50 protein-coding genes (1 of these 50 running past the window's edge) are annotated in these 56,826 nt (G+C 61.0%); 22 read left to right on the top strand and 28 right to left on the bottom strand.

Annotated elements, in window-relative coordinates:
* Nucleotides 1-417: 417 nt before the first annotated feature.
* On the top strand, nucleotides 418-2,268 hold the full coding sequence (locus GGQ85_RS02905; protein WP_079447646.1) for a putative bifunctional diguanylate cyclase/phosphodiesterase: 1,851 nt from the start codon (nucleotides 418-420) through the stop codon (nucleotides 2,266-2,268).
* 316 nt (nucleotides 2,269-2,584) lie between these two features.
* Nucleotides 2,585-4,378, top strand: coding sequence for a glycoside hydrolase family 15 protein (locus GGQ85_RS02900; protein WP_079447717.1), 1,794 nt, complete (start codon nucleotides 2,585-2,587; stop codon nucleotides 4,376-4,378).
* 3 nt (nucleotides 4,379-4,381) lie between these two features.
* Here the strand turns inward: GGQ85_RS02900 and GGQ85_RS02895 are convergent, their stop codons facing one another.
* From GGQ85_RS02895 to GGQ85_RS02870, 6 genes are all read right to left on the bottom strand, one after another.
* On the bottom strand, nucleotides 4,382-5,185 hold the full coding sequence (locus tag GGQ85_RS02895) for a Cof-type HAD-IIB family hydrolase (protein ID WP_309773286.1): 804 nt from the start codon (nucleotides 5,183-5,185) through the stop codon (nucleotides 4,382-4,384).
* On the bottom strand, nucleotides 5,182-5,718 hold the full coding sequence (locus GGQ85_RS02890; protein ID WP_309773285.1) for a gluconokinase: 537 nt from the start codon (nucleotides 5,716-5,718) through the stop codon (nucleotides 5,182-5,184). The genes GGQ85_RS02895 and GGQ85_RS02890 overlap by 4 nt, the downstream gene beginning before the upstream one ends.
* Entirely contained in the window at nucleotides 5,715-6,458 is a 744-nt protein-coding gene (gene pgl, locus GGQ85_RS02885) for a 6-phosphogluconolactonase (protein WP_309773284.1), read from the bottom strand. Before pgl ends, GGQ85_RS02890 begins: the two co-directional genes overlap by 4 nt.
* On the bottom strand, nucleotides 6,455-7,969 hold the full coding sequence (gene zwf / locus GGQ85_RS02880; RefSeq protein WP_079447643.1) for a glucose-6-phosphate dehydrogenase: 1,515 nt from the start codon (nucleotides 7,967-7,969) through the stop codon (nucleotides 6,455-6,457). The genes pgl and zwf overlap by 4 nt, the downstream gene beginning before the upstream one ends.
* On the bottom strand, nucleotides 7,969-8,982 hold the full coding sequence (gnd, locus tag GGQ85_RS02875) for a phosphogluconate dehydrogenase (NAD(+)-dependent, decarboxylating) (protein ID WP_309773283.1): 1,014 nt from the start codon (nucleotides 8,980-8,982) through the stop codon (nucleotides 7,969-7,971). The genes zwf and gnd overlap by 1 nt, the downstream gene beginning before the upstream one ends.
* Nucleotides 8,983-9,212: 230 nt before the next feature.
* A complete protein-coding gene (locus tag GGQ85_RS02870) occupies nucleotides 9,213-12,065 on the bottom strand; it encodes a bifunctional transaldolase/phosoglucose isomerase (protein ID WP_309773282.1) in 2,853 nt (950 codons plus the stop codon).
* A gap of 283 nt (nucleotides 12,066-12,348) precedes the next feature.
* On the opposite strand from GGQ85_RS02870, the gene GGQ85_RS02865 reads away from it, so the two are divergent.
* The 4 genes from GGQ85_RS02865 (at nucleotide 12,349) to GGQ85_RS02850 (ending at nucleotide 13,957) form a co-directional block, all read left to right on the top strand.
* Nucleotides 12,349-12,606: a DUF6894 family protein gene (locus GGQ85_RS02865; RefSeq protein ID WP_309773281.1), complete on the top strand. Its 258-nt coding sequence runs from the start codon at nucleotides 12,349-12,351 to the stop codon at nucleotides 12,604-12,606.
* A 48-nt stretch (nucleotides 12,607-12,654) separates the two neighbouring features.
* The gene (locus GGQ85_RS02860) at nucleotides 12,655-13,131 is read left to right on the top strand and encodes a glutathione peroxidase (protein WP_309773280.1); all 477 of its coding nucleotides are present in this window, start codon (nucleotides 12,655-12,657) and stop codon (nucleotides 13,129-13,131) included.
* Nucleotides 13,128-13,385 carry a DUF3297 family protein gene (locus GGQ85_RS02855; protein ID WP_309773279.1) on the top strand — a complete coding sequence of 86 codons (258 nt, stop codon included), beginning with the start codon at nucleotides 13,128-13,130 and terminating at the stop codon, nucleotides 13,383-13,385. Before GGQ85_RS02860 ends, GGQ85_RS02855 begins: the two co-directional genes overlap by 4 nt.
* Nucleotides 13,386-13,603: 218 nt before the next feature.
* Nucleotides 13,604-13,957 carry a DMT family protein gene (locus GGQ85_RS02850; RefSeq protein ID WP_309773278.1) on the top strand — a complete coding sequence of 118 codons (354 nt, stop codon included), beginning with the start codon at nucleotides 13,604-13,606 and terminating at the stop codon, nucleotides 13,955-13,957.
* Between the two features lie 120 nt (nucleotides 13,958-14,077).
* Here the strand turns inward: GGQ85_RS02850 and GGQ85_RS02845 are convergent, their stop codons facing one another.
* Nucleotides 14,078-14,983 (bottom strand): metallophosphoesterase family protein, encoded by a 906-nt coding sequence (locus GGQ85_RS02845; protein WP_309773277.1) that lies wholly within the window; start codon nucleotides 14,981-14,983, stop codon nucleotides 14,078-14,080.
* 236 nt (nucleotides 14,984-15,219) lie between these two features.
* On the opposite strand from GGQ85_RS02845, the gene GGQ85_RS02840 reads away from it, so the two are divergent.
* Both GGQ85_RS02840 and GGQ85_RS02835 read left to right on the top strand, forming a co-directional pair.
* Nucleotides 15,220-15,708: an NUDIX domain-containing protein gene (locus GGQ85_RS02840; RefSeq protein WP_079447714.1), complete on the top strand. Its 489-nt coding sequence runs from the start codon at nucleotides 15,220-15,222 to the stop codon at nucleotides 15,706-15,708.
* Nucleotides 15,709-15,774: 66 nt separating this feature from the next.
* Nucleotides 15,775-16,308 carry a GNAT family N-acetyltransferase gene (locus tag GGQ85_RS02835; RefSeq protein ID WP_309773276.1) on the top strand — a complete coding sequence of 178 codons (534 nt, stop codon included), beginning with the start codon at nucleotides 15,775-15,777 and terminating at the stop codon, nucleotides 16,306-16,308.
* A gap of 57 nt (nucleotides 16,309-16,365) precedes the next feature.
* Here the strand turns inward: GGQ85_RS02835 and GGQ85_RS02830 are convergent, their stop codons facing one another.
* The 6 genes from GGQ85_RS02830 to GGQ85_RS02805 form a co-directional block, all read right to left on the bottom strand.
* Nucleotides 16,366-18,702 (bottom strand): TonB-dependent receptor, encoded by a 2,337-nt coding sequence (locus GGQ85_RS02830; protein ID WP_309773275.1) that lies wholly within the window; start codon nucleotides 18,700-18,702, stop codon nucleotides 16,366-16,368.
* A gap of 118 nt (nucleotides 18,703-18,820) precedes the next feature.
* A complete protein-coding gene (locus GGQ85_RS02825) occupies nucleotides 18,821-19,270 on the bottom strand; it encodes a DUF2946 domain-containing protein (protein WP_309773274.1) in 450 nt (149 codons plus the stop codon).
* Nucleotides 19,271-19,428: 158 nt separating this feature from the next.
* Nucleotides 19,429-21,492 (bottom strand): hypothetical protein, encoded by a 2,064-nt coding sequence (locus GGQ85_RS02820; protein WP_309773273.1) that lies wholly within the window; start codon nucleotides 21,490-21,492, stop codon nucleotides 19,429-19,431.
* A 9-nt stretch (nucleotides 21,493-21,501) separates the two neighbouring features.
* Entirely contained in the window at nucleotides 21,502-24,315 is a 2,814-nt protein-coding gene (locus tag GGQ85_RS02815) for a DUF4159 domain-containing protein (RefSeq protein WP_309773332.1), read from the bottom strand.
* A complete protein-coding gene (locus GGQ85_RS02810) occupies nucleotides 24,315-25,256 on the bottom strand; it encodes a DUF58 domain-containing protein (RefSeq protein ID WP_309773272.1) in 942 nt (313 codons plus the stop codon). Before GGQ85_RS02810 ends, GGQ85_RS02815 begins: the two co-directional genes overlap by 1 nt.
* A complete protein-coding gene (locus GGQ85_RS02805) occupies nucleotides 25,256-26,260 on the bottom strand; it encodes an AAA family ATPase (protein ID WP_309773331.1) in 1,005 nt (334 codons plus the stop codon). Before GGQ85_RS02805 ends, GGQ85_RS02810 begins: the two co-directional genes overlap by 1 nt.
* A gap of 566 nt (nucleotides 26,261-26,826) precedes the next feature.
* Between GGQ85_RS02805 and GGQ85_RS02800 the strand changes: the two genes are divergently transcribed.
* The 4 genes from GGQ85_RS02800 to GGQ85_RS02785 are packed head-to-tail and all read left to right on the top strand — an operon-like array spanning nucleotide 26,827 to nucleotide 29,619.
* Nucleotides 26,827-27,432, top strand: a complete 606-nt coding sequence (locus GGQ85_RS02800; RefSeq protein ID WP_079447631.1) for a DUF1285 domain-containing protein — start codon at nucleotides 26,827-26,829, stop codon at nucleotides 27,430-27,432.
* An 8-nt stretch (nucleotides 27,433-27,440) separates the two neighbouring features.
* Nucleotides 27,441-28,106 (top strand): CoA pyrophosphatase, encoded by a 666-nt coding sequence (locus GGQ85_RS02795; RefSeq protein WP_087881191.1) that lies wholly within the window; start codon nucleotides 27,441-27,443, stop codon nucleotides 28,104-28,106.
* Nucleotides 28,103-28,366 carry a DUF6111 family protein gene (locus GGQ85_RS02790; RefSeq protein WP_079447629.1) on the top strand — a complete coding sequence of 88 codons (264 nt, stop codon included), beginning with the start codon at nucleotides 28,103-28,105 and terminating at the stop codon, nucleotides 28,364-28,366. Before GGQ85_RS02795 ends, GGQ85_RS02790 begins: the two co-directional genes overlap by 4 nt.
* Entirely contained in the window at nucleotides 28,363-29,619 is a 1,257-nt protein-coding gene (locus GGQ85_RS02785; protein WP_309773271.1) for a CCA tRNA nucleotidyltransferase, read from the top strand. The genes GGQ85_RS02790 and GGQ85_RS02785 overlap by 4 nt, the downstream gene beginning before the upstream one ends.
* Nucleotides 29,620-29,725: 106 nt before the next feature.
* Here GGQ85_RS02785 and hemF read toward each other — a convergent pair whose 3' ends face one another.
* From hemF to GGQ85_RS02765, 4 genes are all read right to left on the bottom strand, one after another.
* Nucleotides 29,726-30,613, bottom strand: a complete 888-nt coding sequence (gene hemF, locus GGQ85_RS02780) for an oxygen-dependent coproporphyrinogen oxidase (protein ID WP_173816018.1) — start codon at nucleotides 30,611-30,613, stop codon at nucleotides 29,726-29,728.
* 115 nt (nucleotides 30,614-30,728) lie between these two features.
* Nucleotides 30,729-31,094, bottom strand: coding sequence for a 6-carboxytetrahydropterin synthase (locus GGQ85_RS02775; RefSeq protein WP_079447627.1), 366 nt, complete (start codon nucleotides 31,092-31,094; stop codon nucleotides 30,729-30,731).
* A 132-nt stretch (nucleotides 31,095-31,226) separates the two neighbouring features.
* Nucleotides 31,227-31,859: a 7-carboxy-7-deazaguanine synthase gene (gene queE, locus GGQ85_RS02770; protein ID WP_309773270.1), complete on the bottom strand. Its 633-nt coding sequence runs from the start codon at nucleotides 31,857-31,859 to the stop codon at nucleotides 31,227-31,229.
* Entirely contained in the window at nucleotides 31,856-32,326 is a 471-nt protein-coding gene (locus GGQ85_RS02765; RefSeq protein ID WP_079447710.1) for a tRNA (cytidine(34)-2'-O)-methyltransferase, read from the bottom strand. Before GGQ85_RS02765 ends, queE begins: the two co-directional genes overlap by 4 nt.
* Before the next feature lie 191 nt (nucleotides 32,327-32,517).
* On the opposite strand from GGQ85_RS02765, the gene petA reads away from it, so the two are divergent.
* Entirely contained in the window at nucleotides 32,518-33,045 is a 528-nt protein-coding gene (gene petA, locus GGQ85_RS02760; protein WP_079447625.1) for a ubiquinol-cytochrome c reductase iron-sulfur subunit, read from the top strand.
* Between the two features lie 51 nt (nucleotides 33,046-33,096).
* Nucleotides 33,097-35,157, top strand: coding sequence for a cytochrome c1 (locus GGQ85_RS02755; protein WP_309773269.1), 2,061 nt, complete (start codon nucleotides 33,097-33,099; stop codon nucleotides 35,155-35,157).
* 116 nt (nucleotides 35,158-35,273) lie between these two features.
* Here the strand turns inward: GGQ85_RS02755 and GGQ85_RS02750 are convergent, their stop codons facing one another.
* Entirely contained in the window at nucleotides 35,274-35,771 is a 498-nt protein-coding gene (locus tag GGQ85_RS02750) for a YbhB/YbcL family Raf kinase inhibitor-like protein (RefSeq protein ID WP_309773268.1), read from the bottom strand.
* Nucleotides 35,772-36,083: 312 nt separating this feature from the next.
* On the opposite strand from GGQ85_RS02750, the gene GGQ85_RS02745 reads away from it, so the two are divergent.
* Together GGQ85_RS02745 and GGQ85_RS02740 are read left to right on the top strand one after the other, a co-directional pair.
* Nucleotides 36,084-38,255 (top strand): anthranilate synthase component I, encoded by a 2,172-nt coding sequence (locus tag GGQ85_RS02745; protein ID WP_309773267.1) that lies wholly within the window; start codon nucleotides 36,084-36,086, stop codon nucleotides 38,253-38,255.
* Nucleotides 38,256-38,414: 159 nt separating this feature from the next.
* Nucleotides 38,415-38,954 (top strand): adenine phosphoribosyltransferase, encoded by a 540-nt coding sequence (locus GGQ85_RS02740; RefSeq protein ID WP_309773266.1) that lies wholly within the window; start codon nucleotides 38,415-38,417, stop codon nucleotides 38,952-38,954.
* A gap of 30 nt (nucleotides 38,955-38,984) precedes the next feature.
* On the opposite strand, the gene GGQ85_RS02735 is transcribed toward GGQ85_RS02740, so the two are convergent.
* The 4 genes from GGQ85_RS02735 to GGQ85_RS02720 all read right to left on the bottom strand — a co-directional run bounded on the left by GGQ85_RS02735 (nucleotide 38,985) and on the right by GGQ85_RS02720 (nucleotide 42,725).
* Entirely contained in the window at nucleotides 38,985-39,653 is a 669-nt protein-coding gene (locus GGQ85_RS02735) for a hypothetical protein (RefSeq protein ID WP_309773265.1), read from the bottom strand.
* Between the two features lie 113 nt (nucleotides 39,654-39,766).
* Nucleotides 39,767-40,525, bottom strand: coding sequence for a P-loop NTPase family protein (locus GGQ85_RS02730; protein WP_079447620.1), 759 nt, complete (start codon nucleotides 40,523-40,525; stop codon nucleotides 39,767-39,769).
* A 316-nt stretch (nucleotides 40,526-40,841) separates the two neighbouring features.
* The gene (locus GGQ85_RS02725) at nucleotides 40,842-41,954 is read right to left on the bottom strand and encodes a M48 family metallopeptidase (protein WP_309773264.1); all 1,113 of its coding nucleotides are present in this window, start codon (nucleotides 41,952-41,954) and stop codon (nucleotides 40,842-40,844) included.
* A gap of 210 nt (nucleotides 41,955-42,164) precedes the next feature.
* Nucleotides 42,165-42,725 carry a LemA family protein gene (locus GGQ85_RS02720; protein WP_079447618.1) on the bottom strand — a complete coding sequence of 187 codons (561 nt, stop codon included), beginning with the start codon at nucleotides 42,723-42,725 and terminating at the stop codon, nucleotides 42,165-42,167.
* Between the two features lie 264 nt (nucleotides 42,726-42,989).
* On the opposite strand from GGQ85_RS02720, the gene GGQ85_RS02715 reads away from it, so the two are divergent.
* Nucleotides 42,990-43,343 carry a YbaN family protein gene (locus GGQ85_RS02715; protein ID WP_173816017.1) on the top strand — a complete coding sequence of 118 codons (354 nt, stop codon included), beginning with the start codon at nucleotides 42,990-42,992 and terminating at the stop codon, nucleotides 43,341-43,343.
* 11 nt (nucleotides 43,344-43,354) lie between these two features.
* On the opposite strand, the gene GGQ85_RS02710 is transcribed toward GGQ85_RS02715, so the two are convergent.
* The 4 genes from GGQ85_RS02710 to GGQ85_RS02695 form a co-directional block, all read right to left on the bottom strand.
* Nucleotides 43,355-44,398 (bottom strand): small ribosomal subunit Rsm22 family protein, encoded by a 1,044-nt coding sequence (locus tag GGQ85_RS02710; protein ID WP_309773263.1) that lies wholly within the window; start codon nucleotides 44,396-44,398, stop codon nucleotides 43,355-43,357.
* 42 nt (nucleotides 44,399-44,440) lie between these two features.
* Nucleotides 44,441-47,947: a chromosome segregation protein SMC gene (gene smc / locus GGQ85_RS02705; RefSeq protein WP_309773262.1), complete on the bottom strand. Its 3,507-nt coding sequence runs from the start codon at nucleotides 47,945-47,947 to the stop codon at nucleotides 44,441-44,443.
* A gap of 306 nt (nucleotides 47,948-48,253) precedes the next feature.
* Nucleotides 48,254-48,916 carry a DsbA family protein gene (locus GGQ85_RS02700; protein ID WP_079447615.1) on the bottom strand — a complete coding sequence of 221 codons (663 nt, stop codon included), beginning with the start codon at nucleotides 48,914-48,916 and terminating at the stop codon, nucleotides 48,254-48,256.
* A 104-nt stretch (nucleotides 48,917-49,020) separates the two neighbouring features.
* Nucleotides 49,021-49,500 carry a DUF721 domain-containing protein gene (locus GGQ85_RS02695; protein WP_309773261.1) on the bottom strand — a complete coding sequence of 160 codons (480 nt, stop codon included), beginning with the start codon at nucleotides 49,498-49,500 and terminating at the stop codon, nucleotides 49,021-49,023.
* A 169-nt stretch (nucleotides 49,501-49,669) separates the two neighbouring features.
* On the opposite strand from GGQ85_RS02695, the gene GGQ85_RS02690 reads away from it, so the two are divergent.
* Entirely contained in the window at nucleotides 49,670-50,890 is a 1,221-nt protein-coding gene (locus GGQ85_RS02690; RefSeq protein WP_309773260.1) for an A/G-specific adenine glycosylase, read from the top strand.
* A gap of 34 nt (nucleotides 50,891-50,924) precedes the next feature.
* On the opposite strand, the gene GGQ85_RS02685 is transcribed toward GGQ85_RS02690, so the two are convergent.
* Both GGQ85_RS02685 and GGQ85_RS02680 read right to left on the bottom strand, forming a co-directional pair.
* On the bottom strand, nucleotides 50,925-51,611 hold the full coding sequence (locus tag GGQ85_RS02685; RefSeq protein ID WP_079447707.1) for a glutathione S-transferase family protein: 687 nt from the start codon (nucleotides 51,609-51,611) through the stop codon (nucleotides 50,925-50,927).
* 153 nt (nucleotides 51,612-51,764) lie between these two features.
* Entirely contained in the window at nucleotides 51,765-52,895 is a 1,131-nt protein-coding gene (locus GGQ85_RS02680; RefSeq protein ID WP_309773259.1) for a site-specific DNA-methyltransferase, read from the bottom strand.
* Nucleotides 52,896-53,434: 539 nt separating this feature from the next.
* Between GGQ85_RS02680 and ypfJ the strand changes: the two genes are divergently transcribed.
* From ypfJ to rnhB, 4 genes are all read left to right on the top strand, one after another.
* Nucleotides 53,435-54,358 (top strand): KPN_02809 family neutral zinc metallopeptidase, encoded by a 924-nt coding sequence (gene ypfJ / locus GGQ85_RS02675; protein ID WP_079447611.1) that lies wholly within the window; start codon nucleotides 53,435-53,437, stop codon nucleotides 54,356-54,358.
* Between the two features lie 192 nt (nucleotides 54,359-54,550).
* Complete coding sequence (moaB, locus tag GGQ85_RS02670; RefSeq protein ID WP_079447610.1) at nucleotides 54,551-55,114, top strand: molybdenum cofactor biosynthesis protein B; 564 nt, start codon at nucleotides 54,551-54,553, stop codon at nucleotides 55,112-55,114.
* Between the two features lie 66 nt (nucleotides 55,115-55,180).
* Nucleotides 55,181-56,341, top strand: a complete 1,161-nt coding sequence (locus tag GGQ85_RS02665) for a PA0069 family radical SAM protein (protein ID WP_309773258.1) — start codon at nucleotides 55,181-55,183, stop codon at nucleotides 56,339-56,341.
* A 126-nt stretch (nucleotides 56,342-56,467) separates the two neighbouring features.
* A protein-coding gene (gene rnhB, locus GGQ85_RS02660) for a ribonuclease HII (RefSeq protein ID WP_309773257.1) crosses the window boundary here: on the top strand, nucleotides 56,468-56,826 show its 5' end (the start). Its footprint extends 373 nt past the window's final position; the window shows 359 of its 732 coding nt (coding positions 1-359); its start codon is at nucleotides 56,468-56,470; its stop codon lies beyond the right edge, outside the window.

Below are 56,826 nucleotides of genomic sequence, written 5' to 3'. Positions count from 1 at the left end.
CGTGGAGCGTCATCGGCGCTCCACGCCAAAGGTTTTTCCGGACGCAAAATCAGGCGAAACCTGGGTAAAGTATGAGCTGTATCTGTTCAATAGCTCCGTAAATCCCGCTCGTGGCGTCAATTCTTCTCTTAATTATCGCGAGCGCAGAGCTCGGTCTTCGGAACGGAGAATTTAGTACCCCGGTTCATGCATTGGTAACAATATAACGAAGCTGATATGAGCGGCGCTGCATTTGGTGTGGAAAGTGCGGCCGTGTTTATGCGTCGGATTTAACTAAACCTACAACGTGGGGGAGTATTCCTTCTTGTGAAGGCAGAAGGTGACGCGCTGTATTTGACCGCGACCACCGTTGCTGCCCGCAAGAGCCTGAAAGTCCGGTAGTTTCCCCTTTCAGACGCGGTGAAGGTTGGGAAGTCCATGTCCGGTACGCCTGAGCGAAACGAATTTTCTGTTGTCGCCAGTGAGAGTGGACCGAGACCTCCCGATGGACTGGAGGCCAGCCGAAATGACTTCCCGCTCGAGATAAGGGATTCCTCGCGACTGAATTTCCTGATTGAAGTTGTTAGATCGCTTCCGACAGCCGTGACGGTTCAGGACGAGCAGGGAAACTTCGTGTTCGTGAACGCGGCCGCCGTGGCCCAGTTCAATGTGCCGGCGCGGGACATCGTCGGAACGGTGTCAGGTGCGCCGCTCCCGTCAAAAGAGTTGAATGATCGCATAAATCTCGCTCGCGGGGTTCTGCAATCGGGCGGGAGCAGGATATCCGAAGAGTACATTCGAACGGATCATGCGACGAAGATCTTTCTGACGACGCATGAGCCTGTCGTGATTTCGAACAGAAAGCTTGTGTTGTCGAGCTCGGTTGATATCAGCCGTCAAAAGGCCGTTGAGGAAGAGCTTTTTCGTTGTGCGTATTATGACGAGCTGACGGGCTTGCCGACCCGGCGCGTCATCGAACAGCACGCCAACAGCCTCATCCGCGAGGGGGAACATTCCGTTAGATTTGCGGTGGCGTTTCTCGACATCGACAACTTCAAACACATCAACGACTACTACGGCCATGCATCCGGTGACGGGCTTCTGATCGAAGTTGCCAGACGCTTGGACCTCGGCCTACGTGCTACCGATATGCTCTCCCGGATCAGCGGCGACGAGTTTCTGCTCCTGCTCAACCCGGTCCAAAGCGACGCCGAGCTCGCCGAATACATTGAATTTCTATTGCAGCGGCTTAAGGCGCCATTTTTCATCGACGGATCGGAACTGTTCGCGTCCGCATCGATCGGAGTGAGCATCTATCCGGATCACGGCGACACTTATGAGGTTCTGCGGCAGAACGCCGACACCGCGATGTATCAGATCAAGAACGACACAAAGGGCGGAGCCGCCATCTTTGATTCCGGAATGCAGCACGAGGCATTGACCCGAATGAAGATCGAGCAATCGTTGCGGCTCGCGATTCTCGACAAGCGGTTCTGTTGCGCGTTCCAGCCTAAGGTGGACATCAGAACCGAGCAGATCAAAGGCATTGAGGCGCTGGTTCGGCTGCGCAATGATGACGGTATCATTCAGGCGCCTGGAACGTTCGTTGATCTCGCGATTGAACTCGGCTTGATCGATGAGTTAACGCATCTGGTTCTGGCCGAAATCATGAGGTCAATCGATCTCATCGACGATGCGTTCGGCACCGATGTTAGCATTAGCATCAACGTCGCCGCCAAGCAGGCTGGCAACGTGGTATTCATGACATCCTTCGCACGGGCGCTGGAGAAGACCGGTTGCGCAACGCGATTCATCGTCGAGGTCACCGAAGATGCGTTCGTGGCGAAAACCCGGTTCCAGACGGAGATTCTGCCAGTCCTGCGAAGGCTAGGCGTCAAAATCTCCATCGATGATTTCGGGATCGGATATTCGTCTCTGTCGGCCCTCGCCGATATCACCGCTGATGAAATCAAGATTGACCGGTCGTTCATCGTCGATATCCACAAGCGTCCGCGCAGCCAGGGTATCCTCAAGGCGATTGAATCTCTCGGCGATGCCTTGGGAATGGCGGTGATCGCGGAAGGCGTCGAGAAATTCGAGGAGCTCGCTTATTTGCAGGCAGCGACGCGGATAAAATATGCGCAGGGCTTCTATTTTTCCGAGCCCGTCTTTCTCGAAAATATCGAACCCGGCAAACCCGCGGTGAGTAAACGAGGCACCAGCTCGGACAGCCGGTCCGTGCAGGAAAACCGTTCGGTTTATTCCCGCGCCAACGGCTATAGCCGCTAGGTTCTCATTCAACGCCGTAGAACCAAATTCTGACTTACCTTTGAGCATGATCGCCTATGCCGGACATGTATGATGCGGCTGGGGATGTTTCATAAGGCGAGGCATGAGCCGAACCTTATGCCGAAAATTTGGCGAGCAACTGCGCTAAGCGGTGGATCGCAATGGGTACCCGTGCGTTCGCATCCAGTCGCTCGCTCTCCATTTACATGACATTCTTTTCCAGAAAGTTCACCAGGCGGGATGGCCAACTACCCGGCGATGAATAATATTGGCGTTCCGTCATTTTGTTTTCAGCTCACCTGCCGAGTTCCGCAAATTGCCCAGCAACATCGAAGACTATGGAATCATCGGCGACGGCGAGACCGTCGCGCTCGTCGACCGGACGGGGTCACTCGACTGGCTTTGCTGGCCGTGCTTCGATTCCGATGCCTGCTTTGCCGCCCTCCTGGGCGATGAGCGTAACGGCCATTGGCGGATCGCTCCTTCGGAAAAGATCGAGCGATCGAGTCATCAATATCGCGGAGACGGCCTTATCCTCGAAACCCGGTTTGAAACCGCCGGCGGCGCTGTCACTTTGATTGATTTCATGCCGCCGCGCGGCACGGTGTCCGACATCGTTCGCCTCGTCCGGGGGGACCGCGGCCGCGTGAAGATGCACATGGATATGGTAATCCGGTTCGGCTTCGGTAAGAACGCGCCATGGGTCCGCCGCACGGAGGACAGGGCGCTGCTCGCCATTTGCGGGCCGGACATGCTGGTGTTGCGCACGCCGGTTGAGACCCACGGCGAGAACATGACCACCGTCGCGGACTTCGAGGTCAGCGCCGGGCAGACGATTCCGTTTGTCATGGCGTACGGCGCATCGCATTTCGCCGTTCCACCCCCGATCGATCCTGCGAAAGCGCTGCGGGACACGGAGGCGTTCTGGAGCGAGTGGTGCGAAAAGTTTGACTATGACGGTCCGTATCGTGATCTCGCAATGCGCTCGCTGGTTGTCCTGAAAGCCATGATCTATGCGCCTTCTGGCGGCATTGTCGCGGCTCCGACAACCTCGCTTCCCGAAAAGCTTGGCGGTGCACGTAACTGGGATTACCGGTTCTGCTGGCTGCGCGACGCGACCTTTACGCTGCTCGCGCTGATGAACAGCGGCTATTACGATGAAGCGTCGGAGTGGCACGACTGGCTGCTGAGATCGGTCGCAGGCTCGCCCTCCGACATGCAGATCATGTATGGCATCCTGGGACAACGTCGCCTGACGGAATGGGAGGCAGACTGGCTGCCTGGTTATGAGGGCGCGCGGCCGGTCAGGATCGGAAATGCGGCGCATGCCCAGCTCCAGCTTGATGTCTATGGTGAGCTGATGGACGTATTTCACCAGTCGAGGGAGGCGAACCTCAAGCTGAGTGAGCCAACCTGGGCGCTGGAATGCGAGCTACTCGAGCATCTCGGCCGTATTTGGAATGAAACAGATTCAGGTATCTGGGAGCTAAGGGGACCTGGCAAGCACTACGTCTCGTCGAAGGTGCTTGTCTGGGTAGCGTTCGACCGCGGCGTCAAGAGCGTGGAGCATTTCGGTTTCGAAGCGCCGGTCGAGCGTTGGCGTGAACTGCGTGATACGATCCATCGCGACGTCTGCGAAAAGGGTTTTGATCGCGAACAAAATACCTTCGTCGTATCCTACGGCTCGAAGCTGCTTGATGCCAGCACGCTTCTCATTCCGTCGGTCGGCTTCCTGCCGGCGTCTGATCCGCGTGTTGTGGGAACGCTCGCAGCGGTGGAGAGGCATCTGATGCCGGACGGCTTCGTGCTCAGGCACGATCCGCGCGCGGTGTCAGACGAACAGCCGCCGATCGAGGGAGCCTTTCTGGCCTGCACGCTCTGGCTCGCCGATGCCTATGTCCTGAGCGGCGATATCGAGCGGGCCGAGATGCTGCTGAAGCGGGTTGCGGGGGTAGCGAACGACCTTGGCCTGCTGTCGGAGGAGTATGATACGGTTGCCCGTCGCATGACGGGAAATTTTCCGCAGGCACTGACCCACATTGCGCTGGTCAACACCATCCACAATCTCAACGCGGCACGCAAACCGGCGATGCAGCGGGCAAGGGCATAGCGGCTAGTCGAGGGCCATGATCTGATCGATCGCCTTGGCGAAACCGTCGTTTTCATTGCTATCGGTGACACGAGTGGCTTGCGCCTTCACGTTGTCTTCGGCATTTCCCATGGCAAATGACAGGCCGCTTTTGGCAAACATGGCCAGATCGTTCTGCATGTCTCCGATGGTCGCGATGTTGCGCGTTGAAATGTTGAGGCGCTTCGCTAACGTCTCCACGAATGTGCCCTTGTCCTCTCCGGCAGGTGTGATGTCGAGATAATAGCTCTGCGATCGGACAACCTTCGCCTGGCCGGCGAGGGCCACCTGCATCGCCATCTCGCAACGGGCGAGCTTCTCGGGATCGGCGCTGACGCCAACGATCTTGGAGGCGTCGTCTGTGAATTCCTCAAAATCGGAAACCATAACCGGAGCCATTCGGATTGTGTGCTGCTCATGCGGAACGTAGCGGCCATCGTCGCGCGTGATAAGCCAACGGTCCGCGGTGAACAGCCAAATGTCGGTTTCGGAAGTTTTCAGCGCGTCGATCGCTCGTCGGGCGGCCGACGCTGAAATGGCAGTCCTTCGAAGCATCTTGAGGGCGGGATCGATCATCAGACTGCCGTTGAATGCGCCGAGCGGCAGTTGGATATTGAGCGGCTCGATCAGCATTCGCATACCCAAGGGAGGGCGGCTGCTGGTGATCGTGAAGCCGATATCTCTTTCGGCAAGTCGTTTCACCGCCTGGATTGCAGCTTCCGTCAGACGTTTGTCGGGCGTTAGCAGACTTCCGTCAACGTCCGAAATCACGAGGGAAATGCTGTTCATGAGAGTATCCAGCCCGCGTCGAGCATGGTGACGATTCGATCGGTAATTTCGTCCACGCTCGCATCGATGTCGACAACGATCGGTCCCTCATCCTCGGTAGGCTCCTCCAGTGTTGCGAGCTGGCTCTCGAGCAACGCCTGCGGCATGAAATGATCGCCTCTCGCCTTGAGACGGCTCATGATCAGGCTTCTGTCGCCGCGCAGGTAGACGATGCGGGTGTCGCTATGACCTTGCACGAGAATGTCGCGATAGGCGCGCTTGAGCGCGGAGCAGGCCATGATCACGCTCGTGCCGTTTGCACGCCTGCGGCCGATCTCCGCGGCGATGGCGCGTAACCACGGCCGCCTGTCGTCATCGTTCAATGCGATGCCGGCGCGCATTTTATCGATATTGCTTTCCGCATGAAAACGGTCGGCATCCTCAACTATCCATCCCAGTCGTTGTCCCAGCGCAACCGCAATGGTGCTTTTACCAGATCCCGACACGCCCATAACAATCAGCGCGCAAAAGGCGGCATCTCCGCCCGCATTCATGCCGGCGATCCTGCGGCCGCGGCATCGGTCAGCCACGTTGTGATGCCGCTGGAATGTGCGCGTGTACCGGGCAGATCGGCGCCCGCCATGACTTTCGAGAGGATGCCTTGCTTGGCTTTACCGCTGACGAGAAACAGCATCTCGCGTGAGGAGGCCAGCGCCGGGAGCGTCAGGGTAACGCGGGGAACAAAAGGCTCGACGTGCGCGTGGTCCACGCCGACGACCCATCGTTCGGTCTCGTCGAGCGCTCGATCTTCCGGAAATAAAGAGGCGGTGTGACCGTCCGGTCCAAGCCCCATCAAAACGACATCGAAAAGCGGTTTGGCTGCATCGAGACGACGCGCGTTGTAAAAGATTTGGAGTTCGCGCTCGTAAAGCCGCGCCGCCGTATCCGGATCGTGAGCATCCGTCGGCATAGGATGGATATTTCCCGGCGGAGCGCAACGGTTCAGAAAAAGGTCCCTGGCTATCGCCATATTGTTGCGCTTGTCGTCCGCGCTCACGAAACGCTCGTCCCCAATGAACCAGTGAACGCGGTCCCAGGCGATCCGCGAACGATAGTCCGGGCTTCCCAGCAGCGCGTAGAGCGCTTTTGGGCCGGAGCCGCCGGTCAGGCAAATCGCCGGCCGCGTTGCATTTTCCGCAATCCGGGAGATCATTCGTTCTGCTGCTTCGGTAGCGATTGCTTCCGCATCTGGGAGCACCTGAAACCTGCGGTCCGCCGCGTTAGCGGATGTCATGTCAGCTCGCGCCACTGGTTGCCGTCCCGCGCCAGCAGTTCGTCGGCCTCACGGGGGCCTTCGCTGCCCGCCTTATAGCCCACCAGCCCGTTGGCGCCGGCCTTCTTCCAGGCGTCGAGGAACGGCTGCACCGCCTGCCAGCCGGCCTCCACGCCGTCAGCGCGCTGAAACAGGATGTTGTCGCCGGTCATGCAATCGTAGATCAGGGTTTCGTAACCGGTACTCGGTGCAGCGTGGAAGTAATCCTTGTAGCGGAATTTCATCTCGACGCCGTCGATCGAGATCGTGGGGCCAGGTACTTTGGTATTGAATTGCATCGTGATGCCTTCGGCCGGCTCGATGCCGATGACCAAATAGTTTTGCGACAGCTGGTCCACCGGCGTGCAGCGAAACATCGCGAACGGCGCCTGTTTGAACTTGATGGCCACCTCGGTGCGCTTGAGGCCGAGAGCCTTGCCGGTCCGCAAGTAGAATGGAACGCCGGCCCATCGCCAGTTGTCGATGGTCAGCTTGAGCGCCGCATAGGTCTCGGTGGTGCTGTTGGGCTTGACGTCGGGGGTGTCGCGGTAATCGACGACCGCCTCGTCGCCGACCTGCCCGGCGTAATATTGTCCGCGCACAGAATTTCTCAGCGCCTCCTCCGGCGTTTGCGTCTGGATTGCGGCCAGCACTTCCGCCTTCTCTGAACGCACCGCGTGAGCTTCGAATCGCCTCGGTGGCTCCATGGTCACCAGCGACAGCAACTGGAACAGATGGTTCGGCACCATGTCTCTCAGTGCTCCGGTAGCGTCGTAGAAGCTGCCGCGATGTCCGACCGACAGCTTTTCGTCGACGGTGATCTGGATATGATCGATGTGGTTGCGATTCCAGATCGGCTCGAACATGCCGTTGGCGAAACGAAGAACAAGGATGTTCTGGACGGTCTCCTTGCCGAGATAGTGGTCAATCCGATAGATCTGATGTTCGTTGGCGATTTTTAGCAGCCTGGCGTTGAGCGCTCTGGCAGACGCAAGATCGGTGCCGAAAGGCTTTTCGACCACTAGGCGACGCCACGTGCCGTTTGTCTCTCGCAGTAGACCGACGCGGCCAAGTTGTTCTGCGATCGGTGCAAAGGCTGTCGGCGGCACGGCAAGATAGAACAGGCGATTGCCGCACGTCCCCGTTCTTGTCTCAAGCCTTTCACAGGCCTTGCTCAGCGTATCGAATGAGGATGGATCGGAGGGGTCGGCTTCGACGCACGTCAGGCAATTAAGCACCTTGTCGGCAATTTCGGTTTTGACCGGCCGCGTGGCATGCTTTTTCAAGCCCTCCATCAGGCTTTGCCGAAGATCGTCTTCCGACATCTGCTTGCGGACGATACCGACGAGGCAAAACTGCTCCGGCAGCAAGCCGGATTCGGCAAGATTGTAGAGTGCCGGAATGATCAGGCGATGGGTGAGGTCTCCGGTGACACCAAAAATGACGAAGCAGCATGGCTCCGGGTTGCGCGGCTTGTTGCTTGCGACCGTCATCAACTCGCGGTCCTCCCCTTTGTAGATGGATCGGTTTCTCCTGGCTCCTTGTGCCCCCCGAATCCCTCTCGCATCGCCGAGAGGATTTTCTCTGCGAACGTATGTTGCTGACGCGAGCGAAAGCGCGCGAACAGTGCGGCCGTTAGAACTTCGGCCGGAACGGCTTCATCAATGGCGGCGTTGACCGTCCAGCGACCCTCGCCGGAATCTGCGACAAATCCCGAGTAAGCCTCGAGAGTCTCGCTGCGGGCCAACGCAGAAGCGGTGAGATCGAGCAGCCAGGATGAAATCACACTGCCGCGGCGCCACACCTCGGCAATATCTGCGAGGTCAAGCTTGAACCGATGATGCTCTGGCAGCGCATTGGTGTTCGCGTTTTTGAGAATGTCGAAGCCTTCGGCAAAGGCCTGCATCAGGCCGTATTCGATCCCGTTATGAACCATCTTGACGAAATGGCCGGAGCCAACGGGCCCCGTGTGGAGGTAGCCTTGCTCGACGCGCGGATCACGGCCGTCGCGGCTCGGCGTTCCCGGAATGCCGCCGCGTCCGGGCGCCAGCGACGCGAAAATCGGGTCAAGACGATCAACCACGGCCCTGTCGCCGCCGATCATCATGCAATACCCGCGTTCCAAGCCCCAAACTCCGCCGCTGGTGCCTACATCGACATAGTAGATGCCCTTTTCGCGCAGCGTTCTCGCGCGCCGGATATCGTCCTGCCAGAAGGTATTGCCGCCATCGATGATGACATCATCTTTATCGAGCAGCCCGGCGATCGTCGCGATGGTGGACTCCGTAATCGCTCCGGCGGGCAGCATGATCCAAACGGCACGCGGCTTTTCGAGCTTGCGGACGAAGTCTTGGAGATCAATCGCGCCTGAGGCTCCCTCCGCGGCAATCGCGGCGACGGCCTGGTCGCTGATGTCATAGACGACGGCCTGATGACCTCCCTTTTTCATCAGGCGGCGAACGATGTTGGCCCCCATTCGCCCCAGTCCGATCATACCTATCTGCATTGGTCCGATCCCTCCTCCGGGAGCCTCTCGTGGTCTGGACATTCCACGGGCGGTCCGATGGTTCAATATGCGTGCGGTTCACGGTATGGCCCAACACCTCGGGTGTTTCAGGAAGATTGGCGAATGTGGATCGCGATGAACGACGGCGAGGAGCAAGATCCCAGCTTGACGCGGCTGGCGAACGTTTGTTTCCTGACGCAACGTCACAACCTGACGCGTCATGGCCATGGTCACATGAGAGCTCGGCTGATCGCCTCGTCGAGCCGCGACAAGCCGGATTGAAGATCTCCCTTGAGATGCACGCGAAGCGCTCGCCGTCCCCGCCGGGTGAGCACATCGAAATCGCCGCGCGCCTGCGCAGCCTTGATAATACTGAAGCTCGTTTTCCGGCCGGGAATCTTCAAATCCCGTGGGTCGTCGGCGGTGATCTGGAGAAAAACGCCGCTGTCGGGACCGCCTTTGTAGGCCTGACCAGTCGAATGCAGGAAACGTGGGCCGAACTCGGCACAGGTGGCGACTTTCTTCCGGTCGCGAACGGCGAGGCGCATCCGCTGTAGATCACCGATGTGTTCGTCATCGCGCGCGACGTAAGCCAGAAAGGCGACATAATCGCCGGGCTCTGCGCGCGCGAGATGCGCCTTGAGCCACGAGGATAGCTCACCATCGCCGCCCTTCTCGCGTAACGCGCGCGCATTCTCAGCGTCGGTGTAAAGATCGAAGCCGGCGGCGGAAATCGCCGGCTTTTCCTTGGGAAGCCTGCCCGTTTTCTCGAAGGCTGACGTCAATTCGCGAGTCCTGACCTTGGCAGCTTCGACGTCAGGCTGATCGAACGGATTGATGCCGAGAACCGAGCCGGCGACTGCGACGGCCATCTCGAACCGGAAAAATTCCTGACCGATCTGATCGACCGAGTTCATCACGATCCGGACCACCGGATGTCCAGCGCTTTCGAGCGCGCGCAATTTCTCATCATGAGCGGCATCCTCTTCATCCGCCGTGCGGATATCGATGAAGAAGCGGTCATTACCGTAAAGGTTCGCATCGGCGAGCGGTTCGCCGTCGATCGGAATAAGGCCCTTGCTCTCCTTGCCGGTCGATTCGGCGATCAGTTGCTCGGCCCATGCACCAAAATCAGCGATTTTCGGAGACGCCAGAATAGTGACCTTGTCACGGCCTTCGCGCCCCGCGAGACCCATGGCTAATCCGAGCTGAACGCCAGGATTGTCATGCGGTGGGACCTGGGCGCCACAGGATCGCACCATGACGAGTGCATTCTCGAGCAATCCTGTCACATCGATTCCCGCTGTTGCCGCCGGGACCAGGCCGAAAGGAGACAGGATCGAATAGCGGCCGCCGATTGCGGGATCGCCGTGGAAGGTGCGCGCGTAGCCGAGCTTCGCCGCTTCCTCGTCAAGCGAGGACCCCGGATCGGTGATCGCGATGAAGCGGTGGCCGGCTTTGTCGGCGCCGATGGCCTTGGCCACCCGCGCATGAAAATAGTCTTTCAGTGCATTTGGTTCTGTCGTTCCGCCGGACTTGCTGGACACGATGAAGACAGTCCTGGCGACGTCGATCGCGGTTTCAAGCGAGCGAATCTGGGCGGGATCGGTTGAGTCCAGCACATGTAGTTTCGGGAAACCTGCTGCCTTCGGAAAGGTCTTCGCCAGCACCTCCGGACCCAGACTTGATCCGCCCATGCCGAGGACAACCGCGTCGGTGAATTTTTGCTTCTTCACTCGCCGCGCGTAGTCTTCGTAGTCAGCCGCCCGATTAAACTCGGCGACAGGACTCGTCAGCCAGGCCAGCCATTTGTCTTCGTCCGCGCCGGTCCACACCGACTTATCCTGCTGCCATAGCTTGCGGACGGTGCCGGCGGCTCGCCAGTCATCCGCCTCTGCTTCGACGGATTTCGCCGTGGCGGGGTCCAGCGACAAGGTCTGTCGGTCGATGGCAGAACCGAGAATCTTTTCCCGCTTCCGGGCGACGGCGCCGAGCAATTTGTCGGCCGCGTCCGCGAACAGCCGCACGCCCTCTTTCACGAGGTCCCGGGTGATCGCATCGAGCGAGATTCCGGCTTCCGCGAGCGCGGTGAGCACTTGCCGTGCGTCATCCAAACTTTCCTCGAGGCTATCGCGCAGCTTGCCGTGATCGCGGAAGGCCTCAAGGGTCGCCGGCGGCACGGTATTGACAGTGTCTGAACCGATCAACTCCTCAACGTAGAGGACGTCACGGTAATCCTTGTTCTTGGTCCCGGTCGAAGCCCATAGCAGCCGCTGCGGTCTGGCGCCTTCGGCTTCCAGCTTTTGCCAGTCTTCGCCGGCAAACAGCCGCTTGTAATCCTGATAGGCGAGCTTGGCATTGGCAATCGCGACCTGGCCCTTGAGCGCGGCAAGACGCGCTTTCTCCGCAGGATCGTTGGCTTGCGCGATCTTTTCGTCGAGCTGCTTGTCGGCAGCGCTATCGATCCGGCTGACGAAGAAGCTGGCGACGCTTGCAACATGTGCGGGATCCCCGCCATTTCGGACATATTCTCGAAGCCCGGCCTGATACGCCTCAGCTACCTCGACGTAGACCTTTTGGGAGAACAACAACGTGATGTTGATGCTGATGCCCTCGGAAATCAGGTGACGGATCGCGGGCAAGCCATTCGGCGTCGCCGGCACCTTGATCATCAGGTTTTTGCGGTCGACGGCCTTCCACAGCCTCTTAGCTTCGGCAATCGTCGCCTTGGTATCGTTCGCAAGATACGGCGAAACCTCAAGACTGACGAAACCATCCGCGCCATGGAGCCGATCGTAGACCGGCCGCAACACATCGGCGGCGTGCTGGATGTCCTCTACGGCGAGCCGCTCGTAGAGATCGGCGACCGATCGGTCGCCGTTTTTGAGCAGGCTGACTATAGCGCTGTCATATTCGTCCGAACTCCCGATTGCCTTCTCGAAAATTGAGGGATTGGAGGTAACCCCGCGTATTCCGTCGTTCTCGACAAGATGCTTCAAATCACCCTTGTTTATGAAACCGCGCGCAAGGAAATCGAGCCAGATGGCCTGGCCGTGGTTCTGGAGTTCACTGACAGGGTTCATGACGTTCTTCTTTGTTCGAGGACGCGCGCCGTTTAGGAAAATTCCCATAACCCGCTGCAAGCCAGGTTATGTCGACATGACGAAGAAAAGATAGCCTGATCAAGAGCGGGACTCGGTGCTAACGTTTGAGGCGGAATATTGATCCGCGTATGGATTACTAGAAGCTTGAAACGGGACGGACGCAATTTTGCGACAAATAAAGCCTATTGCAGTGCAGGCTTGTCGTTCGATAAAAAACTTGTGAGAACGGCGGACTCAAGGCCCACCCCGTTATGGATTGTTCATGCCCCGATATTTTTTTAACACCCGCATCGGAAGCGACCTGATTCTGGATCCGGAAGGCGAGGATTTGCGCGATCCCGACCAAGCCTGGCGTGCCGCCCGAACGACGATCCGCGAAATTCTCAAGTCGGACGGCGAACAGAAGGCGATCCTCAATGCAGTGCTGGAAGTGACCGACGCCACCGGTGAAATCGTCCTCGAATTTCCGTTCACCGAAGCCATCCTGGACCAGGTCAGCCGGTCTTCCACGCGGCATTGACCGGCACGGAACGGTCGGCCAGTCGTAGCTTGATCGAAAGGTTGTTGAATGGCCAGCGTCTTTGATTTCTGCGCGAACACGCTGACCGGTGAGCCCTGCGCGTTGAGACAGTTCGAAGGCCGCGTCCTTTTGATCGTGAACACTGCGAGCGCCTGCGGCTTCACGCCGCAATACAAGGACCTAGAGGAACTATATCGCGCGATGAACCCGCGCGGATTTTCCGTTCTTGGCTTCCCCTGCAATCAGTTCGGCAAGCAGGAACCGGGGTCGTCCACTGACATCCAGCAGTTCTGCGACAGCAAATACGGCGTGACCTTTCCGATGTTTGAAAAGATAGATGTCAACGGGGTGGACGCGCATCCGTTGTTCAAGCATCTGAAGAACGAGAAGCCGGGTCTGCTGGGCGAGTCAATCAAGTGGAATTTCACAAAGTTTCTCGTGGACCGGCAGGGGAGGGTGGTCGCTCGCCACGCTCCGACCACCAAACCCAAAAAACTAACCGAAGAAATCGAGGCCCTGCTTTGACCGACCAGACCGCGAATGACCGGCTGCCCGACCGTTTGTCGACCGATCCGCGCAGCGCCTATTACAATGCTGAGATTCTGTCGCGCGATATCGGTATCCGTTTCAAGGGTGTCGAAAAAACCAACGTCGAGGAGTATTGTGTCAGCGAAGGCTGGATACGTGTTGCCGCCGGCAGTGCCAAGGATCGCCACGGTAATCCGTTGACCATCAAGCTTAACGGCACGGTTGAACCCTACTTCCGGACTGGGGGGTAGGATTTGTTTCTATCGGCACGGCTTTGGGCATACGTGCAGCACAGTTCCTCCTCGCTTGCTGTGGGTTCACGCTGTAAGCATGCCTAGAGTCTTTCACCGTTTCATGGAAACGGTGAAAGACTCTATCTTTATGTTTTGACGCGTTTTCTTCACGCGAACCGGATTCCACTTCGCTCGAAAACGCTAGCTTTCCTCCGGTCGTTTCCGAAAGTTCAGCCATGCCCATCGCGATTCCGTCGTGGCTCCTGCCGATCCTGATGCTGTTCTGCTCGAACGTTTTCATGACGTTCGCCTGGTATGGGCATCTGAAATTCAAGGAAAGCCCGCTTTCTCTGGTCATTCTGGCCAGCTGGGGTATCGCGTTTTTCGAGTACTGGCTCGCGGTGCCAGCCAATCGCTGGGGTAGCTCGGTCTATTCGGCGGCCGAGCTCAAAACCATTCAGGAAGTAATTACACTTGTCGTGTTCGCCGGCTTCTCCGTGCTGTATCTGAAACAGCCGTTGAGCTGGAATCACGGTCTGGGCTTTGCGTTCGTTGCCCTCGGCGCATTTTTCATTTTCCACAAATGGTGATTGCGTACTGTAGCGCGGATATAGCGTTTTCGAGCGAAGTGGGTGCCGGTTCGCGTGAAGAAAACGCGTCAAAACATAAAGATAGAGTCTTTCACCGTTTCTATGAAACGGTGAAAGACTCTAGATTAGCTCTGTCCGCTGCAATTCATTGATTTCCTGACGTTCAATCGCTGCTTGATCGGCAAAGCCGCGCACTCGCTGCTCGCAACGCCAGGCGTTTCCATCGCGCGTGATCGAAAACAGGTTGTAAGCGGCAGGTGGATAATGCCGGTGCGGCATCGCGGATGCCGACGGCACACCGATGGCGGGGATCCGGCCGTGCGGTCCCTCGAACCACATGGTCGAATGGATATGATCATGGCCGTGCAGGATCAGGTCCACGCCGCGCCGCTTCAGAAGAGCCAGAAGTGCGTCGGCATCCGTCAGTCGTTTGTACGAATCTTTCGAAGACAGCGGATGGTGGATCAGCAGCACGCGAAAGTTCGGATCGCTCTCAAGCTGTGAGAGACCGCGGTCCAGCGCATCGAGCTGGTCGGACCCCAGCCGCCCAGTGGCCATGAAGGGACCGGTCGGTACCGACGAAGACACGCCGATCAGCGTCAGCGGCCCTCTGCGTCGCAGGAACGGAAAGGAAAGCGGCGTCCCTTCGCGGACGCTATCGCCGCGCATATATTCCTTCCATTCGGAAATCTGTTTTTTCGTCGGGCGAACGTAGGCATCGTGATTGCCGGGCACGAGGGTGACGTCGTGTGGGGTGCCGACGTCGCCCAGCCATGCGCGCGCCTGCGTGAACTCGTCCGGAAGTGCGAGATTGATGAGATCGCCGGTGACCGCGATGTGATCGGGCGATTGCGCCTTGATATCGGCGACCACAGCGTCCAGCACATCGCGCCGATGGATGGCGTGACGGCCGCGTCTCCAGTTTAGATAGCCGATCGCGCGCTTGCCTATGAGCTGATGCAGTCGCGGCGGAGGCAGCGGTCCAAGGTGCGGATCGGACAGGTGCGCGAGCGTGATGGTTGTCATCAGGGGCTGCTGATCAAAGCGCCGGCGGGGAGTGCCATCGCGCCGCCGCCTGCGATCTTGAATGTTGCCCGCCGCGATGGCGAGCCTCTGTCCCTGTCATGAAGCTGCTTCACTTTTACCTCGTACCCGGTATCTCGTACCCGGGAATATTCTGAAGTTTTGGCAAGAGCACCGCTAGGATGCAAGCGATCATGCAAGAGCGAGTCGTCGCGTCGCGGATTCGGGGGCTAAGCGTCATGAATTTCCACCGTCTGCGGTGCTTTTGCGAGCCCGCGTTACGCCGGCTATTTCACCTGTACTTCCGGTTCGCCCGCGGCATGACGCTCGGCGTGCGCGGCGTGGTGCTCGACGCCGACAACAGGGTCTTTCTGGTCAAGCATGGCTATGTGGCGGGCTGGCATCTGCCCGGCGGCGGCGTCGAGGTCGGCGAGACGTCACGTATGGCGCTGCAACGCGAACTCATTGAAGAAGGGCGAATCGAAATACACGGCGAACCGGCGTTGCACGGTATTTTTTTCAACAGCCACGTTTCGCGGCGCGATCATGTCGCTGTCTACGTCGTCAGGGACTTCCGGCAGGATCGCAAGCCCGAACCAAATCGGGAGATCATCGATTGCGGTTTTTTCGCCGTCGATGCCTTGCCGGCCGAGACCACAGTCGGCACGCGGCTCCGAATCGCGGAAGTCCTTCATCATGAGCCGCCGGTACTCACCTGGCGCAGGTGATCGGCCCGGCCGCAATCGGCGGCAGGCGATGGACCGCGCCCGTGACAGATGCTATCCGCCTTCCTCATGTCCGATCTCTCCCTCACTCTCCTGACCGAAACCGCCAATGACGCGCAGGCTATCGAGCGTCTGCACGAACGCACCTTCGGTCCCGGTCGTTTCGTGCTCAGCGCTTACCGCCTGCGCGAGCATGTTGATCATTTGCTGGACCTCTCCCTGACCGCCCACATCGGCACTCTGCTGGTCGGCTCGGTTCGATTGTTGCCGGTCTGCATCGGCGACACGCCGGCGCTGCTCCTCGGTCCGCTGACGGTCGAGCCGCCGTTCCGTGGCCGCGGCATTGGCCGCGCGATGCTCGAGCGCGCGCTCGGCGACGCGAAAGCGAAAGGGCACCGTCTCATCGTGCTTGTTGGCGACGAATCCTATTACGGTCGCGTCGGTTTCAAGATGATCCCGAAAGGAGAGGTCGACATGCCAGGTCCGGTGGACCGGGCCCGCCTGTTGGTATGCGAGCTGGCTCCTGGTGCGTTTGACGGAGTTTCGGGCATGATCCGGCCTGACTGGAGGTTCGCGCGGGAGGGGGCGGACCAGAGCCAATGAACTGAAGTCAAATTCAAGCATCATGGCCGGAACAATCCGGCCATGATGAAAGCCTGCTTAATACTTCACGTTTGCGAATAGCCGTACGTTTAGTCCCGGCAGCAACACCTGGTCCTTGTTGAAGGCGACGGCATTGCGAATTTGCTCGTTCAGCAGATTGTCGCCGGCGAGACCGATGGTCACCGGCTGCCCGCCCCACCAGTTGTTTCTGGGCAGCGTAGTCGTATAGCTGACCTCGGCTCGCAGCCGGTTGTAGCCGGGGGTAGGCGTCTCGACGCCGCTCACGTCGTTCTGTGCGAAGGCATGGAGCAGGTTGATGCGAGCCAGCCAGTTGGCGCCGTGGTAGTAGATACCTCCTCCCACACGCTGCGGCGGAATTCGCGGTACGTTGGAGCCGTCCGTGAAGGTCGCGCGGACAATGTCATACTGTCCCTCGATGCCGAAGAGGCCGTTCCACACCGGCAGAACGTCGTATTGAAACTGGAATTCGCCGCCGCGGAAAACGGCATCAGTCTGGGAGTAGATGGCCTGCTTCAATTCCAGACCCGGCCCGGCCACGCACGCTGTTTCGTCGCAGGTGTTGCCGGTCAGGCGCCGGTAGATGAAGCCGTTGAACCGCGTATAATAGCCGGTCAGTTCGAACCGCAGCGGCCCCGTCGCTCGGCGTAATCCGGCCTCGATCGACTTCGCGGTCTCGATGCCGAGATTCGGATTGCCGATGTCATAGGTTATCGTTGCATCATGCACGCCGCGGGAGAATAGCTCCGCTGGCTTCGGCGCGCGTTCGACGTATTGTCCGGTCAGGCTCGCCACAAGATTCCAGGGCAGGTTCTGAATCAGACCGACACTGGTGCTTTTTGGCGTGAAGTTCAGGGCCCGCGGCGTTGCGGCACCGATCGCGCCCGGATCGACGGTGAGGTCGAACAGTTCGGGCATGGTGCTCGGAGTTGAGCCGTTGAGGTTCACGTGTTCGATCCGACCGGCGACCTGTGCCTTGGTCGTGTCGCTGAACGTGAACTCGTTGAAGATATAGCCAGCGAACCTTCCATTGCTGTTCGGATCCCACAGGCCGTTGAGCGGGCTAAACGGATCGTCGGGACTCGGCGCGGTCAGTTCCTGGTGCGACCCCTGGACGCCGATCGCGGTTGTCAGAGCAGCGAAGCGCAGGTTGGTCTGAGCGAACTGCACTTCCATCCGGCCTTCCTGCTCCTTGTTGGTGAATGTCTGGCGAACGCCGTCGCTGGCCGGATCAGCTGCGTCTGCAAGGGCGAGTTCATTGTGCTTGTAGTCGGTCGCGCCGACCCAGAACCGAATGGCATCGACCGCCGCCGCATCGGGCCGATATTCGCCTTTTGCGGCGAATTTGGTCTGATGCGCGTTGATCCGGGTGCCGAGCTCTTCGCCCTCTTGGCCTGGAATGTGGTACAGGCTGTTGTTCTGCGTGATCGCGGCTCCGACGAATCCGCCGTCGAACAAATACGAGCCGCCGACTGAAGCTCCATTGGAGTCGGTCGCGGTGTTTTTCTGCACGCCGCCGGGGATCGCATAGTCCTCGGTCCGCCGTGCGAAGGCGTCGGCGTGAATCGCCACGTTGTTGCCGCCGGCATCGAGCAGAACCGCGCCTTCACGACCGTTGTTCACGCTCGAGACCGCTCCTCGTGTCTCTACGTTCACGCAGCCAGGGGGAGTCGGCAGTTGCGGCGCCTTGACGGCATAACCGTAGGTTTGCGTTGTCAACGGTGCCGCGCATGGCGTGGTTTCGGGAATGCGATTGTTGCTGGCGCTGACCATTCCGCCGATGGCCGTCGAACCGTAACGCAGCGCCGCCGGGCCGCGAATGACCTCGACCTGATTGGTCGAAAGCGGGTCAATCGGCACGAAATGGTCCTCGCCGAGATCGGACGCACCGTTGCTTCCGATACCGTTCTCCACAATGCCGACGCGATTGACGTCGAGGCCGCGGATGATGGGCCGGCTCGATGCGCCGGGGGCGAAGGATGAGCCGGTGATGCCCGGCTTGTTGTTGAGCAGGTCGCCCAGCGTCGCGGCCCCGTTGCGCCGAATCTCTTCGTTGGTGACGACGGTCACGGTCGCGAACTGATCGGTCACGATGGGCAACGTGCCCTGCAGATTGGCGGGAGTTGCCGGCGGCGCGGTGCGGGCTACCTCGGGTTGCCGGGGCGTAGGAGCCCTGGTCGTGCCGCGGCGAGCCGTGCGCGCGGGTGTCGTCCGAGTCGGCCGTGCGTGGCGCACGATCGGACTGGGCGCGTTGACCACGATTCCGGGCAGGGCCGTTTGGGCGGAAACGTCATCGGAGAACACCACGGCAAGGGCCGGAAGCGACACTGCGCTGAGGCGCGCCAGTGTGAGAAAACGACTGGGAGAAAGGGACATCCTGCGGATCCTGGTACGGCCGGCTTCCGCTCATTGGCGTTCGTATGGCCGTCAAAGTCGATAAACTTGCGAAGTTCCTCGGCAATGGGTTGCGCAGCGCGCTATTGCCGGATCGACATCAGGACGAAGGAGGGGCGCGTGGTTGGAAGGCGATAGGCCGCGATTCAAGGTGATTGAACTCGGCTTCGATCACAAGATGGAGGAAATTACAGGCATCGGGCAACAGCAAAACAGGAGGCCCGGTGAACAGCATCGTGCCCGCGAGCGCCATGACGGCGCAAACGGCGCATCGGTCGCGTTCCTGATCGTCACCTGTCGGTCCAGCCGGACTCGTGACGAACGTTTTGGCGGAATTGGTTAGAACTGCGTGTTGCGGGTCTACGGTCGCACCGGTTCGGGCAGCGGCCGGGTCGCTGGCTGGCACGACGGATGCGTTGGTTTGCACCGAGGTCGGTGCCTCAAGGGCGGCAGCACCGTGATGATGCCCGAACGACAGGACAAACTGGATCGCAAGCGCGAACAGCGCAAGCCGCGATCCGTGTTTGATGTTCGACCGGAACCACTTCATTGCAACGTGTCCACGCCTTCGCGGTATCTCAGACGTTACAATATAACATCCGGGTTCCGGCCGGATGTCAACGGCGACCTAATGGGACGGCCCAAAGACGTGGTCGCCAGTGCGAGACTGTGTGGTTTGTGCAACGGATCACAGGAGTGGATTGGAGCTCAGCGTCCTTCCCGAAGCCAGGTTGCGGCAAAGGCGCCCAGCAGCAACAGCAGGCCGATCACTCCGGAGAACACAGGCAGCACGCCGACGCCGCGGACCACGCTGGCGTCACGAATCCGCACGCCCAACCAGCCCTCGCCGCGAAACACGCTTGAGGCGCGCACCGGAACGATGCGCGGAACGTCGATGCTCGAGCCGTCCGCGATCCGCCGGGCGTCACCACCGCTGGCCTGCGCGAGCGGTTTAATCTCGTCCACGGTTGACGTAACCGCCGAGAATTCCTTCGGATTGGCCGGGCCGACATTGACCAGAGCTTTCAGCGTGCCGTCGGTCGCCTGCCATAATCCGAGTTCGTCCGCTATCAATCCCGTCTCCCACAAGCCGGGTTCGGCGGCCTTCAGTAACAGTTCGCGAGTCTTGCCGGAGGGCGAGGTCACAGTGACCGGATTGACGGTGTCGGCCATGGTCTGGCGCTGCACGATGAGATCCTTGCCGTGAACTTTAAGTCGCAGCGTCTCTTCCTCGAGTTCGGGCTGCTTCATCAGCCAGTGCGACATCCGCCGGAGCAGATCGAGATGCGGGCCGCCGCCCTCATAGCCCCGTGCCCACAGCCAGATATGATCCGACAAGAGCAGCGCCACCCGGCCTTCGTCATACCGCGACAGCAATAGCAAGGGCTGGCCGTCGGCACCGGTCATAACTGGCGGCACCGAAACGTTGCGGGTGTCGACTTCGCGGAAAAATCGGCTCCAATGCGGCGGATCGCTTGCGGAGCCTTCGAGCCCCCGGGTGACAGGATGACGCTTGCCGGCGTCGCTCAGCCGGGCATGGAACGGCTTTTCGGTGACGCCGACCGGTTCGGCGGGCAGCACGGTGTCCAGCGGCGTCCGCCAGATGCTGGTGGTCGAGGCGTAGTCGGGGCCGGCCGAAACCAGCACTGCGCCCCCCGCGCGCACGTAACGCGCGATGTTGTCGAAATAGGCGGTCGGCAGCACGCCCTGGCGCGCGTAGCGGTCGAAGATGATGAGCTGAAATTCGTTGATCTTCTCCTGAAACAGCTCGCGCGTTGGAAAAGCGATCAGCGACAGTTCGTGGATGGGCGTGCCGTCCTGCTTCTCGGGCGGACGCAGAATCGTGAAGTGAACCAGATCGACGCTGGGGTCCGACTTCAAAAGGTTGCGCCATGTGCGTTCGCCCGAATGCGGCTCGCCCGATACCAGTAGCACTCTAAGCTTGTCGCGGACGCCGTCGATCGGCACCACGGCGCGATTGTTGACGGGCGTCAGTTCGTTCTCCAACGGCGAGACTTCGATCTCGACGATGTTCTGCCCGGCATGTTTGATGTCGACATCGACGTTGACGGTTTCCCCGCTCAGAACGGTACGCTCGCTGATCACTTCGCCGTCGCGGCGCACCACTGCTTTCGCGCGCTCGCCGCTGACGCCCTGGTCGTCGAGTCGATAGGTGACGGTCTGGGTCTGTCCGACAATGCCGAAACGCGGCGCGGCAACGATCGCGACGCGGCGGTCGCGTTCGTCCGTGTGGCCGGTGATCAGGGCATGGACCGGCGCCTTAAATCCCAGGGCAGAGACGTTGCCCGGAATGTCGTGAACGCGCCCGTCGGTGATCAGGAAGGCGCCTGCGACGCGGTCGGTCGGCACATCGGACAGGGTTGAGGAAAGCGCCGAAAACAACTTGGTGCCGTCGGTCTCGCCATCCGCCTGGCCTGCATCGACGACGCGGACTTCAAGCCCCTTGATCTGCTTGAGGCGATCGACCAGCGCTTCGCGCGTCTTCGCGGCCTGATCGGTGCGGTCGCCGAAATTCTGGCTCGGGCTTTTGTCAACGATGACGGCGGCCACCGAGGACAGCGGTTCGCGCTCCTCCCGGGTGAACGACGGATTGGCGAGCGCGAGCAGGATCAGCGCCAGCGCCGCCACCCGTACCGCCGCGCCGCGCGCGCGGCCGACCAGGAGCAGCACCGTGATCACGACAATCGCGGCGGAGGCGCTCCACAGCACGATCATGGGAACAAGGGGGGTGAAGGCGATGCCGTACTGCATGCTGCGGTCCTATTGCCCCAGCCGTTCGATCAGCGCGGGAGCATGAACCTGATCGGCCTTGTAGTTGCCCGTCAGCGTATACATTACGATGTTAACCCCGGCGCGGAACGCGAATTCGCGCTGACGCGGCTCGCCCGGCGAGAGCGGCAGCATTGGTTGGCCGTCGGGACGCATGGCCCAGGCGCCCGCGAGATCGTTCGAGGTGATGATGATCGGCGAAACGCCGTCGCCGCCGCGCGCCGGCCGTGAGCCCGCTTCGTCATCCTCATTGCGTGGCAGGGCCTCGACCCAGGTCTGGCCGGTGGTGAAGCGGCCCGGAAAATCATGCAGAAGATAGAACGTCTTGGCCAGCACATGCTCATGCGGCACGGGTTCGAGCTCGGGGATGTCGAGCGACGTCAGGATGACGCGCAGTTGTTGCATTCCAGGCGTCCGGGATTCGCCATCCGGCCCCGGCAACGCATCGATCGCATCTCGGGTGTCGAATAGAATGGTGCCGCCCTGCTTCATGTAGGCGTCGATCTTGTCGAGAGCGTTTTGCGGCGGCTTCGGCGCGCCCGGCACGACCGGCCAGTATATCAGCGGGAAGAATGCCAGTTCGTCGCGTGCCGGATCGACGCCGACCGGATCGCCGGCTTCAAGCGCCGTGCGTTGCGCCAGAAACAATGTAAGTCCGCTCATCCCGGCTTTGACGATGGCGTCGACCTCCGGGTTGCCGGTCACGACATAGGCGAGCCGGGTCTGGGAGGTGGCCTTCGTGGCAAACTCATCGCTGGCGCTGTCGGCGCGCGAAAGTGAAGGCGCCATCGCCATCATCGGCAGAGCAAGCGCGACGACCAGCGCCGCTTGAGCCGCGCGGCGACGCAGCAGCATGGCCATGCCGCCGCCAAGCAGCGCCACGATGACGGCGTCGGCCAGAAACAGCGCGAGCGCCGAGGACAGCAGGATACCTCGCAGATCATGCGGTTCGGCGTTGGTGAAACTCGCCCGTCGTGCCGTGAGGTTCGAAGTGTCGAGCGGCACGATCCGGTCGGTTGCCGCCAGCGTGTTGACAGCAATCGGCCCGTCGGCGGGGCCGTAGAACCCCGGTGGATGCTCGATGGTGCCGCGGCCGCGATAGTCGGCCCGCAAGGGTTTGACGGAAGCGGGCGGGGGTCCGAAAGTGCCGAAACCGTCGAGCGTCCGCAGCGGCGCGACGGTTTCCGCCTTGGCATTGGCGTCTGCGGTTCTGCCTGTGTTTGCGGTGTAGCCGGAAGCATCCACGATACGCCGCAGCATCTCGACGAAAGTGCCGGACATCGGCAGATCGGACCAGCGCATGTCGGCGCTGATGTGGAATAGCGCCAGCAGGCCTTTGCCTCGGCGCTCGCCGGTCACCAGCGGCGTTCCGTCGACGAGAGAGGCCCAGCTCTTGGCCGCCAGCCTCGCATCCGGTTCGGCGAGCACCTGCCGGTTGACGGTCACGTCGTTCGGCACCGGAAGCGCCGCGAACGGTCCGTCCGCGGCGAAGGCAGCGAGATGCTGCGGGTTTTCCCAGGTCATGCTGCCACCGAGGCTGCGGCCGCCGTGCCGCAATTTTACGGGGACCAGATCGTCGTCTGCCTGCGCCAGGCGCGGCCCCGCGAACCGCACCAGCACGCCGCCATGTTTGATCCAATCGTCGATCCGATGGCGCAGTTCCGGGGACAGCGCTCCAACGTCGGCCATTACGATCATTGACAGCTTCTGATCCAGAAATTGGGTGATGATCTGCTGCGGGGCTCCCTTGTCGCCGAGCCGGACATCGGCGAACGGCGCCAGCGCGCGGCTCAGGTAGAAAGTCGGTGCAAGCAACGGCTGCGCCCTCTCGGTGCTCGATCCGCTGACCACGCCGATGGCGCGTCGGCGCCAGCGCTTGTCGAGCAATTGCACCGCGCCCGCCGATCGCTCCCCGGCGATCTCCAGCCGGGCGATATCGTTGCGCAACTCCAGCGGCAGGTCGAACGCAGCTTCTGTTTCGCGGTCCTGAGGCGCAAACGCATATTGTGTCTCGCCGATCGGCGCCCCTTTCTGGTCGAGCGCACGGACAACCCCAGCGGCCGGGCCGGTCGCGTTGGCGCGCAGCACCTTCGCGGTCATCCGGGCCGCGGCATTTTCCGCTGCGGTCAGCGCACGGGCGGGCAGCGTGCCACCTTCGACGATGGTGAGGGAACGGTCGCCGATCACCTCGCGAAGTCCGTCGACGAATTCCGTCCCACGCCCGCTGTCGATGCCATCGGTCAGCCACGCGATATCGCTGTCGCCCGTCGCGTTCAGGAAGCGTTTAAGCGCCGGCAGCGTTTCGACGCGGTCGACCGCGAATGGCTTCGGAGCAAGCTGCCGCAGCGTGACGCGCGCGGTTCCGGCGGGCATCAGCGTGATGTCCTGCGCCGGGTCCGACAAGGGCACGATAGCAACGCCCCGCCGGTTGCTGTCGGCCTCAGTGATCAGTTGATCCGCCGCCTTGATCCGCATCTCCCAGCTCGATGCGGCGCTCCAGCCATCGTCGAGCAGGATCGTTAAGGGCGCGGCGCTACGGGCTGCGCCGGTATTAGGATTCCACACCGGACCGGCGGCAGCGAGAATCACCAGCGCCGCCGCCGCAAGCCGCAATGCCGTCAGCCACCACGGCGTGCGCGAAGGCGTGTCTTCCTTCGGTGCTATATCGAACAGCAGTCGTGTCGGCGGAAAATCGATGCGACGCGGGCGCGGCGGCATCACACGAAGCAGCCACCAGAGAAGCGGCAGGCTGAGCAGGCCGAGCAGCATCAGCGGTTGCAGGAATGACAGCGGAAGCGCCGACATCATGCGGTGGGCCCCGCTTTGGCCGCGATGACGCCGCTTCCCCTGCTCGCCATCATGCCGCCGTGGAGGAACAACAGCAGGTCCGCCGCGGACCGGTCGGTGGTGTGGGTCGAGAACAGCCAGTCGAGCGTTCTGGTCTCAGAGCGGATCTGGTCGCGATGCAGCGCCACGCGCGCGACGTAGTCTCCGGCCCATCGTTCGGCGCGGCCCGCAGTGATGGCCCGCCCGTCCTCGGGTTCGACGAATTCGACGCGCCCCGAATAGGGAAATGTCTCCTCGGCGGGGTCGACGACCTGTAGCAGCGTGCCGTGTGCCCCCGAAGCCGACAATCCGGCCAGCATGGTCTGGATATCGGCGATCGGTGACCAGAAGTCCGACAGCACTACGATCTCCGACCGGGCTGATGGCACGAACGAGGGCGGCAGACTAGCGCGTGCGAGATCGTCATGGAGGATTGCCTGGGCTATTCTGTCGATGACGTTGCGGTTCGCGGTTGGATTTATCAGCCCAGGAACGCCGACGCGTTCACCGCCGGCCACCAGCAATTCAGCCAGTGCGAAGGTGACGATCAAAGCGCGCTCGAGCTTGCTGTCGCGCGCATTTCGGGAGGCAAAGGCCATCGATGCCGAACGATCGGGCCACACCCACACGGTGTGCGCGGCCTCCCACTCGTGCTCGCGGACGTAGAGATGATCATCGCGCGCGGAGCGACGCCAGTCGACGTTCTGCGACGGCTCGCCAGAGACGAAACGGCGGTATTGCCAGAAGCTTTCACCCGCACCGGCGCGGCGGCGGCCGTGCAGGCCGTGAATCACATTGGCGGCGATGCGACGGGCTTCCAGCACGAGACGCGGCAGCGACGCCGCCAGCGTGCGGCTTTCACCATCGGCACGTCTGACTGCTTCGATTTCCTGCCTGACGTGCCCGGCTGCTGCGACCATCAACCGATCCGCGTTTTAAGTTGTTTAATGACATCGGAAATCGTGCGACCTTCGGCACGGGCCGTGAAAGTCAGCGCCATGCGATGCTTGAGCACCGGCTCGGCCAAGTCGAGCACGTCGTCAATCGACGGTGCAAGACGTCCGTCGAGCAGCGCGCGAGCGCGCACGGCCAGCATCAGCGACTGGCTGGCGCGCGGTCCTGGTCCCCACGCGAACAGTTTTCCGATTTCGCCGCTCTCCGGTCCGGGGCGTGCCGAGCGCACCAGCGACAGGATGGCTTCGACCACGCTGTCGCCGACCGGCAGCCGCCGCACCAGCCGTTGCGCTGTGTGCAGGACATCGGCGTCCATCGCGGCTTTCGCCAGGGCCTCCTCGGCGCCGGTGGTCTCGAACAGGATGCGGCGTTCCGCGTCGCGATCCGGATAGTCGACATCGATCTCCATCAGGAAGCGGTCGAGCTGTGCTTCCGGCAGCGGATAGGTGCCTTCCTGCTCCAGCGGATTCTGCGTCGCCAGCACGTGAAAGGGTTTGGGCAGGTCGTGGCGCGCGCCGGCGACAGTGATGTGCTGCTCCTGCATCGCCTGCAACAGCGCTGATTGCGTGCGCGGGCTGGCGCGGTTGATTTCGTCCGCCATCAAAAGCTGTGCGAATACCGGTCCGGCAATGAAGCGGAACGAACGCTTGCCGATGCTGCTTTCGTCCAGCACCTCGGCGCCGAGGATGTCCGACGGCATCAGGTCCGGCGTGAACTGGACGCGCTTGGCGTCGAGTCCGAGCGTCACGCCGAGCGTCTCCACGAGCTTGGTCTTGGCAAGGCCGGGAACGCCGATCAGAAGCGCATGCCCCCCGGAGAGGATGGTCACCAGCGTGTTTTCGATCACCCCGTCCTGACCGAAGATGACGGTGGCAATCGCATCCCGCGCCGCGCGAATTTGCCCGGCGACTTGCTCGGCCGAACGGACGATCACGTCTTCGAGTTTCTCGACACTCTTGTCCGAGTCCATAGCCATCCATCACTCCTTGCGCGAGGCTACGCAATTTGCGTCGTCGCGCCGTGAACTGTTAAACATACGCAAACGGCATGTATTCATTGAACTAAACTATTCCCACAATATCTGGTCTCTCGAGCTATGAGCGGCATCACGAAGCGGCGAATGATCGCGTCGATTTCGATGCCCGATCCGCGCCTAGTGCCTCGATTCCGAAGTTCGTATGTTCCGCAGCGACATTTAATCCGAACTTCGAAATCAAAGGGGCACCAGCAACCTTATGATTCTAGTGTGGTTTGGGTTCAGAAGTTCGCTCGACGGACTTGCCGGGGGAATGAAGCGAACTTCTGAACCACCACGCTAGTGGTCCGATTCCAACGTTCGCATCCCGTTTCAGCAGGTGTTTTTGCGAACGTTAGAATCGCAGGACCACTAGCAACTATAGGTTTCTAGTGGAGTTTTGGATTTGACATTCGCATTTCGGTGCCCGCGGCAGATGGGTGGCGAATGTCAAATCCACTCCACTAGTGGGTTGATGTTCCCCTTTGTGGCAGAAGAGGCGATCAGCGTCGGGGTAAACCATGGCGAAGCAAGGGCGGCCCGCTACTCGGACACTGGATGGCCTGACGGCCTCAGCGCGCAATGCCGCGGGCTCGCCCGGCAGCGGTTTGCCGCCAGTCCATCTGTGGAATCCGCCGTTTTGCGGCGATCTGGACATGCGAATCGGCGGCGACGGCACATGGTATTATACGGGAACGCCAATCGGCCGGCCTGCGCTGGTGCGTCTGTTCTCCACGATCTTGAAACACGAGGATGGCAAATACTTTCTGGTGACTCCGGTAGAGAAAGTGGGCATCAGCGTCGATGACGCACCGTTTCTGGCCGTCGAAATGATTGGGAATCGGGACGAAAATGGCCGCCTGCTGAGATTCCGTACCAATGTCGGCGATTGGGTGCCATGCGATTTTGCGCACCGGCTGCGCTTCGAGTGCTCGGAGGGCGGCGGGTTGAAGCCTTATCTGCACGTTCGGGCCGGTCTCTGGGCCAAAGTGACAAGGGCGTTGTATTACGATCTTGTTGACATGGGTGAGCAACGGATGGTCGATGGTCAAATGATGTTCGGAGTCGAATCGGGCGGTGAGTTCTTCGCGATGGCGGATGCGGAGCAGGTGAGGGACGCAGGTTGAACGTTCCGATGGTGAAGACAGTGGTCGCGTCCCCCGATGTCGGCACTGAGGCGTTTTTCGACCGCGCACGGGCACGGTTGTGTTTCGATATACCGCCGGGGCTGACGGACGCCGGCATCGTTCCGTTGACCGGTGACCATGACAATGATGCCGTGCTCCGGACGATCGCTCAGGAAAAGCCGATCCGGCCGGCGGCGGTGCTGATCCCGGTGGTCGCGCGCGAGCAACCGACCGTGCTGCTGACGCAGCGCGCGGCTCATCTGAGTGAGCACGCTGGCCAGATCGCGTTTCCCGGCGGCAAGATCGACGCGACCGATGCCTCGCCGGTCGATGCGGCGCTGCGCGAGGCGTGGGAAGAAGTCGGGCTGACCCGCGACTTTGTGGAGCCGATTGGGTATCTTGATCTTTACGGCACGAGTTTCGGGTTCCGTATCCTGCCGACGGTGGCGCGCGTGAGACCCGGATTTGATCTTTATATCAATAAGGATGAAGTGGCCGACGCATTCGAGGTGCCGCTGTCGTTTCTGATGAACCCTGTCAATCACAAACTCGGCCGGAAGCAATTCCGCGGCACAACGCGCTCGTTCTACGAGATGCCGTTCGCCGAACGAAATATCTGGGGCGCAACTGCCGGGATCCTGCGCGTACTGTACGAGCGAGTCTATTTGAAATGATCCGTCCAGTTTTAATGGAACTCGGAATCTTCCTGATTCCGTTCGCGATCTACGCGGCATATCTGATCGCCCACCGTGTGGACTTCATGATCGCCGCCTCATGGCCGCCGCACATCGTCGTGAGGCTCTCGCTAGCGGCGCTGGCGCTGGTTGTCGTCAGCTTCGTTCTGTTGGCGAATTTCTCGGGCTCGCCGCCGGATTCGACCTATGTTCCGGCGCATCTTGAGAACGGCAAACTTGTGCCCGGAGTCGAGAGGTGAATCCGGCCCGCTCGCTATGCGATGCGGGCTGGCTGAAATCAGGTCCGGCGGCGCGTGTTCTGGCGCTGCTCAGTGGAAACGGCGAGGAAGCGCGGATCGTCGGCGGCGCGGTTCGCAACGCCTTGATGGGTCTGCCTGTGGGCGAGATCGACGTCGCCACCACGGCGCTGCCCGAAGAAGTCATGCGTCGCGCGGCTGCGGCTCGCATCAAGAGTATTCCGACCGGCATTGAGCATGGCACCGTCACGCTGGTGGTCGAGGGCCGGCCGTTCGAAGTCACGACGCTGCGCGAGGATATTGAAACCTTCGGTCGCAAGGCCAGGGTTGCATTCGGCAGGGATTGGGCGCGCGATGCCAAGCGCCGCGATTTTACCATCAACGGTCTGTCCGTCGAGAGCGATGGCACAGTGCACGATCATGTCGGCGGACTCGACGACATCGCCGCTAAGCGGGTGCGCTTTATCGGCGATCCGGATCGGCGTATCGCGGAGGATTACCTGCGCATACTCCGCTTTTTCCGGATCCATGCCGCCTATGGTGGAGGCGAACCCGATCGGGATAGCCATCTCGCCTGCATCCGCGGTCGCGCCGGACTTACCACGCTGTCGGCCGAACGCATGCGGGCGGAGATACTGAAGCTGCTGGTCGCGGAGGGCGCCGTGGAGGCGCTGGTGGCGATGGAGGACGGCGGCTTGCTGCTGACCATTCTCGGCGGCGTGGCGTATCGCGGTCCGTTCGCGGCGATGATCGTGGCAGAACGCGCGCTGGAACTTGCGCCGGATCCGATCCGCCGGCTCGCAGCGCTTGCGGTATCGGTTACCGAAGATGCGCGGCGGGTTGCGCAGCGATTGCGGCTCTCCAATGCCGAGGCGAAACAACTGGATTCGATGGGCCATCGCTGGTGGCGGCTGGGCAGCATGGACGAGGCAACCGCGCGGCGGCGAATCTACCGACTTGGGGCGCCGCGCTTCCGCGACCGGCTGATGCAGGCCTGGTCGCGGGCTGGCCTCGGCGCCGATCCGGCGCCGTGGCTAAACGTCGCAACCCTGCCGCAGCGCTGGCAGCCGCCGGCCTTCCCTTTGAAGGCCGAGGATTTCGTCGGACGCGGAATCGCGGAAGGTCCGGCGCTCGGACACGTTCTCGCGATCGCGGAAGATGCCTGGCTTGCAGAGGATTTCCCGCTCGATTCCGCGCGACTTTCGGTGATTGCCGATCAGACCGTCGCGCGGTTCACGCGCGATCACCGGCTGTGAGGGCGGCAACATTCCGCTAGAGCGGGATGGGGAAAAGTGGATAGCGGTTTTCCGCCCGCATCCCGCTTCTCGTTCGTGATTTTGAATTGGTTCGGTCCAACCGGATCTAAGGCCATTTCACCTCGGGAGGCATCGACGAGAGGATCGACTCGACGTTGCCTCCGGTCTTCAGCCCGAAAATGGTGCCGCGGTCGTAGAGAAGATTGAATTCGGCGTAACGTCCGCGTCGGATCAACTGTTCCTCGCGATCGGCCGCGGTCCACGGCGTGCTGAAGTTGCGACGCACGAGCTCGGGATAGACCTTGAGCAGCGCTCGCCCAACATCCTGCGTGAAGGCGAGGTCGGCATCCCAGTCGCCGCTGTCATGCCAATCATAGAAGATACCGCCGATCCCGCGCGCTTCCTTGCGGTGCGGCAGATAGAAATACTCATCGCACCAGGTCTTGTATTTGTCGTATGCGGCGATGTCGGCATGGGCATCGCAGGCGGACTTCATCGCCGCGTGAAACGCGAGGCTGTCGGCATCCTCCTGCGTGCGCCGCCGCATCAGCACCGGCGTCAGGTCGCCGCCGCCGCCGAACCATGCTTTCGTGGTCACCACGAAGCGCGTGTTCATGTGAACGGCGGGAATATGCGGATTGCGCATGTGGGCGATCAACGAGATGCCCGACGCCCAGAAATTCGGATCATCCGCCGCACCGGGAATCTGCGCACGAAACTCCGGCGCGAATTCGCCATGTACGGTCGAGCAGTGCACGCCGACCTTCTCGAATAGCCGCCCGTGCATCATCGACATGACGCCGCCGCCCCCGGGTTGGCCGGTGTGGTCGGTACGCTCCCAAGGCGTGCGGACGAAGCGTCCTATGTTACCGGGATAGAGCGAAGCGGGCGCGTCGTCTTCCAGCTTTTCAAAAGCCGAGCAGATATTGTCGCGCAACTGCTCGAACCAGGATCGCGCGCGGGCCTTGCGGGTCTCGAGCAGGGAGGCGTCCATCGGATATTCCTTGAGAGACTCTGTCATTGCGAGGAGCTTAAGCAACGAAGCAATCTAATCTCGCTGGTTTTAAATCTGGATTGCTTCGCTGCGCTCGAAATGACAAGTGAGAATTTCAACTTTCGGGTCCGAAATAGGTGCAGCTTTCGCCGCAACTATCGCGATGTACGCTGACGCGTGTCACGTGTCCTGCGTGCTGGACATGATCCCAGATGAAACGCGCCAGATTTTCCAGCGTCGGCGGGCCAAGTCCTTCGACGTTGTTGAGGAGCTTATGATCGAGTTTGCTCCGGACCTCGCCCATACCGCGCTCGAGCAGGCCGAGATCGAGCACCATTCCGCTCGCGGGATCAGGCTTGCCGCGGACGCTCACCTCGGCGCGGAAAGAATGGCCGTGGATTTCCATGCTCGCGGTGCCCAATGTCGTTGCCGGCAGCGAGTGCGCGGCCTCGAAGCGGAATGATTTCGTCAACTCCCACATTCGTCAAACCTGCTTCCGATTAAAGGCGTCATTGCGAGGAGGCGCAGCCGACGAAGCAATCCAGCTCTTTCCTTGGAGCTTCTGGATTGCTTCGCTGCGCTCGCAATGACGAGGGTGTGGTTAATTTCATCCCTACCTGATCCCCAGCGTCTTGTGTGTCTGCAGGCTGAGCCGCCACTGCGGATGCCGCAGGCAATAGTTGATGGCGCGCACCGTGTTGCCTGCCACGTCCGGCCCGTCCATCGGCTGCAAAGAAAACCGTTCGAAGGTGAGATCCTTGAAATCCTCGGGCCGGATATTGGTTTGTGGATAGACGAGCTTGAGTTCGTGGCCTTTGGTGACCAGCAAATCGGCGCCGGCCTTGGGGCTGACGCACAGCCAGTCGATGCCATCGGGCGGCGCAATGGTGCCGTTGGTCTCGATCCCGATTTCGAAACCGCGGGCGTGCAGTGCATCGACCAATGGCTTGTCAACCTGCAACAGCGGCTCGCCTCCGGTCAACACGGTGTAGCGATGGGCGGCCGGTCCGATCCATTGCGCGGCAATGGTTTCCGCCAGCGCATCAGCAGTATCGTAGCGGCCGCCCAGCGTTCCGTCGGTGCCCACAAAATCAGTGTCGCAAAATCGGCAGGTGGCCGAGGCGCGGTCTTTTTCGCGGCCGCTCCAAAGGTTGCAGCCAGAGAAGCGACAGAATACCGCGGCCCTGCCGGCATGAGCGCCTTCGCCCTGCAGCGTCAGAAAAATCTCCTTAACCGCGTAACTCACGAAGACCTTCCCGTTGCGGCCGACCTCGTCTGCCGCAAGGCCTCGCCCACTGCCATAGCCGCTGCCATGGCGACGTTCAGCGAGCGCAGACCGGGCCTGACCGGTATTACCAGGGTTGCATCCGCGGCCGCCGCAACAGCATCCGGAACCCCGGCGCTCTCACGTCCAAATAGCAAAATATCTGTATCGGCAAAACGATAGTCCAGATAGGGGCGTGCGCCCTTGGTCGTAAATAACACCAACCGGCCGCCGTCTTCGGCGCGCCATTGATTGAATTTTGGCCATGAATCGTGGCGCACAATGGTGACCTCGTCGAGGTAGTCCATGCCCGCACGACGGAAATGCCGGTCCGAGACCGGAAACCCGGCCGGTTCGATGATATGGGCTTCGACGTTGAGGCACGCACACAGACGGAGAATTGTCCCGGTGTTCTGCGGTATATCAGGTTGGAAGAGCGCGACCCGCATGAGCTCAATGCTTTCCGAGATGGCTTCGTGGCTAATGGGCGGATTTGTGCACTGCACGAGTGACGGATAGCGCACTTGCGCTGATCCGGCGAGGGTGCCAATAAAACGGCCGCTCGAAAGACGTATCTCTCTGGGGAGTGGGGTACACCGATAGCAACAAGACCGGCAGCGGGTAAGAAAGGGTTGAAATCGTGACGACATCGTCTTCGGCAGGACAAAGCCGCCGTGATTTCCTTTTCGTAGCAACCGGCGCCGTCGCCGCCGTCGGCGCGGCGGCCGTGGCCTGGCCGTTAGTGGCCCAGCTTAACCCGGATGCGTCTACGGTCGCCGCCGGCGCCCCTATCGAGGTCGATCTCGCTCCGATCGCCGATGGACAAGACATCAAGGTGTTCTGGCGCGGCAAGCCGATCTACATCATGCACCGCACCAAGAAACAAATCGAGGAAGCCCGCGACGTCAATGTCGCGAGCCTGCCTGATCCGCAGCCGGATTCCGCGCGCGTCAAGGAAGGCCATGACCAGTGGCTCGTCGTAATCGGCATCTGCACCCATCTCGGCTGCATTCCGATTGCGCATGAAGGGAACTACGACGGATTTTTCTGTCCGTGCCATGGTTCGCAGTACGATTCCTCAGGCCGTATCCGCCAGGGGCCGGCGCCGCTCAATCTTGCCATTCCGCCTTACGCCTTTATTTCCGACAGCAAGATCAAGATCGGATAAGGCCGAAAAGCCCCGAACCGAACGCGTCGCTTCATTCTTCAGGATCGCATCATGAGCGGACCATCCAGCTTCCAGCCGCAAAATTCCGTCCTCAAGTGGATCGAGCGGCGTTTGCCGATCTTCGGTCTCGTCCATTCCTCGTTCGTCGCCTATCCGACGCCGCGCAACCTGAACTACTGGTGGACGTTCGGCGGCATCCTCTCGTTCATGCTCGGGGTGCAGATCATCACCGGCGTCATCCTGGCGATGCACTACACGCCGCACGCCGACCTCGCTTTTAACTCGGTCGAAGCCATTGTGCGCGATGTCGACTACGGCTGGCTGCTGCGTTACCTTCATTCGAACGGCGCCTCGATGTTCTTCATCGCCGTTTATATCCACATGCTTCGCGGCCTGTATTACGGCTCCTACAAAGAACCGCGCGAGATCCTCTGGATCCTCGGCGTCATCATCTACCTCCTGATGATGGCGACCGGCTTCATGGGCTACGTGCTGCCGTGGGGCCAGATGAGCTTCTGGGGCGCGACCGTCATCACCAATCTGTTTTCCGCCATTCCCTATTTCGGCGAAAGCATCGTGACGCTGCTATGGGGCGGCTATTCGGTCGGCAATCCGACGCTGAACCGCTTTTTCTCGCTGCACTACCTCCTGCCTTTCGTGATCGCCGGGGTGGTCGTGCTGCACGTCTGGGCGCTGCACGTCGCCGGTCAGAACAATCCGGCCGGGGTCGAACCCAAGACCGCGAAGGATACTGTGCCGTTTACGCCTTACGCGACCATCAAGGACGGGTTCGGTCTTTCCTGCTTCATCCTGTTCTACTGCTGGTTCATCTTCTACATCCCGAATTATCTCGGCGATCCCGACAACTACATCCCGGCCAACCCGGGCGTGACGCCCGCGCATATCGTGCCGGAATGGTACTATCTGCCGTTCTACGCGATCCTGCGCTCGATCCCGGACAAGCTCGCAGGCGTGGTGGCGATGTTCAGCGCTATCCTGATCCTGGCCTTTCTGCCCTGGCTCGATTCCGCAAAGACCCGCTCGGTGCGTTATCGTCCTCTCGCCAAGCAGTTTTTCTGGATCTTCGTCGGTGTTTGTCTCGGCCTTGGTTATCTCGGCGCGAAGCCGCCGGAAGGCGTCTACGTGGTTGCCGGACGTATCCTGACGGCGTGCTATTTCGCCTATTTCCTGATTGTGCTGCCCATCCTGAGCCGTATCGAAAAGCCGCGAACTGTACCCAATTCGATCGCCGATGACGTGCTGGGAAAGAAAAAAGTCGTGGCTTCGGCCTTGGCGGTGTTCGGCGCTGTCGGGCTGCTGGCGCTGGATAGCGGCTCGAAGGTGAGGGCGGCCGACCATGGCTCGATTCCGCCGTCGTTGAGCTGGTCGTTCGCTGGCCCATTTGGAAAATTCGACCAAGGCCAGTTGCAGCGCGGCTACAAGGTCTACAAGGAAGTCTGCTCGGCCTGCCACTCCATGAATCTCGTGCACTATCGTAACCTGACAGACCCGGGCGGTCCGGGCTTCTCCGTCGCCCAGGCCGAGGCGCTGGCTTCCGAAATCCAGGTGAAGGACGGCCCCAACGATGCCGGCGACATGTTCGAGCGGCCAGGCCGGGTCGCCGACAAATTTCCGTCGCCGTTTCCCAATGAGAACGCCGCTCGCGCAGCCAATGGCGGCGCGGCTCCGCCCGATCTTTCCCTGATGGCCAAGGCACGCGGCTATGAACGGGGCTTTCCTCAGTTCATCTTCGATGCCTTCACGCAGTTTCAGGAAAAAGGTCCGAACTATATCCACGCCCTCCTGACCGGTTTTGAAAGTAGTCCGCCGGAAGGGTTCGCTCTGCCGGAAGGATCGACCTACAACAAGTACTTCCCGGGTCATGCCACGAAGATGCCGAACCCGCTGGCGGACGATCAGGTGACCTATGACGACGGAACCCCGCAGAAGGTCGATCAGTATGCGAAGGACGTGTCCGCTTTTCTGATGTGGGCCGCCGAGCCGAAGCTCGAGGAGCGCAAGCGGATTGGCCTGCAGGTCATGATTTTCATGGTCATCCTTGCCGGGCTGCTCTATTTCACCAAGAAGGCGGTCTGGGCCGACGCGCATTGAATGATGCGCAGGTTCTTCGCATCAAAAAGGCTCCCTCGCGGGAGCCTTTTTGATTGATGCCGATGCTAGCGACGGCGGGACATTAAACGCTGCCATTGCGATGCCTTGTAATCGTTTCACCGCTTGAACAGACCCATCACCGCCGATTTCGCCAGTGTGTTGAAATGAAGCTGGAAACCGATCACTGCCGCTGATGTGTCGGCATTGGCGTTGATGTTGCCTCCGACGGCGTACACGGTGAACAAATATCGGTGCGGATGGTCACCTTCAGGCGGGCAAGGGCCGCCGTAACCGGCTGTGCCGAAATCGGTGCGGGTCTGTAGCGCGCCATTGGGAAGCTTGCCGCTCCCGGGATTGCCGGCGTCGAGCACAAGCTCCGTCACCGAGGCCGGAATATTGATGACGACCCAATGCCAGAAGCCGCTGCCGGTTGGTGCGTCCGGATCAAAGCAGGTTACGGCGAAGCTCTTCGTGCCTGCCGGCGCGCCGCTCCAGCGCAGGTGCGGTGATCGGTTGCCGCCCGCGCAGCCGAAACCGAAATCCGCCGACAGGATATGATCTTTGTCGAGGTAGTCGCCATCCTTGAAACTATTGCTCACGACTTTGAACGTCATGATGTTCTCCCGGTGTCGAGTCAGGCCAATCTAGCGCGCGTTGTTGGGGGCGCAACCGCCATAGCGGCGGACCTGATCAAGGCAATGCGGCCCGAGTCCGGCCGTGAACGCTCTTGACATCGCACCACCGGAATGATGATTTCGTGGCATGAATCCTGCCATCCGCCCGTTCCGTCTCTGGTGGGCCACCTTCTGAAGGTGGCCGGTGCGATTTTGCTTCAATTCTAATCGTCGAAGGCCGTCATGCAGAGCGACGGCCTTTTTTGTTTGTCCTGTGTGGCGCACTCTTCGCAAGTCTCGTAAGAGGACTGCATGAACAGGACCGTTTTTTCCCTTCCCGCGCAAAGCGAGTACCTGACCGCCGGCGGTCTCTCGATCGGCCGCTCGATCGAACACTTTACCGGCGGCAGCAGGCTCGACGATCTGATCGGTCTGCTCGACAGCCGTCGCGGCGTGGTGCTGTCGTCCGGTACGACGGTGCCGGGCCGTTATGAGAGTTTCGACCTTGGCTTTGCCGATCCGCCGCTCAAGATCGAAACCACAGGATTCAATTTTGTCATCGAAGCCACCAATGTTCGCGGCGAGGTGCTGATCGCTTTTCTTGGTGAAACCCTGAGCGTACCCTGTGCGGTCGTCACCGAAAAAACTGCCTGCCGGATCGCTGGCCATATTGTGCGCGGCGATGCGCCTGTGGAGGAAGATCAGCGCACCCGGCGCGCAAGCGTGATGTCGCTGGTGCGGGCGCTGGTGGCGGCTTTCGCGTCGACAGCAGATCCCATGCTCGGGCTGTACGGCGCGTTCGCCTATGACCTCGTGTTCCAGATGGAAGATCTGGTCCAGAAACGCGCGCGTGAAAGCGATCAGCGCGACATCGTGCTATTTATTCCGGACCGCCTGCTCGCTTATGATCGTGCCACCGGCCGCGGCGTCGTACTGTCCTACGATTTCGCATGGAAGGGCCGCTCCACCGAAAAGCATCCGCACGATACGCCTGACAGCGTTTATGCGAAAACACCGCGCCAGGGTTTTACCGATCACGCCCCGGGTGAATATCAGGCCACGGTGGAAACCGCGCGCGCCGCGTTTGCGCGTGGCGACCTGTTCGAGGCGGTGCCCGGACAGTTGTTCGCCGAACCCTGCGAGCGCTCACCGGCCGAAGTGTTTCAGCGGCTGTGCCGGATCAATCCGTCGCCCTATGGCGGGTTGGTCAACCTCGGAGACGGTGAGTTTCTAGTCTCTGCCTCGCCGGAAATGTTCGTGCGCAGCGACGGCCGCCGCATCGAGACTTGCCCGATTTCCGGGACCATCGCGCGCGGCGCCGATGCCATCGGCGATGCCGAGCAGATCCGCGAGTTGCTCAACTCGGAGAAGGACGAGTTTGAGCTCAACATGTGCACCGACGTCGATCGCAACGACAAGGCGCGCATCTGCATGCCGGGAACGATCAAGGTGCTCGCGCGCCGCCAGATCGAGACCTATTCAAAGCTGTTTCATACTGTCGATCACGTCGAAGGCATTTTGCGGCCCGGCTTCGATGCGCTCGATGGGTTCCTCACCCACGCATGGGCGGTGACGGTGACGGGTGCGCCGAAGAAGTGGGCGATCCAGTTCGTTGAGGACAACGAACGCTCGCCGCGGCGCTGGTACGCCGGCGCATTCGGTGTCGTCGGCTTCGATGGCTCGATCAACACCGGCCTGACCATCCGCACCATCCGCATGAAAGACGGCCTCGCGGAAGTGCGCGTCGGCGCGACCTGCTTGTTCGACAGCAAGCCGGAGCTTGAAGACCGCGAGTGCCAGACCAAGGCGGCGGCGCTATTCCAGGCGCTACGCGGCGACGCGCCAAAGCCGCTTTCGGCGGTGGCGCCGGACGCAACCGGCTCCGGAAAACGCGTGTTGCTGATCGACCACGACGACAGTTTCGTGCACATGCTGGCGGATTACTTCCGGCAGGTCGGCGCGCGCGTCAGCGTCGTGCGCTATGTCCACGCGCAAGATATGCTCGACAAGCAAAGCTATGACCTGCTGGTGCTGTCGCCCGGACCTGGCCGGCCTGATGATTTCGGCATGGCCCGAACCATCGGCACGGCGCTGGAGAAGAATCTACCGGTGTTCGGCGTCTGTCTCGGCTTGCAGGGGATTGGTGAATATTTTGGCGGCCGTCTCGGCCAGCTGGCGCAGCCGGCGCACGGGAGACCATCGCGTGTGCAGAATCGCGGCGGACGGCTGATGTGCAACCTGCCAAACGAGATCGTGATCGGCCGTTATCATTCGCTCTATGTCGAACGCGACCGTTTGCCCGACGTGCTGGAGGTGACGGCGACCACCGACGACGGGGTGCCGATGGCGATCGAGCACAAATCGCTACCGGTCGGCGGCGTGCAATTCCATCCCGAATCGCTGATGTCGCTGGGCGGCGAGGTCGGCTTGCGGATCGTGGAGAACGCGTTCCGGATGGGGAGGGCGCGAAGCGCAACGACGTAAAAGAGCCTCATGCGCGGGCTTGACCCCTGCAACCGTCATCCGCAAAAGGATGGATTGCCGGATCATAGGCGAGCGAAGCGACGCCGTTCTTCGAACGGCTATGCTCAGGAATGACGAAGGCAAAGCGCCGCTCCAAATTTGTTCTGCGAAAGAGATTCGATGACCTTCGAAGATGATCTGCAGGCCTCCGTTCGTACCATTCCGGATTACCCCAAGCCGGGGGTCATGTTTCGGGACATCACCACGCTCCTCGGCGATGCGCGCGCGTTCCGCCGCGCCGTCGATCAGCTCGTGCATCCGTGGGCCGGATCGAAGATCGACAAGGTCGCCGGCATCGAGGCGCGGGGCTTTATCCTCGGTGGCGCGGTGGCGCATCAGGTGTCCGCAGGCTTTGTGCCGATCCGCAAGAAGGGCAAGCTGCCGCACCAGACCGTACGGATAGCCTATGCGCTCGAATACGGCATCGACGAAATGGAAATGCACGTCGACGCCATTGCCAGGGGCGAGCGCGTCATTTTGGTGGATGATCTGATCGCCACCGGCGGCACAGCCGAGGGCGCGGTGAAGCTGTTGCGCCAGATCGGCGCTGACGTCGTTGCTGCCTGCTTTATCATCGATCTGCCGGATCTCGGCGGCGCGGCCAAGTTACGCGCGATGGATGTCCCCGTGCGGACGCTGATGGCGTTCGGCGGACATTGAGCCCTCCTTCGAGGGGGAAGGAAATGAATCTCATCCCCCCTGTTGCATCAGTTGTCGTTCGATCTCACGAAAGCCGAAATAGTTGTTGCGGATCCACTGGTGGAGCTCGGTTGAAGAATCTGTCTCCGTTCGCAGATATTCGGTGAACGAGAAGGTCAGCCGGTCGATATAGGTCTTGAGAAACGCGGGAAGTTCTGCGATGCGCATCACCCGATTGTGCATGAAAGCTTCGGGCAGCCTTCCGCGCATAACGAATTCATTTTCGACCGTAACGATAGCGTTGGGCGGCAGCGTTGCCCGTAGGGTCTGATAGCCGCGTGCGGAAATACGATCGCTATCGGCGATGAATAGGACAACCGGCGCCACCTCGCTCCGCGCGGATTCCTTGACGAATCCGATTTCTTCGATCATCCCGAAAAATTCGTCGAAGGAGGGATAACCGAGGTCGACGACCTTGGCGAGACCATCATTGACGATCAACTGGTCCATCAGCGCCATCTTGCCGAACGTGTCATCAATTTCCGCGGTCTCTGTGAGACGCGGCAGATAGTCGACCAGAGACGGCTCCTTCAGGTTGACGTCAAAGGCGAGGACATCGCCCCGCTGCAAACGAAGAAACTCGCTGAGCTGCCGCGCTATCAGCGTCTTGCCGACCTGCGGACGTGGCGAACAGATAATGTAGACAGGAGTGCGAGGCATAGGAGCTACATCGGAGCGACGATCCCGATCTAGCAGGACGCCGACAAACTCTCCACCGACATTCTTGATGCGCCACTATCAACTGATAAGTTCCGGAACGACGGAAAGATCAGTTACTTGTTCGAGGCGCGGGAACCGCTCTTCTCCTTTGAGGCGACGATGTCGGTGAGCTTGATGCGGTCGTATTCGCTCCACACATTGGCGAGCCAGTGGCGAACATAGCCGCGCAGAACGAACGAGTAGTTCGCGGCTTCGTTCTTCGGTCCCTTGTTGGCCACGAACCTGAGGAAGGGCACCGATGACACCTCGACCTGCTCGTACGCCATCTCGTTGAGTTTCGGGATGGTGATTTCGGTCGCATCCTTGATCTTGCGGAAGTAGGCGTTGTAGGTCGCCTGGTCCCACTCGAAGAAGCTCGTGTTGTTGATGAAATTCTTCACCAGAAAATATTTGGCACCGGACATGAATCTGGCAGTTTCCGCGATCTCATCCAGGGAGGCGATGGAGGGGCCAAGAATGTGGAATACCGCGAAGGTAATCTGCCCCGTTTTCGCCGCGTCGAGAAAACCGATATCGCGAAGCGAGGCCAGAGCCGAAGACATGAGTCCGGCACGGACGTCAATCACGGTGACGCTAGCCTTGGCCGTGTTGAGCGTATCGAAGATCTTCATCTGATCCGCGGTCGACGTCATGTCGACGATCTCAGTGACATCTGGATGAAAACGCCTCAGTGTGCCACGAGGCGATTCTGTGTCGAAGGCTCTGGTCGGTACGTTGTTGGCGCTGAAATAGTCGAGAATGGTGCGGGAAACGGTCGTTTTGCCAACGCCGCCTTTGTCCGCGCCAACCACAATCACTGCCGGCTTCGCCATGAGACCCCTTTGAGCAAGCTGAAATCGGTGACCGCGTATGGTCGCGCGACCGGGCTGTCCCCCCCAGTCGTTGCTTGGAGCGGGACCATGGCAGAAACGAGGGAGAATTCAATTCGATATGTCAAATCTGGCAAAATTCGTTGAGCCGTTGAGCATTCGTGGCGGCTATATTTGCGTTTTCGAGCGAAGTGGATACCGGTTCGCGTGGAGAAAACGCGTCAAATCAAAAAGCTCCGCTTCTGCTTCCATCAGAAGCGGAAAGCCTCAAGTCTGCCTGCGAGCCTGAAACAGGCTTAGAAAGCGGCAAAGATAAAGATCAGGAGCGATGACTCCAGGGGCCGGGAACGGGCGGTGCCGGCTCGCTCCAGGGTCCCGGCGGAAGCTCGGGCAATTTCTGATCGGTCGCGGCGCGCTCGGTATCCAACCGCATCGGTCCGGGATCGTGGCCGCCGGCATAGGTCACCAGCGCGCGCACCCGCGTTTCGATGGAAGGATGGGTGGCAAAAAGGTCGGCGAAACCCTGGCGCGGGTTGTCGACACACATTTCCATCACGGCCGAGGTTGCGCCCGGCAGTTCGCCACGGTTCTCGATCTTGCGCAACGCCGAGATCATGGCGTCGGGATCCTTGGTCAGTTCAACCGAGCCCGCGTCAGCCATCAGTTCGCGCGAGCGTGACAGCGCCATCCGTATCGCTTGCGATAAAAACCAGGAGAGCGCGATCAGCACCATCGCCAGGATCACGGCGATGACGGCGCCGCCGCCTTTGCTGTCGCCGTTGCGGGAGGAGGATGAGCGCGACGAACCGCCGCCGATCCGCGCGCCGCTGTTGAAGAAGATGCGGAAGCACAATTCCGCGACGAAGCCGACCACGCCCGCGATGATGACAGCGACCACCATCAACTGAACGTCGCCGTTGCGGATGTGGGTCAGTTCGTGACCAAGCACCGCTTCCATCTCCCGATCGTTAAGCTGGTTCATCAGGCCGGTGGTGACGGTGATCGCATATTGACGGCGGTTGAGGCCGGTAGCGAAAGCGTTGATCGCGTCGGTATCGATCACCTTCAGCTTCGGCATCGGGATGCCGCGCGAGATGCAAAGGTTTTCCAGCAAGTTGTAGAGCTGCGGTTGTTCCTTGCGGGTGACATCATGGCCGCCGGTGACCGCATCAATGATCGACTGATGGAAGAAATAGGCGATCACGATCCACAGCGCCGAACCTGCTGTTGCCCAGGGGAGGGCGGCGATCAGGTCATGCCAGGCGATGGTGATGTAGAACGCCGCCGGGTAGTCTGCGCCGCGTCGAAACACTTCGGCAATCAGCGCGCCGGCGAACACCATTACATAAATCAGGACGAACAGCCCGGCGAGCAAAAACATCGAACGAATCTTGTTCGACGCGATGTGGGTGTAGAGACCGTAAGCTGCCATTAAGCGAATCCGTTTGCAGCGCTTGTCACGCAGACGATCCGTTTCCTTCCCTCGGATGGCAGTGGGTGAAGGACGGAGAGGGGGATGCAACAAAATCGGAAAGGGATCGAGCCAACGACAAAATCGATCCCGGTGATTGGATAGCCGTCTCCATCTCCGAAGAACGGAAAGGAGAGTCCGTTCTGCCCGCTTCGATCCATGGCAAAAGCCTCAGAATTTCACCTGAGGCGTCTGTTCTACGGTCGCGCGGCTGGCACCGAGATCAAAAAACTCCTTGTGCGTGAAGCCGAACGTGCCCGCGAACAACGCTGCCGGCAGTTGCTGGATAGCGGTGTTGTACTCTTGAACGGCGTTGTTGAAGAAACGACGGCTTGCGGCGACTTTATTTTCGATGTCGGACAGTTCGCCGGCAAGCTGTTGGAAATTGGCATTGGCCTTGAGATCCGGATAAGCCTCCGACAACGCGATGAGCCGGCCAAGCGCGCCGCTCAACTGGTTTTCGGCGGCGCCGACCTGCGCCGGCCCCTGCGCCGACATCGCGACGTTGCGAGCCTTGATGACGTCATCCAGTGTCCCGCGCTCATGCGCGGCATAGCCTTTCACGGTTTCGACAAGGTTCGGGATCAGGTCGTGACGCTGCTTGAGCTGCACATCGATGTCGGCGAAGGCCTGACTGACGCGCTGGCTGAGTGCGACCAGCCGGTTATAGGCGACAAGCGCGAACACAGCGACGGCGACGATGACGCCGAGAACAATCAAGCCGGTCGACATGAGAAAAGCTCCTGATGAGAGGACGCGAACGCGGTCACCGTAGACGATATTCCGCGCGAACGGCAGGTTCCGCCGGGAGACGGCGCCCTTTGGTCGGGAAAACTCTTAGAAAAGTTCAAGTTGTTCGGTATTTTGTTCTGTGTGAAGCAGATGTAGGGTGTGGATGTGGTGGATCAGGATGGCGAGCGCATGATCGTGGACGAGCAATCTTTCGGCGCGGGCGTGGCTAGTGCCGTCGATCCGCGCACTAGCACGTCGCGAATAATGCGCGGCATTTTTCTGGTGCTGGGTATCTGTTTCGTCGCGCTCGGCTTTATCGGCGCGTTCCTGCCGGTGCTGCCGACGACGCCGTTTCTGATTTTGGCCGCCGCCTGTTTCGCCCGCTCTTCTCCCCGCCTTGAAAACTGGCTGTTGCAGCACCCGCGTTTTGGCTCGCTGCTACGTGGCTGGCGCGAGCGCGGCGCGATCCCCGTAAAGGCCAAGCTGATGGCGCTTGGCGGCATGGCGATCGGCTTTGCGGGATTCTGGTTCGGCAGCCATCCCGGCCCTTGGCTCACGGCGGCGGTGGTGCTTCTGATGCTGAGCGGGCTGATCTACGTCTTCTCGCGGCCGTCCTAATTTTCAAATAATCACGTCTCGGTCAGGTTGACGACGTCGCCCCAGCCGACGCGGCGCACACGGGAATAGCTGGCCTTGTCACGACGGGGAAATGTCGCGACGCCGGCGCTCCCATCGGGATGACACAGCTTGATCCGCATTGCGGCCTTGGTGATCAGGGGCGGCGCCAGCACCCGTGCCGGACGTTGTCGGGCGGGCGTTCGGGCCAACGCGACATAGCTGAATTTTTCGTCCTCGAAAGGAAGCTCCACGCCCTTGATCTGCTTATGCGCGCGGGACCGCGGTAGCCGCTGCACGAAATGGCACCAGTCCGCCACAGCTTTTTGTTTTGATGCATTGTCTTCACGCGAAATGCCTGCCTCGCTTGACAACAACATGAGCGGACACTCGCCGTCATGCGGGCAGGGGGCGATGACATACGCGCCTTGCGCGACCAGCCGGCGTCGCAGATCGAGGATTCGCCGGTAGCCGGTGGGCGTGCCGGGTTCGACAACCACTAGCGTGTCGCGCGTCGCCGCCCACATCAAATCAGCGAGCGCGGCTTGCCGATCGGCGCTGAGTTCGCCGATGACATAGCTCGCGAGCACAAGATCGGCGCTCTCGGCTGCATTGTGAAGCCCGGCTGACGCGTCGTGTTGCACATAGCTGAGGCCGTTCAGTCGCACCGCATCGGCAGCGAGGTCCAGTGCGAGCGAACGCAGCGCCGGATTGGCGTCGATCGCCGAGAATGCGTCGAGGGATTCGAACGCCTGCGCAGCAGCCCATGTCGCCGTTCCGGGGCCAGCACCGACATCGAGCAGGCTGACCGGCGTAAACTGTGGGCGTATCTCGCGAAGCGCATTGAGGCTGGCCACCACGGCCGCATAGGTCGCGGGCATCCGCGCCAGCGCATAGGCCAGTGCGTCAGTTTCGTCTCGGATCGTGCTTGAACCGCCGCCGCTCCGATACGTTTGCGATATCGCGGCCGCGCGAGCTGCGGCATCGCTGCGGGTCAGACCCTGCGCTTTCCGCTGTAAGGCAGCCTTCAGTTCGGCAGGAAGATCGGGCGGGATCATGGCGGTCTTTGTTCCCTCTCCCGCGACGGGAGAAGGAAGAGGTCACGCGACGTTCTGGTCGAGAATTTTCACCGCGTTTTCAAGATCGACCGACACCAGTTGCGAGACGCCACGCTCGGCCATGGTGACGCCGAACAGCCTGTTCATCCGCGCCATGGTGATCGGATTGTGGGTGATGATGATGAAGCGCGTCTCCGTGGACGACGTCATCTCGTGCAGGAGATTACAGAACCGTTCGACGTTGTGGTCGTCGAGCGGCGCGTCGACTTCGTCCAGCACACAGATCGGTGACGGATTGGTGAGGAACACTGCGAAGATCAGCGCCAGTGCTGTCAGCGCCTGTTCACCGCCCGAGAGCAGCGACAACGTCTGCGGCTTCTTGCCCGGCGGCTTGGCGATGATCTCAAGGCCGGCTTCCAGCGGATCGTCGCTCTCGATCAGGTGCAGCGCGGCCTCGCCGCCGCCGAACAGATCGGTGAACAGCCGCTTGAAATGGGTGTTGACGGTCTCGAACGAGGTCAGAAGCCGCTCCCGCGCCTCGCGGTTGAGGCTCTGGATGCCGGTGCGCAGCTTCTTGATGGCCTCGACGAGGTCGTCGCGCTCGGTAGCGAGTGAGGTGTGTTGGGTTTCGACCTCGCGCAATTCTTCTTCGGCGCGCAAGTTGACGGCGCCGAGACGGTCGCGGTCGCGGCGCAGCTTTTCGAGATCCGCCTCGATCTCCGGCAGCGGCGGCAGGTCGACGCCGGACTGAATTTCGGCCAGTGAAGCCACCGCGTCGGGTTCGACCTCGAGCATGTCGCGGATTTCGCGTTCGGTATCCTCGAGCCGCCGCTTGCTTCCGTCCATCCGCTCTTCGGCGCGCGCCGTAGCCTCGCGTGCGCTTGACAGCGACTCAAGCGAGATTTTCGCGGCGCGGTCGGTTTCTGCCATCACGGCTTCGGCGGCGGCGAGGGTATCGGCCGCGTCGCGGCGATCCTTTTGGGCGTGCTCGATCTCGCTGATGATCGCGCTACGCTTTTCTGAAAACAGCGCCGGCGCGTTGTCGAGGTCCGCGCGCTCGGCTCTGACCTCGGTCACGCGCGCTTCGATGGTCGCGATCTGCGACGCCGCACTTTGCTTACGGGTTTGCCATTCGTTACGTTCCGCCGATATCGCCTGCAGGCGGCGATCCGCGAGTTCGGCTTCGCGTGCGAGCGCTTGCGCCTCGGCGCGCACTTGCGCGGCGGCTCGTCGATGGCCGTCGATTTCTGTCCGTACCTCGCCGAGTTTGGTCTCGGTGTCCAGGCTCGGCGGCAATTCGCCGAGTGCGGATGTCGCCGTCTCATGAGCGGCGGCGGCTTCCATGCGGTCGGCAGTCAGGCGATTTTGCGCTTCGGTCAGCGCCGAGCGGCGCGCCGCATGGCGATTGATCTCGCGTTCGGCGCTTGCATGACGTTCGCGCGCGGCATCGACCTCGCGCTGCGCTGCGCGCCAGGCATTGCGCGCCTCGCTCTCAGCCGATGCGGCGGCGGTGACGGCCTGGCTTGCTGCGGCGACGGCCTGCTGCGTCGTTTCCAGCGCCTGGCGCCGTTCGGAGACCTCGGTGCGTGCGCGCTCAATCTCGCTCTCGATATCGGCCAGCCGCGCGCGCTCGGCGAGGCGGCGCGCCGCGCCGGTCGGTGCATGGGCCGCGGTCACGAAGCCGTCCCAGCGCCAGACGTCGCCTTCGAGCGAGACCAGCCGCTGGCCGGTCTTCAGATGGGCAACCAGTTCCGCACCACGCTCTTTGGCGACGATGCCGATTTGCTTGAGACGCCGGGCCAATTCGGGCGGCGCCTGCACATGGGCCGCAAGTGATTCCACGCCTTCGGGTAACGCCGGATCGTCCGCCGTGACGGACACCCCGGTCCAGCGCATCGGCGCGGACTGATCCACCGGTGCGTCGAGGTCGTCGCCAAGCACGGCGCCGATCGCCTTCTCGTAGCCTTTGTCGACATTGATGCCGTCGATGATCGGCGGCCACAGGTTTTTGCTTTCGCCGTTGAGAATCTTGGCGATGGTCTTGGCTTCGGTCTCGAGCCGCTGCGCGCGCTTGTCAGCGTCCTGCAGCGGTCCGCGCGCCGCTTCGACGCCGGAGCGGGCGGCCTCGAGTCGGCTGCGTGCGGCGGTATGTTCGGCCTCGCGCTCGCGAGTCAGGGTTTCCGATTGCGCCAGCGCTTCCTGCGCGGCCTGGATCGCCGCGGTGAGGGCATCGAGATCGCCGAAGCCGCTGGTCTGCTGCGCCAGCGCTTCGGTCTCGCGCTGCACGTCTGCGATCTGCTGATCGACGCGAGCGAGGCGATCGCGATGGGTCCGCACGTTCGATTCAAGCTGGGTGCGCCTGGCGGTGAGGTCGGCCAGCACCCGTGTCAAATCAGCAAACGTGGCTTCGGCCGCAGCGAGCGTGGTTTCCGCCTGTGCTGCCCGTTCATCGACGCCGCTGCGCGTTTCGACACGTGATTTGATTTCGTCCTTCAGCTCGGCGTCCTCGACATCGAGCCGCTGCAAGGCGGCGTCGGCGTCGGATGACTGTCGCTGCTCGCGCTCGACATCGGATGCAAACTGTATCAGCCGCCGATCGAGTTCGGCGGCGCGCTCCTTCGCGCGTTCCTCTTCGCGATCCAGTGTCTCGCGCGCATTGGTAAGGCGCTGCAGACCGGCGGCGGCGCGGGCTTCCGCCTCGCGCAGCGCCGGAAGTTCGGCGGCGCGTTCCGCCTGGAGGCGGGCGGCTTCGGCCTGCTCGCGGGTGCGTTCGGCCAACTCGCGGACATTGAGGTCGTGGGTTCTGGCGGCTTCCGTCACCTCGGCCTGAGCTTCGAGCCAGCGCAGGTGGAACAGCATCGCTTCCGCCTTGCGCACTTTCGCGGCGACGTCCCGATAACGGATCGCCTGCCGCGCCTGCTTCTTGAGCCCCTCCATCTGGCCGGCGAGTTGGCCAATCACGTCCTCGACGCGAGTGAGGTTGGTTTCGGCGGCCTTCAGCCGCAACTCGGCCTCGTGACGGCGAGCATGCAAGCCGGCCACGCCGGCGGCGTCTTCCAGCACGCGGCGTCGCTGTTCGGGTTTAGCCTGGATGATCTCGCCGATCTTGCCCTGGTGCACCAGCGCCGGAGAGCGCGCGCCTGTGGCTGCGTCGGCAAACAGAATCTGCACGTCGCGGGCGCGCACGTCCTTACCGTTGATACGGTAGACCGAGCCGGCCTCGCGTTCGATCCGGCGCGAAATCTCTAGCGCTTCGGAATCGTTGAGGGCGGATGGCGCAGAGTGATCCGAATTGTCGATCGACATCACCACCTCGGCGTGGTTACGCGCCGGACGGTTGCCGCTGCCTGCGAAGATCACCGCGTCCATGTCGGCGGCGCGCAGCGATTTGTACGAGGTCTCGCCCATGGCCCAGCGCAGCGCCTCGACCAGATTGGACTTGCCGCAACCGTTCGGCCCGACCACGCCAGTGAGACCGGGCTCGATCACGAAATCGGTGGGTTCAACGAACGACTTGAAGCCGTGAAGGCGAAGGCGCGTGAGTTTCATGGACACTCTACTGTGCTTGCAAGACGCGAATCAGCCCACAGCCACAATACCACACGTACTGTCAGCAGCCCTGAGTCGCGCGCCTCGCGAGGTTCGACAATGGCGATAGCGACGTACCAGAGCAACCGCGCAAACAAGCTTTTCCAAAGGCTTTTGCAGGGGTTATAGCGTTTTCGAGCGAAGTGGATATCAGTTCGCGTGCAGAAAACGCGTCAGATCAAACCATAAAGTTCCGCTTCTGATTCCCCAGAAGTGGAAAGACCCTGGAACCTCAGCCGGTGTCCGCCAACGTTTGTTTTGCTACCCTCAGTTTTTCAACAAGGGATCGATCTTCTTCTTGAAGTCCTCGAATGCGATCTCGCCCTTCACCATGTCGCCGTTGATGAAGAACGTCGGTGTCGAATTCACCTTCAAAACCTCATTGGCGTATTTCTGGTCGGCCGCGATCTTGTCGAGCAAGGCCTGATCCTTCAGGCAGCTTTCAACCTCATCTCCCGTAAGTCCGGTCTGCTTGCCGATCAGTTTCAGCGATTCCGTGGTATTTGATCCGGTCCATGTGTCCTGCGACTTGAACAGCGTGTCGATCACGGCGAAATATTTTCCCGCGTCGTCCTTGGCGATGCAGCGGGCCAGCATCGCGCCGGCGGCGGCCTTGATGTCGAGCGGAAACTCGCGGAACACATAGCGAATCTTGTTGGTGTCGATGTAGTCCGTCTTGATCTTCGGAAACACGTCTTCCGCGAACCGCGAGCAATGCGGACACGTCATCGAGGCATATTCGGTGATAGTGACGACGGCGTCCTTGGGGCCGAGCGCCATGTCCGGCAGCGAAACGGGTTTGGCCACGTCTGTGGCGGTGGCGCTCTGGGCCATGGCCTCACCGATCAGGCGCAATGGCGAAAGACCTACGAAGGCGGCGAGTCCGCCCAATGCGAGGGCGGCATTAACGGCGCGGCGCGTAATGATCAACGGTCTTCTCCCGAAAACGGCGCAAGCGCCCTGACGACAATTGTTCGCTAGCTTGAAACCAGAATTGTGGCAATGGCGCGCTGTCGGTGTGCTCCACCATCGCGTCAATTCCACTTGATCGAAGCGCCGAGTCGCGCCAGCGCCGTACGCAGATCGTTGTCCTCGATAGAGGACAGCGTTTCCGCCACCTGTGCCACGTCCGTCGCGTCGGGCAGCCGTGAGGCATTCCGCACGGAGTTGCGCGACAAAGGGGCCTGGCGTAAGGCCAGCCGGCCGACCGCGTTCCAGCCGAAGAACCGATTGACCCTTTGCAGAATGACATCGGAGGAATGCTGGATTTCCAGTGCGACAGGACCTTCGACCCGCAATACCAGCGTCGCCGGTTCCTGCTTCTGCCCCTCGATCGGACGAGGCCACTGGATCTTCATCGGTTCGGAATGCGCGGCGATCTCGGGTCCGGCGATTTCCGCCCAGCGGGTCACCAGTTCGCGTGAGGCGAATCCCTGCCGCGCATAGGCATCGGAGAAGACATCACCGAGCAATGCCGACAACGGCTTGGCTGAGATCGGGCCGGGCTTGGACATCACCGCTTTTATAGCATGTTGGTTCTCATTTGGGATGCGGTTGAAAAATATGCCGTCATGGCTAGGCTTGTTCCAGCCATCCGCGTACGGAACGAATAAAGACGTGGATGCCCGCGACAGGCGCGGGCATGACGGTGAGAGAATGTCGTCGAACGCCTCGAGTCGGTAAATGGCGCTATCCGTGGAAAACAACGAGCGAAGGGAAGCTCCTGCGCCAACGGGCCGTCCCACGCGGCTGCTGGCCTGGTACGACCGTAACCGCCGCCGGCTGCCGTGGCGCGCGCTGCCCGGCGAGGCTATCGATCCCTATCGGATCTGGCTGTCCGAGATCATGCTGCAGCAGACGACCGTGAAGGCGGTCGGGCCTTATTTCGAGAAGTTTCTGGCGCGCTGGCCGGACGTTGAGGCGATGGGGCGCGCGTCGCTCGACGATATCTTACGGATGTGGGCCGGGCTCGGTTACTATTCGCGCGCGCGCAATCTTCATGCCTGCGCTGTTGCGGTGCTGCGCGATCACGGCGGTCGATTTCCCGATACGGAAGAGGACTTACGGGCGCTGCCGGGGATCGGTCCCTATACCGCGGCGGCGATCGCCGCCATCGCCTTCAATCGCCGCACCATGCCGGTCGACGGCAATATCGAACGGGTTGTGACACGGCTGTTCGCTGTGGACGAGCCGTTGCCGAAGGCGAAGCGGCGCATTCAAACGCTTGCCGCGACGTTGCTCGGACCCTCGCGAGCCGGGCGCGAAGGCAAGAGCCGCGCTGGTCGCGACGGCAAGAGCCGTGCTGACGACGTGAAGACACGCGCCGGAGATGTCGCGCAGGCGCTGATGGATCTTGGCGCCGCCATTTGCACGCCGAAGAAACCTGCCTGCGTGCTGTGCCCGCTGAACGATGATTGTGCCGCGCGAGCTCGCGGCGATCAGGAGATCTTTCCTCGCAAGATACCGAAGAAAGCGGGCGAGTTGCGGCGCGGCGCGGCCTTCGTTGTGAGGCGTGGCAACGACGTGCTGGTCCGCACGCGGCCGGCAAAAGGCCTGCTTGGCGGCATGACCGAAGTTCCGACATCGACGTGGCTCGCCGCGCAGGATGATGTGGCTGCTCTGAAGCAGGCGCCATGCCTTGAAAGCGCTCCGCGCTGGCAGCGCAAGGCTGGCACGGTCACGCATGTTTTCACGCATTTTCCGCTGGAGCTTGCTGTCTATACCGCAACCGTTACTGCGCGGATCGCGATGCCTGACGGCATGCGCTGGGTGCCGATCGCGCGACTGAAAGATGAGGCGTTGCCCAATCTGATGCGCAAGGTCATCGCGCATGGATTAGGTGAGGATAAGGAAGTCAGTGTAGCTGCAAAGCGCCGCAAGCAACAAAAAGACCCTCCGGCGTGAGCCGAAGGGTCTTTATTCCTCATGAAGCGACGGATCAGGCCACCTTCGTCTTCATGTGGCGATACAGGAAGCCCAAAGCGTCCTCGTCGTTCTCGGTCTTGAAGGTAAACTTGTCCTTCAGCACGCTCGCTCTGGCCGCGGCCGGGCGCGCCGAGACCTCGTCCAGCAGCCGCTTGAAGTTCGGATATTTGGCGACGCTGCTCTCGCCGATAATGCGGGGCGCCATGCGCGCCCAGCCCCAGAACGCCATATCGACGATCGTATATGTGTTTCCGACCATGTAGCGGCTGCCCGCGAGATGATCGTCGAGAACCTTGTAGTGACGATGCGCCTCAAACAGGTAGCGGTTGACCGCATAGTCCATGCCCTTCGGCGCGTAGTCCTTGAAATGCACGGCCTGCCCGGAATACGGCCCGAGGCCGCTCGCGATGAACATCATCCACGACAGCAGTTGCGCGCGATTGGCCGGCGTGTTGTCCGGCATGAACTTGCCCGTCTTTTCGCCGAGGTAAAGAAGGATGGCATTGCTGTCGAATACGACCACGCCGTCGTCGTCGATCGCCGGTACTTTGCCGTTCGGATTCACTTTCAGGAATTCCGGCTTGAACTGGTCGCCCTTGCGGGTGTCGATCGGCACGAGTTCGAAGGGGAGGCCGGCTTCTTCCAGAAATAGCGCAACCTTGTTCGGATTTGGCGCGCCATTGAAATAGAACTTGAGCATCATAAGCCCCTTTGTCCTTGGCATGAGTTGGGGACGCGGCTGGCTGTCCGCGAGCAGCCATTCCATGCTAGGATTTTTCGATTAAATGCAACCGAGGATTTGGCGCTTACCGCGCGGCTATCCGATGCGTGGACGGAGCGCGTTCGGAACGCCTCAGTCTGCCGCCATCTGGCTGCGGATTTCGGCCCGCAGCTCATCGATCAGCCGGAGACCTTTGCTGGTTTCGATGTGCCAGAAGGTCCAGCCGTTGCACGCGCCTGCGCCTTGCGCCATCGCTCCGATCCGATGAATCGAGCCGACCTTGTCACCGAGCATGATGGCCCCGTCGGCGCGTACCAGAGCGCCGTGGCGCTTCTTTGCATCGACGAGCTTCGCGCCGGGCGAGATCATGCCGCGCTCGATCAATTCGGAAAACGCCACGCGCGGTGCCTCGCGCGCCGTCATGAAAGGGGCAAGGGTAGCTTCGGGAAGCGGTTCGATCGCCGCGATGCGTTTCTCGGCGGCGGCCGCGTAGGTTCGGTCGCGTTCGAACCCGATATAGTTGCGGCCGAGACGTCTGGCGACCGCGCCTGTGGTGCCGGTGCCGTTGAACGGATCGATGACGAGATCGCCAGGCTTCGACGACGAGAGCAGTACCCGTGCCAGCAGACCCTCGGGCTTCTGGGTCGGATGAACCTTGCGGCCGTCCTTGTCTTTCAATCGCTCGTTACCGGTGCACAGCGGAATCAGCCAATCCGAGCGCGCCTGCACGTCCTCGTTGGCGGCTTTCAATGCCTCGTAGTTAAACGTGTAGCCTTTGGCGTTTTCATCGCGCGCAGCCCAGATCATGGTTTCATGGGCGTTGGTGAAGCGGCGGCCGCGGAAATTCGGCATCGGATTGGTCTTGCGCCAGACGATATCGTTCAGCACCCAGAAGCCGAGATCCTGCATGATTGCGCCGACGCGGAAGATGTTGTGATATGATCCGATCACCCAGATGGTGGCCGACGGTTTCATGGCGCGGCGGCATGCGAGCAACCAGGCGCGGGTGAAATCGTCGTAAGCAGCGAAAGACGAGAACTTGTCCCAGTCGTTGTTTACTGCATCGACGTGCGATTCGTCGGGACGCTTGAGTTCGCCCTTGAGCTGCAGATTGTAGGGGGGATCCGCAAATACCAGATCGACCGATCCGGATGGAAGCTTCGACATCTCGGCGACGCAGTCGCCAACAATGATGCGCGATGCGGGAGAGTCAAATTTGGTGCGGGGCGCCCTTGCAGACGCCCCGCGACGCGACACACCCATGACTCGAATACTCTGACTCAGGCGACGCTGTCGGCGACGCGGGACCAAACAACCGACTGGCGCTACAGTGACTTGCCAAAGTAAAAATCGACTTAATTGTAGAGAGCTTTCGTTCGGCGAAATGCAAGTTTGGCAATGATGCGCGGGTTTCAAAAGCTGGTGCGCGCAACCATTATTTGGTCCGCCCGCGATGGCGGGTCGTGGTTTCATCGTCGGCGCTGATGGAAAGAATTTCGTTTGTGGTATTTTGCAAGCCGCCAGGTCAGTTTTTCTGAACCTGAACCACGCTTAAATTATAGAGCCATTGGTGCCCGCGTGGAATCCGAAGTTCGCATCAGATTATCGTCGCGAACTTCGAATTAGCGGCACTATCTTTTTGATTAGACGCGTTTTCTTCAGGCGAACCGGATGTCACTTCGCTCGAAAACGCTATAGGCAATTGTTGCCGGGCAGGCTATTGAATAACGAGATGAAAATTTGAATTGGGCGCCGCCACTTGCGGCTAGGTTAGCGATCGATCGGACACGAGGACGGACCTCATGCGTGATGACGATTTTCGCCAGAGCGACAACATCGACGACCGTCGCGAGGATGGCGGATTCGGCGGAGGAGGCGGTGGATTTGGTCGACGCGGCGGCCTCGGCATCGGCACCATTATTATCCTCGGCCTGGTCGGCTATGCATTCGGCATCGATCCGCGCCTCCTCATCGGAGGTGCGGAGATCCTGACCGGCGGCGGCCAGTCGCCGAGCTATCAGACGGACGACCGCCCGTCACCTGGCAAGTCCGGTGCGCCGACCGACGATATGGGCAAGATGATCTCCGGCGTGTTGGGTGAGATCGACGATCGTTGGCACGAAATCTTTCAGGCCAGCGGGCAAAATTATTCCGGCCCCCGTATCGTGCTGTTCCGCAATGCCACAAATGGCGGTCGCTGCGGTATGGCGCAGTCCGCGATGGGACCGTTCTATTGCCCGCCGGACAAGCAGATCTTCCTCGACACCAATTTCTTCAAACAGGTGGAAACGCGCTTCCGTGGCTGCTCGGGCAGCGCTTGCAGGTTCACCGCTGCTTACATCATTGCGCACGAGGCCGGGCATCACATTCAGAACCTGCTCGGCATTCTCCCGAAGGTGACGCGATTGCAGCAGCAGGCCGGCAGCAAGGCAGAGGCGAACGAACTGCAGGTCAGAGTCGAACTTCAGGCGGATTGCCTTTCCGGCGTTTGGGTCAATCGTGAGGCGAAGAAGCGTCCGAACTTCCTCGAACCGGGCGATATTGACGCCGCGTTGACCACGGCAACGGCGATCGGCGACGATACGTTGCAGCGGCAGGCGACTGGCCGCGTGGTGCCAGATTCGTTCACGCATGGTTCGGCGGCGCAGCGCAAGCGCTGGTTCATGATCGGCTACCAGCAGGGCAGCGTGCAAGCGTGCAACACCTTCGCGACGGACGATTTGTAATGGTGTTGGCAAAGCTCAATTCCTTTTACCTCTCCCCGTGGTTGCGGAGGGAGGTCGAACTTTTCGGCAGCGCAAATGCGCGCCTGAGCAGTTCGGATGAGGGGCTCTTTGCAACGTCGGCAGCCCCTCACCCTAACCCTCTTCCCGCGAGCGGGGAGAGGGAGCGCGCTGCGCCTTGATCACGGGACCGCCATGCCGTCCATCGACGAGACAAAGCCCTTCGTCCCTCTGAACATCGCGGTGCTGACCGTCTCTGACACGCGCTCGCTTGAAGAGGACAAGTCGGGTGCGACGCTGTCCGAGCGGCTGACCGTCGCGGGTCACAAGCTCGGCGCGCGCGAGATCGTCATCGACGATGTCGAGGCGATCCGCACCCTGATGAAAAGATGGATTGCTGACCCCGGCATCGACGTCATCATCACCACCGGCGGCACCGGCTTCACGGGGCGCGACGTCACCCCGGAGGCGGTCGAGCCGCTATTCGACAAGCGGATGGACGGCTTTTCGATTGCTTTCCACATGCTGAGTCACGCCAAAATCGGCACCTCGACGATCCAGAGCCGCGCAACCGCCGGCACCGCAGGTTCCACCTTCATCTTCTGCTTGCCGGGATCCCCGGGCGCCTGCCGGGACGGCTGGGACGGTATCCTCGCGCACCAGCTTGATTACCGCACCCGTCCCTGCAACTTCGTCGAGATCATGCCGCGGCTGGATGAACATCTTCGCCGGCCGAAGGCGAAAGGAGCGTCGGCCTGATAGCTGATTGATTGGGGCAGAACATTATGTTCTTGATTTGTTCCGATTTGGTGCTATGTTCTCATTATGAGCAGCGCCTCTCTCGCCCGCAGGTATCCGCCAGTCACGCCGCCCCCCGCATCGGCGGCCGCCTCGCCCTTTGCCGAGATTGAGGTCGCAATCGATCATGAGCGGCGGAGGGGGCGCGGCGCGCAATCCAACGTCAGCGGTCGATACGAGACGGAGGCGCGAACGGCGTTCGACGATGGCTGGCAGAGCCTCGACGATCTGCCGCCGTTCAAAACCACGGTTGCTGTTGACGCCGCGCGGAAAGTCATCACCCGCAACGACTCGCCTGACATCAGTTTCGACCGCTCGATCAACCCTTATCGGGGCTGCGAGCACGGCTGCGTCTATTGTTTCGCAAGGCCGACCCACGCTTATCTTGGCCTGTCGCCGGGGCTGGATTTCGAATCGAAGCTGTTCGCGAAGCCGGACGCACCGGCATTGCTGGAGAAGGAACTGGCCGCGGAGGGCTACGAGCCGAAGATGATCGCGATCGGAACCAACACCGATCCCTATCAGCCGATCGAGCGTGACCGGAAAATCATGCGCGGCATTCTCGAAGTGCTCGAGCGCGCCTCGCATCCGGTCGGTATCGTCACGAAATCGGCGTTGGTGACACGCGACATCGATATCCTTGCGCGAATGGCGAAGCGCAATCTCGCCAAGGTAGCGATTTCCGTGACGTCGCTCGATTCCCGGCTCGCGCGCTCGATGGAGCCGCGGGCATCGACGCCAATGAGGCGACTGGAAGCACTGCGCAAACTGTCGGAAGCGGGCATTCCGACCACGGTGATGGTGGCCCCCGTAATTCCGGCGCTGAATGACTGCGAGATCGAGCGGATTCTCGATGCTGCTGCATATGCCGGCGTCAGGGAAGCCAACTATGTGCTGCTGCGCCTTCCGCGGGAAGTGCGCGACCTGTTCCGCGAATGGCTCATGGCGAGCTATCCGGATCGCTACCGTCATGTGTTCACGCTGATCCGCGATATGCGTAATGGCCGCGATTACGATTCACAATGGGGTACACGGATGAAGGGCGCGGGACCGATCGCTTGGATGATCGGCCGCCGCTTCGAGATCGCTTGCGAGAAACTTGGGCTCAATAAGAAGCGCTCAAAGCTGACGATGGACCATTTCGCCAAGCCAAAATGCAGCAGCGGACAGCAGTTGAGCCTGTTCTGAGCAGAGCTGAGGCCGTTGCGGGACGAGCAAACCGGTAGCCATTTTGACTTGAAAGACGCTTCAGGAGAGCGGGCATAAATCCGTTTCGGCATTGTCTCCGGGTTTCCCCACCCGCACTATCTCCGAATGATTCGGGGTCAATCCAGGGACCAGCCAGGGAAATCGCCGGCCGTCGCGCAGCCGAGCTTCCGGCGCGAGCGTGGGCTGATGCAGCGTGGCGTTTGGCCGGTCGCGGGTTGCGACGAGGTCGGGCGCGGGCCATTGGCAGGACCGGTGGTTGCCGCCGCGGTCGTGCTGGATCCGAAGCGTATTCCCAAAGGCATCGACGATTCCAAGCGACTGACCGCTGCGCGCCGCGAGGAGTTGTTCGAGGAAATTGTGGCGACCGCATCTTTCGCGGTGGCCTGCGCGCCGATCGCACGGATCGACCGCGACAATATCTTGCGCGCATCGTTGTGGGCGCTCGCGCGCGCGGTCCATGCGTT

The sequence above is a fragment of the Nitrobacter vulgaris genome (assembly GCF_031453995.1).
Lineage (GTDB): Bacteria > Pseudomonadota > Alphaproteobacteria > Rhizobiales > Xanthobacteraceae > Nitrobacter > Nitrobacter vulgaris.
The sequence above is the reverse complement of the archived record's forward strand: the minus strand, read 5'-3'. Positions and strand labels throughout refer to the sequence as shown.

Excerpts from the sequence above, each read along its gene's own strand:
- GGQ85_RS02800 (WP_079447631.1), top strand. The coding sequence starts at position 26,827 with ATGGCGAAGCAAGGGCGGCCCGCTACTCGGACACTGGATGGCCTGACG.
- GGQ85_RS02845 (WP_309773277.1), bottom strand. The coding sequence starts at position 14,983 with ATGACAACCATCACGCTCGCGCACCTGTCCGATCCGCACCTTGGACCG.
- GGQ85_RS02715 (WP_173816017.1), top strand. The coding sequence starts at position 42,990 with ATGCGCGGCATTTTTCTGGTGCTGGGTATCTGTTTCGTCGCGCTCGGC.
- pgl (WP_309773284.1), bottom strand. The coding sequence starts at position 6,458 with ATGACATCCGCTAACGCGGCGGACCGCAGGTTTCAGGTGCTCCCAGAT.
- GGQ85_RS02735 (WP_309773265.1), bottom strand. The coding sequence starts at position 39,653 with ATGCCTCGCACTCCTGTCTACATTATCTGTTCGCCACGTCCGCAGGTC.
- GGQ85_RS02815 (WP_309773332.1), bottom strand. The coding sequence starts at position 24,315 with ATGTCGGCGCTTCCGCTGTCATTCCTGCAACCGCTGATGCTGCTCGGC.
- GGQ85_RS02890 (WP_309773285.1), bottom strand. The coding sequence starts at position 5,718 with ATGAATGCGGGCGGAGATGCCGCCTTTTGCGCGCTGATTGTTATGGGC.
- GGQ85_RS02905 (WP_079447646.1), top strand. The coding sequence starts at position 418 with ATGTCCGGTACGCCTGAGCGAAACGAATTTTCTGTTGTCGCCAGTGAG.
- hemF (WP_173816018.1), bottom strand. The coding sequence starts at position 30,613 with ATGGACGCCTCCCTGCTCGAGACCCGCAAGGCCCGCGCGCGATCCTGG.
- GGQ85_RS02840 (WP_079447714.1), top strand. The coding sequence starts at position 15,220 with ATGAATTTCCACCGTCTGCGGTGCTTTTGCGAGCCCGCGTTACGCCGG.
- GGQ85_RS02895 (WP_309773286.1), bottom strand. The coding sequence starts at position 5,185 with ATGAACAGCATTTCCCTCGTGATTTCGGACGTTGACGGAAGTCTGCTA.
- GGQ85_RS02795 (WP_087881191.1), top strand. The coding sequence starts at position 27,441 with ATGGTGAAGACAGTGGTCGCGTCCCCCGATGTCGGCACTGAGGCGTTT.
- GGQ85_RS02685 (WP_079447707.1), bottom strand. The coding sequence starts at position 51,611 with ATGCTCAAGTTCTATTTCAATGGCGCGCCAAATCCGAACAAGGTTGCG.
- GGQ85_RS02865 (WP_309773281.1), top strand. The coding sequence starts at position 12,349 with ATGCCCCGATATTTTTTTAACACCCGCATCGGAAGCGACCTGATTCTG.
- GGQ85_RS02690 (WP_309773260.1), top strand. The coding sequence starts at position 49,670 with ATGGCGCTATCCGTGGAAAACAACGAGCGAAGGGAAGCTCCTGCGCCA.
- GGQ85_RS02830 (WP_309773275.1), bottom strand. The coding sequence starts at position 18,702 with ATGTCCCTTTCTCCCAGTCGTTTTCTCACACTGGCGCGCCTCAGCGCA.
- GGQ85_RS02695 (WP_309773261.1), bottom strand. The coding sequence starts at position 49,500 with ATGTCCAAGCCCGGCCCGATCTCAGCCAAGCCGTTGTCGGCATTGCTC.
- moaB (WP_079447610.1), top strand. The coding sequence starts at position 54,551 with ATGCCGTCCATCGACGAGACAAAGCCCTTCGTCCCTCTGAACATCGCG.
- GGQ85_RS02805 (WP_309773331.1), bottom strand. The coding sequence starts at position 26,260 with ATGGACTCGGACAAGAGTGTCGAGAAACTCGAAGACGTGATCGTCCGT.
- GGQ85_RS02765 (WP_079447710.1), bottom strand. The coding sequence starts at position 32,326 with ATGCGGGTCGCGCTCTTCCAACCTGATATACCGCAGAACACCGGGACA.
- GGQ85_RS02775 (WP_079447627.1), bottom strand. The coding sequence starts at position 31,094 with ATGTGGGAGTTGACGAAATCATTCCGCTTCGAGGCCGCGCACTCGCTG.
- smc (WP_309773262.1), bottom strand. The coding sequence starts at position 47,947 with ATGAAACTCACGCGCCTTCGCCTTCACGGCTTCAAGTCGTTCGTTGAA.
- GGQ85_RS02810 (WP_309773272.1), bottom strand. The coding sequence starts at position 25,256 with ATGGTCGCAGCAGCCGGGCACGTCAGGCAGGAAATCGAAGCAGTCAGA.
- ypfJ (WP_079447611.1), top strand. The coding sequence starts at position 53,435 with ATGCGTGATGACGATTTTCGCCAGAGCGACAACATCGACGACCGTCGC.
- GGQ85_RS02870 (WP_309773282.1), bottom strand. The coding sequence starts at position 12,065 with ATGAACCCTGTCAGTGAACTCCAGAACCACGGCCAGGCCATCTGGCTC.
- GGQ85_RS02790 (WP_079447629.1), top strand. The coding sequence starts at position 28,103 with ATGATCCGTCCAGTTTTAATGGAACTCGGAATCTTCCTGATTCCGTTC.
- GGQ85_RS02710 (WP_309773263.1), bottom strand. The coding sequence starts at position 44,398 with ATGATCCCGCCCGATCTTCCTGCCGAACTGAAGGCTGCCTTACAGCGG.
- GGQ85_RS02730 (WP_079447620.1), bottom strand. The coding sequence starts at position 40,525 with ATGGCGAAGCCGGCAGTGATTGTGGTTGGCGCGGACAAAGGCGGCGTT.
- GGQ85_RS02740 (WP_309773266.1), top strand. The coding sequence starts at position 38,415 with ATGACCTTCGAAGATGATCTGCAGGCCTCCGTTCGTACCATTCCGGAT.
- GGQ85_RS02820 (WP_309773273.1), bottom strand. The coding sequence starts at position 21,492 with ATGCAGTACGGCATCGCCTTCACCCCCCTTGTTCCCATGATCGTGCTG.
- zwf (WP_079447643.1), bottom strand. The coding sequence starts at position 7,969 with ATGACGGTCGCAAGCAACAAGCCGCGCAACCCGGAGCCATGCTGCTTC.
- GGQ85_RS02680 (WP_309773259.1), bottom strand. The coding sequence starts at position 52,895 with ATGGGTGTGTCGCGTCGCGGGGCGTCTGCAAGGGCGCCCCGCACCAAA.
- GGQ85_RS02755 (WP_309773269.1), top strand. The coding sequence starts at position 33,097 with ATGAGCGGACCATCCAGCTTCCAGCCGCAAAATTCCGTCCTCAAGTGG.
- GGQ85_RS02750 (WP_309773268.1), bottom strand. The coding sequence starts at position 35,771 with ATGACGTTCAAAGTCGTGAGCAATAGTTTCAAGGATGGCGACTACCTC.
- GGQ85_RS02860 (WP_309773280.1), top strand. The coding sequence starts at position 12,655 with ATGGCCAGCGTCTTTGATTTCTGCGCGAACACGCTGACCGGTGAGCCC.
- GGQ85_RS02725 (WP_309773264.1), bottom strand. The coding sequence starts at position 41,954 with ATGGCAGCTTACGGTCTCTACACCCACATCGCGTCGAACAAGATTCGT.
- GGQ85_RS02720 (WP_079447618.1), bottom strand. The coding sequence starts at position 42,725 with ATGTCGACCGGCTTGATTGTTCTCGGCGTCATCGTCGCCGTCGCTGTG.
- GGQ85_RS02745 (WP_309773267.1), top strand. The coding sequence starts at position 36,084 with ATGAACAGGACCGTTTTTTCCCTTCCCGCGCAAAGCGAGTACCTGACC.
- GGQ85_RS02835 (WP_309773276.1), top strand. The coding sequence starts at position 15,775 with ATGTCCGATCTCTCCCTCACTCTCCTGACCGAAACCGCCAATGACGCG.
- gnd (WP_309773283.1), bottom strand. The coding sequence starts at position 8,982 with ATGCAGATAGGTATGATCGGACTGGGGCGAATGGGGGCCAACATCGTT.
- GGQ85_RS02850 (WP_309773278.1), top strand. The coding sequence starts at position 13,604 with ATGCCCATCGCGATTCCGTCGTGGCTCCTGCCGATCCTGATGCTGTTC.
- GGQ85_RS02665 (WP_309773258.1), top strand. The coding sequence starts at position 55,181 with ATGAGCAGCGCCTCTCTCGCCCGCAGGTATCCGCCAGTCACGCCGCCC.
- GGQ85_RS02825 (WP_309773274.1), bottom strand. The coding sequence starts at position 19,270 with ATGAAGTGGTTCCGGTCGAACATCAAACACGGATCGCGGCTTGCGCTG.